This is a genomic window from Lunatimonas sp., from assembly GCF_020832325.1.
GTDB lineage: Bacteria > Bacteroidota > Bacteroidia > Cytophagales > Cyclobacteriaceae > Lunatimonas.
The window spans coordinates 1-57671 of sequence record NZ_JAFIEU010000020.1 but is presented as its reverse complement, the minus strand read 5'-3'; the positions used below and the strand labels follow the sequence as shown (position 1 = coordinate 57671).

44 protein-coding genes and 1 riboswitch (1 of these 45 running past the window's edge) are annotated in these 57671 nt (G+C 47.3%); of the genes, 26 read left to right on the top strand and 18 right to left on the bottom strand.

Annotated features, from left to right (window positions below; all coding sequences use genetic code 11):
• The 4 genes from JJU34_RS07920 to JJU34_RS07905 all read left to right on the top strand — a co-directional run.
• Nucleotides 1–71, top strand: partial view of a right-handed parallel beta-helix repeat-containing protein gene (locus JJU34_RS07920; protein ID WP_228691801.1) — the final stretch only. It extends 1372 nt beyond the left edge of the window; 71 of the gene's 1443 nt are visible here — the last part of the coding sequence; the start codon falls outside the window, past its left edge; the stop codon is at nt 69–71.
• 33 nt (nt 72–104) lie between these two features.
• The gene (locus tag JJU34_RS07915; RefSeq protein ID WP_228691800.1) at nt 105–914 is read left to right on the top strand and encodes a glycosyltransferase; all 810 of its coding nucleotides are present in this window, start codon (nt 105–107) and stop codon (nt 912–914) included.
• Nucleotides 915–995: 81 nt separating this feature from the next.
• Complete coding sequence (locus JJU34_RS07910; RefSeq protein WP_228691799.1) at nt 996–2045, top strand: NAD-dependent epimerase; 1050 nt, start codon at nt 996–998, stop codon at nt 2043–2045.
• 96 nt (nt 2046–2141) lie between these two features.
• Complete coding sequence (locus tag JJU34_RS07905) at nt 2142–3302, top strand: MraY family glycosyltransferase (protein ID WP_228691798.1); 1161 nt, start codon at nt 2142–2144, stop codon at nt 3300–3302.
• A 73-nt stretch (nt 3303–3375) separates the two neighbouring features.
• Here JJU34_RS07905 and JJU34_RS07900 read toward each other — a convergent pair whose 3' ends face one another.
• Nucleotides 3376–4269, bottom strand: a complete 894-nt coding sequence (locus JJU34_RS07900) for a TIM barrel protein (protein ID WP_228691797.1) — start codon at nt 4267–4269, stop codon at nt 3376–3378.
• A 14-nt stretch (nt 4270–4283) separates the two neighbouring features.
• Complete coding sequence (locus tag JJU34_RS07895; protein ID WP_228691796.1) at nt 4284–7358, bottom strand: PVC-type heme-binding CxxCH protein; 3075 nt, start codon at nt 7356–7358, stop codon at nt 4284–4286.
• Nucleotides 7359–7680: 322 nt separating this feature from the next.
• Here JJU34_RS07895 and JJU34_RS07890 point away from each other — a divergent pair, with 322 nt between their 5' ends.
• On the top strand, nt 7681–8880 hold the full coding sequence (locus JJU34_RS07890; protein WP_228691795.1) for a Gfo/Idh/MocA family oxidoreductase: 1200 nt from the start codon (nt 7681–7683) through the stop codon (nt 8878–8880).
• 8 nt (nt 8881–8888) lie between these two features.
• Here the strand turns inward: JJU34_RS07890 and JJU34_RS07885 are convergent, their stop codons facing one another.
• Genes JJU34_RS07885 through JJU34_RS07875 form a run of 3 tightly spaced genes read right to left on the bottom strand, consistent with a single transcriptional unit; the run spans nt 8889 to nt 12641 of the window.
• A complete protein-coding gene (locus tag JJU34_RS07885; RefSeq protein WP_228691794.1) occupies nt 8889–11123 on the bottom strand; it encodes a two-component regulator propeller domain-containing protein in 2235 nt (744 codons plus the stop codon).
• Nucleotides 11124–11177: 54 nt separating this feature from the next.
• Complete coding sequence (locus JJU34_RS07880) at nt 11178–12062, bottom strand: glutamate--tRNA ligase family protein (protein WP_228691793.1); 885 nt, start codon at nt 12060–12062, stop codon at nt 11178–11180.
• Nucleotides 12063–12071: 9 nt separating this feature from the next.
• Complete coding sequence (locus JJU34_RS07875; RefSeq protein ID WP_228691792.1) at nt 12072–12641, bottom strand: spheroidene monooxygenase; 570 nt, start codon at nt 12639–12641, stop codon at nt 12072–12074.
• A 384-nt stretch (nt 12642–13025) separates the two neighbouring features.
• On the opposite strand from JJU34_RS07875, the gene JJU34_RS07870 reads away from it, so the two are divergent.
• On the top strand, nt 13026–14183 hold the full coding sequence (locus JJU34_RS07870; RefSeq protein WP_228691791.1) for an MFS transporter: 1158 nt from the start codon (nt 13026–13028) through the stop codon (nt 14181–14183).
• 153 nt (nt 14184–14336) lie between these two features.
• Here JJU34_RS07870 and JJU34_RS07865 read toward each other — a convergent pair whose 3' ends face one another.
• Together JJU34_RS07865 and JJU34_RS07860 are read right to left on the bottom strand one after the other, a co-directional pair.
• Entirely contained in the window at nt 14337–15785 is a 1449-nt protein-coding gene (locus tag JJU34_RS07865) for a hypothetical protein (protein ID WP_228691790.1), read from the bottom strand.
• 151 nt (nt 15786–15936) lie between these two features.
• A complete protein-coding gene (locus JJU34_RS07860; protein WP_228691789.1) occupies nt 15937–18753 on the bottom strand; it encodes a TonB-dependent receptor in 2817 nt (938 codons plus the stop codon).
• 409 nt (nt 18754–19162) lie between these two features.
• Between JJU34_RS07860 and JJU34_RS07855 the strand changes: the two genes are divergently transcribed.
• From JJU34_RS07855 to JJU34_RS07825, 7 genes are all read left to right on the top strand, one after another.
• On the top strand, nt 19163–20710 hold the full coding sequence (locus tag JJU34_RS07855; RefSeq protein WP_228691788.1) for an arylsulfatase: 1548 nt from the start codon (nt 19163–19165) through the stop codon (nt 20708–20710).
• Nucleotides 20711–20876: 166 nt separating this feature from the next.
• Nucleotides 20877–22349 carry an alkaline phosphatase D family protein gene (locus tag JJU34_RS07850; protein WP_228691787.1) on the top strand — a complete coding sequence of 491 codons (1473 nt, stop codon included), beginning with the start codon at nt 20877–20879 and terminating at the stop codon, nt 22347–22349.
• 37 nt (nt 22350–22386) lie between these two features.
• The gene (locus JJU34_RS07845; protein WP_228691786.1) at nt 22387–23931 is read left to right on the top strand and encodes a sulfatase-like hydrolase/transferase; all 1545 of its coding nucleotides are present in this window, start codon (nt 22387–22389) and stop codon (nt 23929–23931) included.
• 249 nt (nt 23932–24180) lie between these two features.
• Nucleotides 24181–25371 carry a DUF4221 family protein gene (locus JJU34_RS07840; protein ID WP_228691785.1) on the top strand — a complete coding sequence of 397 codons (1191 nt, stop codon included), beginning with the start codon at nt 24181–24183 and terminating at the stop codon, nt 25369–25371.
• Between the two features lie 132 nt (nt 25372–25503).
• A complete protein-coding gene (locus JJU34_RS07835) occupies nt 25504–27693 on the top strand; it encodes a pyrroloquinoline quinone-dependent dehydrogenase (protein ID WP_228691784.1) in 2190 nt (729 codons plus the stop codon).
• Nucleotides 27694–27783: 90 nt separating this feature from the next.
• Nucleotides 27784–29043: an endo-1,4-beta-xylanase gene (locus JJU34_RS07830; RefSeq protein WP_228691783.1), complete on the top strand. Its 1260-nt coding sequence runs from the start codon at nt 27784–27786 to the stop codon at nt 29041–29043.
• Nucleotides 29040–30065 carry a zinc-binding dehydrogenase gene (locus JJU34_RS07825; protein ID WP_228691782.1) on the top strand — a complete coding sequence of 342 codons (1026 nt, stop codon included), beginning with the start codon at nt 29040–29042 and terminating at the stop codon, nt 30063–30065. Before JJU34_RS07830 ends, JJU34_RS07825 begins: the two co-directional genes overlap by 4 nt.
• 48 nt (nt 30066–30113) lie before the next feature.
• Here the strand turns inward: JJU34_RS07825 and JJU34_RS07820 are convergent, their stop codons facing one another.
• Entirely contained in the window at nt 30114–30929 is an 816-nt protein-coding gene (locus JJU34_RS07820; RefSeq protein WP_228691781.1) for a tetratricopeptide repeat protein, read from the bottom strand.
• Nucleotides 30930–31063: 134 nt separating this feature from the next.
• Entirely contained in the window at nt 31064–31549 is a 486-nt protein-coding gene (locus JJU34_RS07815; protein WP_228691780.1) for a DUF4199 domain-containing protein, read from the bottom strand.
• Nucleotides 31550–32111: 562 nt separating this feature from the next.
• Here JJU34_RS07815 and JJU34_RS07810 point away from each other — a divergent pair.
• Genes JJU34_RS07810 through JJU34_RS07800 form a run of 3 tightly spaced genes read left to right on the top strand, consistent with a single transcriptional unit; the run spans nt 32112 to nt 34516 of the window.
• Nucleotides 32112–33308 carry an ATP-binding protein gene (locus tag JJU34_RS07810; RefSeq protein ID WP_228691779.1) on the top strand — a complete coding sequence of 399 codons (1197 nt, stop codon included), beginning with the start codon at nt 32112–32114 and terminating at the stop codon, nt 33306–33308.
• A 1-nt stretch (nt 33309) separates the two neighbouring features.
• Nucleotides 33310–34281 carry an AAA family ATPase gene (locus tag JJU34_RS07805; RefSeq protein ID WP_228691778.1) on the top strand — a complete coding sequence of 324 codons (972 nt, stop codon included), beginning with the start codon at nt 33310–33312 and terminating at the stop codon, nt 34279–34281.
• A 16-nt stretch (nt 34282–34297) separates the two neighbouring features.
• Nucleotides 34298–34516: a type I restriction-modification system subunit M N-terminal domain-containing protein gene (locus tag JJU34_RS07800; RefSeq protein ID WP_228691777.1), complete on the top strand. Its 219-nt coding sequence runs from the start codon at nt 34298–34300 to the stop codon at nt 34514–34516.
• Nucleotides 34517–34529: 13 nt separating this feature from the next.
• Here the strand turns inward: JJU34_RS07800 and JJU34_RS07795 are convergent, their stop codons facing one another.
• From JJU34_RS07795 to JJU34_RS07760, 8 genes are all read right to left on the bottom strand, one after another.
• On the bottom strand, nt 34530–34874 hold the full coding sequence (locus tag JJU34_RS07795; RefSeq protein WP_228691849.1) for a tRNA-binding protein: 345 nt from the start codon (nt 34872–34874) through the stop codon (nt 34530–34532).
• A gap of 107 nt (nt 34875–34981) precedes the next feature.
• Nucleotides 34982–38260 carry an amidohydrolase family protein gene (locus JJU34_RS07790; protein WP_366512683.1) on the bottom strand — a complete coding sequence of 1093 codons (3279 nt, stop codon included), beginning with the start codon at nt 38258–38260 and terminating at the stop codon, nt 34982–34984.
• Between the two features lie 137 nt (nt 38261–38397).
• Entirely contained in the window at nt 38398–39582 is a 1185-nt protein-coding gene (locus tag JJU34_RS07785) for a class I SAM-dependent RNA methyltransferase (RefSeq protein WP_228691776.1), read from the bottom strand.
• Between the two features lie 19 nt (nt 39583–39601).
• The gene (locus JJU34_RS07780) at nt 39602–40210 is read right to left on the bottom strand and encodes an NTP transferase domain-containing protein (protein ID WP_228691775.1); all 609 of its coding nucleotides are present in this window, start codon (nt 40208–40210) and stop codon (nt 39602–39604) included.
• A complete protein-coding gene (moaC, locus tag JJU34_RS07775; protein WP_228691774.1) occupies nt 40188–40685 on the bottom strand; it encodes a cyclic pyranopterin monophosphate synthase MoaC in 498 nt (165 codons plus the stop codon). The genes JJU34_RS07780 and moaC overlap by 23 nt, the downstream gene beginning before the upstream one ends.
• Nucleotides 40686–40687: 2 nt before the next feature.
• Nucleotides 40688–41851: a cysteine desulfurase family protein gene (locus JJU34_RS07770; protein WP_228691773.1), complete on the bottom strand. Its 1164-nt coding sequence runs from the start codon at nt 41849–41851 to the stop codon at nt 40688–40690.
• Between the two features lie 3 nt (nt 41852–41854).
• Nucleotides 41855–43504, bottom strand: coding sequence for a S8 family peptidase (locus tag JJU34_RS07765; protein WP_228691772.1), 1650 nt, complete (start codon nt 43502–43504; stop codon nt 41855–41857).
• Nucleotides 43505–43634: 130 nt separating this feature from the next.
• Nucleotides 43635–44684 carry an acyloxyacyl hydrolase gene (locus JJU34_RS07760; protein WP_228691771.1) on the bottom strand — a complete coding sequence of 350 codons (1050 nt, stop codon included), beginning with the start codon at nt 44682–44684 and terminating at the stop codon, nt 43635–43637.
• 143 nt (nt 44685–44827) lie between these two features.
• Nucleotides 44828–44937, top strand: a riboswitch (SAM riboswitch).
• A gap of 186 nt (nt 44938–45123) precedes the next feature.
• Here JJU34_RS07760 and JJU34_RS07755 point away from each other — a divergent pair.
• From JJU34_RS07755 to JJU34_RS07720, 8 genes are all read left to right on the top strand, one after another.
• Nucleotides 45124–46434 carry an O-acetylhomoserine aminocarboxypropyltransferase/cysteine synthase gene (locus JJU34_RS07755; protein ID WP_228691770.1) on the top strand — a complete coding sequence of 437 codons (1311 nt, stop codon included), beginning with the start codon at nt 45124–45126 and terminating at the stop codon, nt 46432–46434.
• A 2-nt stretch (nt 46435–46436) separates the two neighbouring features.
• Nucleotides 46437–47492: a homoserine O-acetyltransferase gene (gene metX, locus JJU34_RS07750; RefSeq protein WP_228691769.1), complete on the top strand. Its 1056-nt coding sequence runs from the start codon at nt 46437–46439 to the stop codon at nt 47490–47492.
• A 147-nt stretch (nt 47493–47639) separates the two neighbouring features.
• Nucleotides 47640–49121: a protein adenylyltransferase SelO gene (locus JJU34_RS07745; protein WP_228691768.1), complete on the top strand. Its 1482-nt coding sequence runs from the start codon at nt 47640–47642 to the stop codon at nt 49119–49121.
• A 195-nt stretch (nt 49122–49316) separates the two neighbouring features.
• Nucleotides 49317–50084, top strand: coding sequence for a glucose 1-dehydrogenase (locus JJU34_RS07740; protein WP_228691767.1), 768 nt, complete (start codon nt 49317–49319; stop codon nt 50082–50084).
• 22 nt (nt 50085–50106) lie between these two features.
• Nucleotides 50107–50985 (top strand): 3-hydroxyacyl-CoA dehydrogenase, encoded by an 879-nt coding sequence (locus JJU34_RS07735; protein WP_228691766.1) that lies wholly within the window; start codon nt 50107–50109, stop codon nt 50983–50985.
• Between the two features lie 96 nt (nt 50986–51081).
• Nucleotides 51082–51744 (top strand): DUF2911 domain-containing protein, encoded by a 663-nt coding sequence (locus JJU34_RS07730; RefSeq protein WP_228691765.1) that lies wholly within the window; start codon nt 51082–51084, stop codon nt 51742–51744.
• A 135-nt stretch (nt 51745–51879) separates the two neighbouring features.
• Nucleotides 51880–53304, top strand: coding sequence for an NAD(P)/FAD-dependent oxidoreductase (locus JJU34_RS07725; protein WP_228691764.1), 1425 nt, complete (start codon nt 51880–51882; stop codon nt 53302–53304).
• A gap of 190 nt (nt 53305–53494) precedes the next feature.
• On the top strand, nt 53495–53953 hold the full coding sequence (locus JJU34_RS07720; RefSeq protein ID WP_228691763.1) for a hypothetical protein: 459 nt from the start codon (nt 53495–53497) through the stop codon (nt 53951–53953).
• A 672-nt stretch (nt 53954–54625) separates the two neighbouring features.
• Here the strand turns inward: JJU34_RS07720 and JJU34_RS07715 are convergent.
• Nucleotides 54626–54853: a helix-turn-helix domain containing protein gene (locus tag JJU34_RS07715; RefSeq protein WP_228691762.1), complete on the bottom strand. Its 228-nt coding sequence runs from the start codon at nt 54851–54853 to the stop codon at nt 54626–54628.
• A 308-nt stretch (nt 54854–55161) separates the two neighbouring features.
• On the opposite strand from JJU34_RS07715, the gene JJU34_RS07710 reads away from it, so the two are divergent.
• Together JJU34_RS07710 and JJU34_RS07705 are read left to right on the top strand one after the other, a co-directional pair.
• Nucleotides 55162–56460 (top strand): hypothetical protein, encoded by a 1299-nt coding sequence (locus tag JJU34_RS07710; protein ID WP_228691761.1) that lies wholly within the window; start codon nt 55162–55164, stop codon nt 56458–56460.
• Nucleotides 56453–57445, top strand: coding sequence for a glycosyltransferase family 2 protein (locus tag JJU34_RS07705; RefSeq protein ID WP_228691760.1), 993 nt, complete (start codon nt 56453–56455; stop codon nt 57443–57445). Before JJU34_RS07710 ends, JJU34_RS07705 begins: the two co-directional genes overlap by 8 nt.
• Nucleotides 57446–57671 lie beyond the last annotated feature (226 nt).

Genomic DNA, 57671 nt, shown 5'->3' with positions numbered 1-57671 from the left:
CCATAATAAGCAACAGCCAAGGCAGAGAGCACCGCATTGAGTCAAACAAAGATCTTCAATCCACTAATTAGATCTCTCGAATCAATTAATCGTATTTTCACCGAATGAAGGGTATATCCGTTTTGATGTCGTTTTACGGTAGGGACAGTCCTGACTTTTTGAACTCAGCATTTGAAAGTATTTTCGATCAGACGCTGAAGCCAGACGAAATTGTTTTGACCCAGGACGGCGAAATTGACGACGACTTGGATGCTGTCGTAGGTTTTTGGCAAGAGAAATTGCCAATCAAAAAATATACAATTGGCGACAACAAAGGGTTGGGGTATTGCCTAAGTTTCGGACTGACCAAGTGTTCGTTTGATTTGGTCGCCCGTATGGACGCGGACGATATCTGCCATCCAAATCGGTTTGAGAAGCAGGTTGATTTTTTAGATAGTCATCCCGAAATCTCAGTCGTGGGATCATGGATCGCCGAATTTCAGAATACGCCGGACAACATCGTTAGCTACCGTAAGTTGCCGGCGGATCCGGAAGAACTTTTTTTGTTTGCCAAGCGAAGGTGCCCGTTAAATCATCCTACGGTGATGTTTAGAAAGGATGACGTGTTGGCAGTTGGAAATTATGATCCGTACGCCAATCAACAAGATTATCAGTTATGGGCACGTTTGCTGGTGAACGGATACAAATTTGCCAATATTCAAGAAAGCCTGCTGTTTATGCGAATAAGCTCGGCGCTTTTCAAGCGAAGGGGGGGCATCAACTACGGGAAAATAGAATTTGCCGTACAGCGGGACTTTTTGCGGATGGGCTTTATCAATAGGACAGAATTTGTTCGGAACGTGACCTTACGAATGTTTGTAAGGCTTATGCCAAATTGGTTTCGGAAACTATTCTACAAGAGGTTGCTTAGATGATATAGGTCAGCCCCTGACCAGCCCAATTTTGCATCTCTTTGTGATGATAGAGATTTTACCTGGCCAATTTTAAAGAGATATATGAAAATTTTGATCACCGGCACTGCTGGATTTATTGGAATGCACCTGGCCGAGCGGCTACTGGAGCGGGGCGATGAAGTAATCGGATTGGATAGCATCAACGATTACTACGATGTGGACCTAAAATACAGCCGCCTGGCGAAAACCGGCATCCCGCCAGAAGCGATCAGCTATGGGAAGGTGGTACAAAGCGAAAAGTATTCCAATTACCGGTTTGTGCAACTTAAACTGGAGGACAAAGAGGGCTTGTTTGATTTGTTTGCTAAGGAAGGCATAGACAAAGTGGTAAACTTGGCAGCCCAGGCCGGCGTACGGTATTCACTGACCAATCCCGATGCGTACATAGAGGCGAACATCATAGGGTTTATCCATATTTTAGAAGCTTGCAGGCACCATCAGATCAAGCATTTGGCCTATGCCTCTTCCAGTTCTGTGTATGGGTCCAACACCAACATGCCCTTTTCGACCAGTCACAACGTGGACCATCCGGTGTCGCTGTATGCAGCCTCCAAAAAGTCCAACGAGCTGATGGCACATACATATAGCCATCTTTTTGGGATTCCGACAACCGGATTGCGGTTTTTTACCGTATATGGGCCTTGGGGCAGACCCGATATGGCCCTGTTTCTCTTTACCAAAGCCATGAAGGAGGGCCGCCCTATTCAGGTCTTTAATTATGGAGAGATGCAACGGGATTTTACCTATATCGATGACATTGTGGAAGGCGTGGTGCGGGTAGTAGACAATCCACCCAACGCGGATCCAAACCTAGATCCCGACAATTCAGATCCGAGCAAAGCAAAAGCGCCTTATAAAGTTTACAATATTGGTAATTCTAAGCCGGTTAAGCTCATGGACTTTGTTAAGGCAATTGAGGATTCGTTGGGAATAGTGGCTAAGAAAGAGCTGTTGCCGATTCAGCCCGGCGATGTGCCCGCAACCTACTCAGATACTCAAGCGTTGGAAAGGGAGCTGGGGTACAAACCTGATACCCCCATCAAGGAGGGAGTTTCTAGATTTGTCAAGTGGTATAATTCGTATTATAGTTGATACGTTTACGGTAATTAGGCAGACGTTTGCATAAATTCCAAGGTTTATTTCCCATTACCCATGAATAGTGGTTATATTTGCAAAAATCGATAGCGTATGACTATTTTTCTCTCTACTAGTACCGCTTTTTTCATTGGCTTCATTATTACCCCTATTGTCATTCTGGCGTTGAAAAGGGCGAACTTCATAGAGATGCCAGGTGGTAGGAAGATCCATACTGGCCAAATTCCGTCAATGGGAGGGGTGGCCATTGTGTTGGCGGCTTTTTTTGGACTGTTCGCATGGTTGGATTTTGAACAGATAAATCAAACCCGCTATTTTCTCGTGGCCTTTGCCATCATGTTTTCAGTGGGATTGAGGGATGACCTGATTGAGCTTTCTGCCTTTCAGAAGTTACTTGGGCAGTGTATTCCGGCCTTTTTCATCATTGTGATGGCTGATATCCGGATCTCTGGGTTTTATGGTTTTTTGGGTATGTATGAGTTGCCCTATCTCGTGAGTATATCCCTCACGTTCTTCCTTTTGATAGTTCTTACCAATTCATTTAACCTGATTGACGGGGCCGACGGTTTGGCAGGGACCTTAAGTATCATCTCCTTTTCGGTCCTGGGATTTTGGTTTTACCATGCTGGGATGGAGGCGTACAGTCTGATTAGTTTTACCTTGGTAGGGAGCATTTTGTCCTTTCTGGTTTTCAATTGGCATCCGGCCAAAATTTTCATGGGTGATACCGGGTCCCTAAGTTTGGGATTTGCACTTACTTCGCTGGTAATACTGTTTGTGGACAAAAACGGTACCATGGCAGCCTGGGAGGGATACAAATTGGGAGCGCCCATCGCTGCGGGACTGGCCTTGTTGATCGTGCCGGTATATGATACCGTACGCATTTTCATCAAACGGATTTCCAAAGGCAAGTCCCCCCTGAAGCCGGATAAGAGCCACGTGCACCATTTTTTGATCCGCATGGGATTGGGACATGATAAAGTAGCTTTGTTGTTAGGAGGTGTTAAAGTCTTGTTTATCGTAATATCTTTTGGGTTGGCTGGGTTGAATGATCATATTCTGCTTCCATTTATGGCAGTTTCCATTGCCCTATTGGGTGTATGGATGGACTCGAAAACCTTGAAGAGGGTTAAGGTATTAACCTTGGCATCGCCACCTATTTTGGAAAAACTTAAGGATGATCGAATCAAAAGCAAAAAGAAATTTCAAATTGCTGAAAGTATCTTAAGAAAAAATGAAATCAATATGAATTGATTTCACATAAAGGATCATAACAAAAAGCGGACTATCTGTCGAAGATGGTCCGCTTTTTTTATTTCAATTTGAACTATACGTCACAAATCTCCACACCTTGCTTAAGAGATGCAATCTTATCCGGTCTCTTGGGGATAAATTCCTGGCCAACGTAGCCTTTGTACCCGGTCTCTAGAATTGCTTGCATAATCGCAGGATAGTACAGCTCTTGGCTTTCATCGATCTCATTCCTTCCAGGCACACCACCCGTATGGTAGTGAGATATGTAAGGGTGGAATTCCCGAATAGTGGCAATCACATCACCCTCCATTATCTGCATGTGGTAGATGTCGTAAAGCAACTTGATATTTTCAGAACCTACCCGCTTACATACCTCCGCACCCCAAGCGGTGTGATCGGCATGGTAATCCTTGTGGTTCACTTTGCTGTTAAGCAACTCCATGCACATAATGACGTTGTGTTTTTCAGCGATCGGCATAAGTCGCTTAAGTCCTTTGACACAGTTTTCGATTCCTGTTTCATCATCCATACCTCGCCGATTTCCTGAAAAACAGATAATTTGCTTATAACCTGCTGCTGCTACCTGAGGAATAACCTCTTCGTAACTTTTTACGAGCGCATCATGGTTGTTTGGGTCGTTAAAGCCCCGTTCTATACCCATGCCGGCACCCTGTGGCATCGCACAGTCCAGACCATGCTTTTTAAGGATGGACCACTCGTTGGGGCTTACAAGCTCGATTGATTTCAACCCGATCTCTTTGGCAGCCACACAGAGATCCTCCAGTGGGATGGTATTGTAGCACCAGCGGCACACGGAATGGTTTATGTTTCCTTTTAAGCTCTCCGGCAGACTGCCTTCGGCTGCCATCAAACGTTGGGTTAGGCCAGGTGCCAATATGCCAAGCGTAGTAGTACCAGCTAGCTTTTTTATTACGTTTCTACGTTTGTTTCTTGAGATTTGCGTCATATCATTCATATAGATTAAGAATTTCTTTTTAAACTCATCAGGTATTCTACCAGATCCACCAATTCTTCCGTACTCATGGCTTTTTCCAATCCCGATGGCATCATGGAAGACTCCATCTGAGTCATCTTGTGGATATCACTGGTTTTTAAAGCTCGACTGGTTCCTCCAGGCATTTTCAGGTCAATGTCTGTTTCTGTTTGGCTGGCAATGATTCCGCCCAGTGTGCTTCCGTCTTTCATTTCGATTACGTATCCTTCGTAACCAAAGCTTATGCCAGCGTCTGGGTGAAGGATAGATAGGTACTGGGCTTCCTTGGATAACTTGCTGCCAATTTCGGTCAATTTGGGTCCAAAGTCCATGCCCATTTCGCCAACTTGGTGACAGACCGCACAATTGGTCCGGAACACACTTTTTCCATTTTCGATGTCACCTGACTTTGCCAATAGTTCGTTGAGTGGTGGGAGGGGGTTTGCTTCGTCGCTATCAGTGGCCAAATAGGCATTTGCTTCCGCACGGACACTCTTGCGCCAGGCCCTACTAACGCCGGTGACGGCAGATGCCTTTAGGTTTTCCGGAAACTTATCCTGCTTCAACAGTTCCAATACCCGATCCTCTCCGCTGTAGCTTCCTCCAATGGCGGATGCAGCTTCCCGCCTTACCGATAGTGGCATGGATTCGTCAAAGGCGACAGATTCTATCAACGCGATGGATTCACTGGAGCCAATTTGGCGAAGAGCTAACAGCATATTGACTTTCTTCTTTTCGTCCCGTCCTTGTAGTACCTGCCTCACCAATCCATTGCCGTTTTGTTGCAATAAAGTCGATGCTGCAGTTCTTCCCAGATTGTTGTCAAACTGTTCCAACGCCATGGCTAATAGTCGGGGGTTTTCATCGGATCGTTTAAATCGCTGAACCATTTCCAAATAGGCCTCCGTTCCGTAGGTTTCATCCAGTATAGACTTCAAGGCCGCCTGGGCGCTGGATGAAGTTGGTAAAAAAGCGGGATCCATGTGGGTTAATACCAATTTTTTCACCTGACTTTGATTGTCCGGCGTCTCTTGTTGTACCTTTGGGCTTTCCAGCATTTCGATTAGAGCACGGGATTTTTTGGCTTTGTCCGGATTGAAATCAAATGCCCTAAAATAGCGCAGTCTGCTTTCCATGCTAGCCGATTCATCCGAGGCTAAGGTAGCTAGGTGGGGGATTGCCTGGCCAGTTCGTGAGCGCCAAACGATATCCCGGCCGGAGGCGCTGCCTAACGGATCATCTGTCAGGTCCAGCCATGCTGCATAAAAGCGGTCCCACTGACGCTCTGCACCTATTCCCAGCGCCTCCAAATACCAACGGTCTTTGCCGTCATGTTGGGTGGCCAGTTTCGCCCATAGTTCCGGTGCAGATGTGGACGTTTGGTGGCGCAAAGCGATGGCGGCTTCCCTACGCACCTGAGGGTCTATATCGTCCACCAATTTGGAGAGGACAGGGGTTAAGTCCAGCTTGGTTTGTCGGGCAGCCCGTAGACCGACGATGCGTATTTCAGGGGTTTCATGTTTCAGTGCCTGATCGATGTATTTTGGGCCGATTCCCGGCGTTTTTGCCAGAATCCACAACGCCCGTGCTTTTATCCGCGGGTTTTCGTGGTTGGCGTAGATTTTTGCCAGCACTCCCTCTGCCGCGGCCCCTTCCGATTTTAATTTTTTCCAAGCTAAGTATCGAACAGATAGGTTGGGGTTTTCCAATGCCTTCGCAGCACCTTCCAAGGAACTGAAATCCAAGGGAGGGACTTTGTAAGGACTCTTCGGGGGCGCTAACCGAAAGATACGGCCTCGGTTTAAATCACCCACTTGGTGGCCTCCCACACCAGGGTCATACCAGTCTGCCACCATGAGGGATCCGTCTGGAGCCACGCATACGTCGGAGGGCCGGAACCATTGATCCCGGTCACCATGCATGAGGTTCACTATTTCGGCTTTGTAGCCCGCGCCGTCTTTTTGTACCGGGTAGGCCCTTACCACATTGGGTCCGGCATCCGTGTGGATCATCTGTCCTTGAAACACCTCGGGAAGAAGGTCTCCCTCGTATATGGTCATGCCAGTTGGGGATCCTGCTCCGGTTTGCAGGAGGTTGGGGACTACTCCTGGATCGTTCAAGTGCCAGTGTTGTAGAGGGATTTCCTTTTCTTTGTTGGTTCGGTTTGCCCTCCATCCAGCACCGGTCATTTCGTCTCGGTAGCCATAGTTGCCGTATTCCATCACAAAGTTGATACGTACACCCTGATTTCCGTCATCGTCGTTGTCAGACTGCCACATGGTGCCGTAGGAATCTACAGCTACTTCGTAGTTGTTTCGGAAGTTTTGGCCCAACACTTCCACCTCCGAAAAGTCCGGGTTGCACCTAAATACCAATCCCTCTTTGTAATGTTCTTTGGTGATCGGGTTGCCGTTTAGATCTTTGATAATCTGCCCACTCCGGTCTTTGATCTGTCCTCCGGAGTTGCCAAAATTAAAATAAAATTTGCCATCGGGTCCAAAGACAAAAGCGTGCATGCCGTGATCATGCTGCTCTCCATCAATTCCCTGAAAGAGGATTTCCTTTTTGTCTGCGATATCGTCTCCATCCGTGTCCGTTAGCAGCCATACGTATGGGCTCTGTGACACGATGACCTGATTCCCCATGACCCAAATACCAAGCGGTGCATTTAACTCGGGGTCTTGGTAAAAAACCGTACTTTTATCGGCTTTGCCATCCCGGTTGGTGTCCTCCAGAATGACGATCCTGTCCCCTTCGGATTTGACGTCGTTGCCTGTAATGGCTGGTCGGTAGTTGTAGGCTTCGCAAACCCACACACGACCTCGGTGGTCAATGTCTATATTGGTTGGGTTGGTGATCATCGGTTCGGAGGCAAATAGTGTTGCCACCAAGTCTTCATGCACTGTAATGCCTTTTAGCGCATTTTCGGGAAGGCGTTTTTCTTCCGTAGATAGGGAATCAAAAGGGATTTCATCGTGGTTCGCCGAATGGGAATTACAGGAAAAAAGAACGGTGCCCGCCAGTAGCAGGGCTAGGAGATTTGTAGAGCCGCTCGTATTCATCGGATGCTTTTTTGGTATTTGGGTTATTTTAACCGCCTAATAAACGTAAAAATAACCTATAATACCAACGCTTTTTGATTAATTTATCACACAGCAGGTTGTCGGTTCCACCGGGAAGTTGAGCAACATCCAAAGTGCCCAAGGTAGTTTTTTCGTACATCCGTTAGTCTTTTTTACCAATTTCGGGTATCTTCATGAGGTAAACACCTCGTGTCCTCGTCCCGGTTGGCTAAAAACCTAGAGCGTACCGTAGAAGCGAGGATCCTGCACTTTAGGGGACACCCTTTTAACAAGATAGCCCTGCAACAACCGATCAAATCAAATGATGAAGAAACGTACTTTCCTAAAAACCATGAGCCTGGCTACAGCGGGCCTTTCGTTAAACCCCTATGTGACGCTGGCGATTCCTACGGATAAGAAAGTGAGGGTGGGCATTGTAGGGGGTAGATTCGGAACTTCCTTTAGTTTTCACGAGCATCCAAACTGCATCGTGGAGGCGGTCAGTGACTTGAGAAAGGATCGAAGAGAAAGACTGATGCAGGTTTATGGCTGCCCTAAAAGCTATCCATCACTGGCTGACCTTTTGAAAGATCCCAAAGTAGAAGCCGTCTTTTTGGCCACTCCCGCGCCGGACCATGCCGCCCACACCTTGGCTGCGCTACGGGCAGGCAAGCACGTATTGTGTGCTGTCCCCATGGCCATGTCGGTGGAAGAGTGTGCCATGGTAAAAGAAGAGGTACTTAAATCGGGTCTTACCTACATGATGGCAGAGACCAGTACCTACATGCAAAGTACCATCACGGCAAAGCACTACTTTAACGAGGGGAAATTTGGGCACCTTTTCAGTGCTGCGGCAGAATACAACCACCCCGGACTGGAGGTGCTGTGGTTTGAGGATGGAAAGCCTACCTGGCGTCATGGCCTGGCACCCATGCATTATCCTACGCACTGTACGGCGTTTCTCATAGCAGTGACCGGAGAGCGTCTAACGCATGTAAGCTGTCTTGGTTGGGGAGATGACAGTCCACTTCTAAAAGGTAATCCCTACAACAATCCCTTTTGGAATGAAACCGCTTTTTTTCAAACGAATTTAGGCCATCCCTTCCGGGTAGAAGTGAATTGGAAAGGTGCACTGAGAAGTGCCGAACGGGCGGAATGGAGAGGGGATAAAATGAGTCTCTATCTACCCATGGGCCATGGCGACCGGCACGTAAAGGTACAGGTAGCCAAGGAATTGGGAAAAGACGATGCAGGCTTTGAACACACTGCCAACGTAGCGGAGGAGTATTCTCCCACACAGTGGTGGCAAACCGATATGCTTCCCGAGCCTCTGAGACACAATAGTGGTCACGAGGGGTCTCATACCTTTATTACCCACGAGTTTATCCAAGCGATCCTGACGGAAAGGCTTCCCGAGGTAAATGTCTACGAAGCCCTTGCTTACACCGTTCCTGGAATTATTGCCCATCAGTCTGCGCTGAAAGGTGGAGAGCGTTTGGCGATTCCCAATTTTGACGAGTAGGCAAATAATTATTCGATCATACCCAAATACCGGCCCATCCAGTAGGGGAGAAGCCAAAACACCGGTTCACGAACCCTATATGGCGTACCCGAAACGGCATCCCAAGGATTCTTGTCCCACCGAACTACTGCCCGAAGACTGGGGGGCTGCAAAGGATCTACCTGCAAATCCTCCAGCACCGGGTTTCGGGTCAAACGGATATCTTCCCGTTGACGGTGATCGATGACCCAGTCAATGAGGTCAAGGGGGGTATCTTTCAGGAATGCCACGCTCTCGGTTAGGGCCTCCTGCTTGTTTCGGGTGAAATTGTAGATAAAGTTAATCAAGGGGTTTTGGTCTCCTTTACGACTTACGAACCATTCATCCATATGATTTTCGTAGAAAGCTTTCCGTTCGGGGTCTTCTTCGCCCCAGATCAACAGGGGATAGATATAGGACGCCAACATCACATCGAAATAAATAAACCAAGCAGGATTTTGCTGACTAATCTGTGACATGTTTTTCAGATAGCCTTCTTTTTCGATTAGGTGAAGATAGGTCTGCTTATATGCGGGGTTTTGGGTGATCATGTGCCCGAATTGGAAGTAGCCCAACAGCTCCATCGAGTTCAATGCACGATCGGGAAGCCACTCGGGATTTCTGTTCAATTGATCGGGAGACCAAACACCCCATCGGGTTGGTTTTCCGTCAAGGTCTGTAAGCGAAAAATCATGGCGGAGCAGGTGGTCGAGGATCTTACTAACATGGTTACGTATGATGACTTTTTCAGATTCATTGGCGACCAGTTGGTAGTATATGAAGTATCCGAACATATGTCCGCACATTTCATCACTGCTGGTATCTCCTTTCCACTTCCATTTCCCGTCAGCCGAGAGGTGCCACCGCGTTTCAACGGGCTTGTAGCGAGGCTCTTTCACTTTACGGATAGCAACTTCCTGTGGAGTATAGGTTCTGTTGGGGTCGTGAACTTGTTCCCAGTCCGGAGGGACGATGCTGCGGGCAAAAAACCCGTCTCTACCCGTCACTTCTTCCAGTTGTTTCAAAAAACGAAATGCCTTAACAGCCTTTTCGCGGGCATCGGCAGATCCGGTGGCTGCATAGCGAAAACTCTCCATAGCCAGGTACATTGACGTATACTCCCCATCGTTGTCATCGTCTTCGGGCACCCAAGTGTCTAGGTTTCCGGCCTCAAGTAGGCGAACTTGACCGGCAGTCCAAGGTTCGCGGATATGACGTTCCATGAGTGTCTGGTAAAAGAAAGCCTCCTTTTCTGCGAGGGTCATCTCGTTTGCCTTGATACAGCTAATACCTTTTTGGGTGCCGATCCAGGCATTGCCCTCTTCGTCAAAAAGGATGGAGGTTACGTGGTCATCTACCAACCACCGTTTACTAAAGCGCAAGGAATGGGTGCCATCCCGATAATACCGTACAACGCCACGCTCTGTACCTACCCAAATGGTGCCGTCGGGTGATTGTGCTAAGCAGGTGGTATAGGGAGTCGGTAAACCCTGTTCGGTGGTGATACGATCCACTACTTCCATCTGCCTGAGTTTTGATACCCCGCCTAATCCAGATACCCAAAGCATCCCGTCACTGTCCCAAGCCAGTCCGTTTAGGTAGGCGCTTATCAGGGTGCCTTTTTTGTACAGGTGTTGCTTTTCCGATGCGTAAAACCGATACAGCCCTACATCACTGGCAATCCACCACGCACCATCGGGGCCCTGTTTCGCAGAGCGTATAGATTGGGGCAAGTCGTAGGAAAGACGCTGGCATGATTCACCTGGACATTTCCACCCTCCTTCGGGTCCAAACGCATGTAGAATTCCTTCTAGATCGTAACTAAGTACAGAAATGGGCGTATCAGGAATTCCCGAAAGTCGCTGCGCCCCTGTTTCACTAATGAAATAGAGACCGTTCCATGTTCCGGCAACTAACTGCTGATCTCCTCCATAGATCAGTGAAAGCGTAGGTCCATTGATAGGTTCATTCACTGGGGGATATTCCCATGCTGCATGTTCGTTTTTCTTTACGAAAACTCCCGACATAGTCGCTGCCCAGATGTGTCCATCTTTGGTCAATGCTAGCTGGTTAACCCCAATGGCTGATCCCTCGACGGATAGCGTATGAGCTGTGTGGGTTTCTTGTAGAAAGGGCTGGTCCGTGTAGCGGGTAATTTCTTCCTGGGCATTTATTGCTGTACACACAGCAAATGACAGGAGTATGGCAAAGGATTGGAGTTTCATTGGCAGGGTATACAATTTCAATTAATTCTTATACCGGAAAAATAGCTGTTTGGACTATTCTGTGCCGATGATCCTCATGGGATGAACTACCTGAGTAAACTCCTGTAGGTTGCTCACTTTTTCTTGTAAGCCAAAAAAAGCTCCGGCCTGCTGATACATTGCTTCTTTACTTAAACCTTTTTTTCGCAGGTGTTGAATGGATGTATGGCCTGCGGATTTGGAGAGCTTGGCACCATTTTCTGTCACCAGAGAGTGGTGAAAAAAAGTGGTTGCTGTATATGGTTGAAGACCATGGGTCAACGACGCCAAATACACCTGTGCCAGACTGGAATCCCAAAGATCCTTACCGCGAACCACCAGATCAACCCCAAAATGAATGTCATCCACCACCGAAGCAAGGTGGTAGGAGGGGAGCCCATCTTTCTTTTGCACAATAAACTGGGACGTGGACTTGGGATAGGGCAAGTAGCTGATGCCGGATGCATATAGATGGATGGCTAGTCGTTCGGGACATTCTTTCAGTTTTAGGGCAAAGGGTTCTTCTTTCGTCTGGCACCTGCCGGTGCAACCGCCGAGTAGCCCCGCTGAGGCCAAGTCTTTACGGGAACAGGCACAGGGAAAAAGAAAACCCTTCGCGTTTAACTCCGAAATACTCTCCTTGTACAACGCCAACCGACGGTGTTGGCTGTACGACTTCAGGGTTTCATTTACTGTTCTAGGTCCCTCGTCCCAATCGATATCCAAAAATGTCAACGTGTCGAAAATATCGGCTAGGTATTCCCTTTTGACGCGGCTACGGTCCAGGTCGTCAATCCGAAGCAGGATGGAGGCACCGTGCTTGCTAGCGATTGCAGCTGTGAGAATAAACGAAAAGGCATTGCCCAAATGCAAAAAACCGCTGGGGGTAGGGGCTAGTCTGGTTTTGTGAAAAGGCTGCATGGGTCGAGGCTATCGGACGGGTTCCTCTAAGGGAACGAATCGGGCAAATAATTCTTCTCCATACCAGCGTTCTTTTTTTACTTTCCGGATAATTTCCTGATGTGCTGCTCGGTACGCGTAGGATTTCATTTCCGACTCGGATGCCCAAATACTGAAGGTGGCCTGTTCGATAGCCGGCCACTCTCCGATGCCTTTTGTAAATACCAGCCCTTTCGCATGTTCCGCCGATTTGCTGGCTCGAGGCACCTGAAGTAAAAACTGCGGAATTTTTTGCCACCTCACACGGGCCCGTGTGATTACCATTAGCGGACCGCGTTCGTATGGAGCCGAGGTAGAAAAAGGGTTCTTTCCCCCCCAACTCCCATGGCTTTGTACGCAGGCCATCCAATGGGTTGTCTGAGATTCGGCCTGCTGGTTAAAACGGCCGAACAGCTCCGTGTCGTAATAGGTGCCTGCGTAAGAGTTGTTTTCCCATACGATCAACAGGGCGTAGGTACGAAAGTCCGGCTTCAACGAAAAACCAAAACCTCCGCCTGTGCCCATCAACTTACCGAAGAGTACACCTTCGGTTTGTTGCAAAATTTTCTGGGCCAGTTGCATTTGATTAAACGCCCACCATCGACGATTTTTGGGATACCGAAAAAAACTAATGGATGTTACCTGTTTGCTTTGGTCCATTTCTTCTGCTTCAAAGTCAGTTTCTCGCGGCAAAGATAAAAACTAATCAAAAACTTTTCGGATGATGATGTAGATAAGCCCTATGGCTAAAGCAACGGTGACCCCAGCAATGACAAATTCCATACGTTGATTTGTTACGATTCAATGGGATTAACCACCTGTCAACGCAAAAGGTTTGTGGTTACCGAATTGTTATTTTTATCGGTAAAAAGTCGATTGTTTTGAAAAACATAATTGAATTGTAAAAATTGATGTAAATTTGCTAAAAATTTATCGATTAACTTTATGAATCTATTGCGTAGACGGAGACTGGCTGTGTCGGGTTTATTTTTTATCACGGGGTTGAGCTTTTCTTCCTGGGCTTCCCGAATACCGGACTTTCAGGAATATTTCAGACTTACGGAGGGTCAGTTGGGGACCTTGTTGCTGGGTATGCCGGCAGGATCGCTCATTGCATTGCCTTTGGCTGCTTGGGCGGTATACCGTTTTGGTAGTAGGGGGGTGATTTTGGCAGGTGCCAGCATGTACCTTTTGGGCCTAATTAGTTTAGGCATTGCGGATAGCCGGTTCCAGTTAGCTATCCTGGTCGTGTTGTTTGGCCTTCTTGGGAATATTATGAACATTTCGCTAAACACTCAGGCCTTGGCAGTGGAAAAGGCATACGGAAGGAATATCCTTAGCTCGTTTCACGGCTCCTGGAGTCTTGCTGGCTTTGCTGGCGCTGGATTGGGTGCCTTGATGGTGTTCTTTCAGTTGACGCCGGTGCAGCATTACCTGGTGATCGGTGTGTTGGGCTTTGCGCTGCTGCTAGTTGCACAACCCTACATTTTAGCCGACGACTCCGGAAGATCAAGTTCCGAGGGAGGGTTTGTGTTCAAAAAACCGGATAGCCTGATCTTTCGAATTGGTCTGGTGGGTTTTTGCGGTATGATGTGCGAAGGCTGTATGTTTGATTGGTCCGGGGTGTACATTGCCAAAGTGGTAAACCCTCATCCCTCATTGGTAGCTTTTGGTTTTTTTGCATTTATGGGAGCGATGGCCTCGGGTAGGTTTTTAGCGGATAGGTTTGCCAATAAAATCGGCAAAATCGGAGTGCTCAGAGCAAGCGGTATACTGATCTTCGTAGGCTTATGTCTGTCGGTGTTGTTTCCGAGTCTTACACTGACGTTGTTGGGGTTTGCCCTCGTAGGTTTGGGTACAGCAGCGGTGGTGCCCTTGTCTTACAGCATAGTCGGCAGGTCTAACACCTATCCTCCAGGCATTGCCATTGCGATGGTGTCTACCATTTCCTTTTTTGGCTTCCTCTTGGGGCCTCCAATTATCGGATTTATCGCTGAACTACTAAACCTTAAGGCATCCTTTGCCATTATTTCACTGATGGGGTTGACCATTGCCCTGTTAGTCAGTATCAAGCAAGAGGTGTTGGTGCCCTCAAATAGGTAGTTTCCTGAGAGCAGCCGATACGTTTCCTATCTGTCAAATGGAAGATACTTGGGTGGGTGAGAATACAAAGCTAAAAAGGCCTGTCGGAGCAACGATCTCCGACAGGCCTTGTATTTTTATTCCCTAACACCCCCAATTAGGAGATTTATTATATTAGTAGAAGGGGACCACCCATTGGTTGTTGCGGTTGGTGCTGATTATCCGGTTGATGTTATGCGTTATAACGCTAGTGCCTGCTTCGGCATCGTAGGAAAAGGCATCGATTTCTGTACTGATACTTTGGATAAATGGAGGAATGACAGGGATTGTGCCCGGATGGTCCTCGTCGATGTTTTCGTTGGCTAGGTATTCGATTTCACTGATGACCAGTCGTACACCCATGTCTGACAGCCTTCTGCCCTCACCGATAAAGATTTCTTGTCTGAGCAAGTAGATCAACTCCAAAGCAGCCTGTTCGGATTCCATAGCCTCCTCGATCATTTGGGGGGACACGGAGGTTCCGGATATTGTAGGTACGGTAATATTTCCGGATTTTCGATCCAGCACCAATCCGCCTCTAAATGAATCCTGGGCACTTGCCGCTACTACCACCGCCGAATTATCGGGTCGGGATCCTGGGTTGTTTTGGGTTCGGTCCTGTTGATCATTATTAAACGTGGAGGTAGGCCGATCGTTGACTAGTTGAACCAACCCTTTCAACGTGGTCTCGGCTCCGGCCAAGTTGCCATCTGATACCAGGGCTTCAGCCAAGATCAAGTGAGCCTCTTCCATTTTCAACAAAGACACTGGGCTGGCCTCGCTGGCTCCACGGAAATAGTATTTGGGGTCCAAAAAGTCTAGCCTTGGGAGCACTTGTAAGTCATCGAAATTTCCCCTATCATACATCGCTGTTTGGGCGCGGTTCAGGGGTGTTTGGGCTTGGTCAAACTGCACCTGATAGACCAGCGTGGGGGATTTGGCAATGGCCGTTTGTGCGAAATTTACAGCTTGACTCTTGTTGCCTAGTTTGTAATGCGCACGGGCCTTGGCGAGTGAGGCGGCGGCGCTCATCGTTGCGTCGGGCGAGTTTTCTGCTAAAGTAAAGGCTGTAATGGCTGCTTGCAGGAATTCCTCCCAACCTACAGCCTCTCCTCCCGGCTCCATTGGCAAGAAGGTAAAGTACTCGCCGCTAAGCAAAAAGGAATAGCCTTTTAGGAAGTTTAGTTCCGCCAATTGTGCCGGAGTAGTAGCCGGATCGGCTTCACTCACTGTATTTAGACCATAATCAGCCATTTCACGAAGACGATGCAGTTCCCGCTGGAAGGCATTGATATCGGTATCGACAGGACGAATGGTCAATCGATCCAGATTTTGATTATAAAACGTCATCACGTTTTGGTAGTTATCCGATCCGATTTCGGTAAGCACCACGTGCTCGTTAGTGACCAACGCCAACTGCCGTCGTACACCTCTGACCCATGGGGCCATTGGATTGGCCGTATTCAGGATAGCTTCCTCGGTGAGGTTTGGGTTGATCACCTCGGTGGGATCGATCAGCTCACATCCGGCGATGGACATCCATAGGGCTAGAAATAGAGGAATATGTTTTTTTAACTGTTTCATCTGTCTATAATTGATTTTTAATGGTCAGATGGAATCTCGCATGGTCAATAGTCCTTCAAGTGTGCGACGCTTGGGTCATGCTCGATTTCATGTTTGCTCAATTTTTTTTGGCGGTCTTAAGTAGGCCTTCTCTTTTTTCAGTAGTCGGTGTTTAAAAACTGATCCTTACGGTTCCCAGGTAGGTTCTGGGTAGGGATTCAGTACCAAATCCGAACCCGCCACCGCCAAAACTATTTTGCGTTCCAAAACCCACGCCACTGACTTCTGGGTCCACATCGGCCCGGAAGAAGTTGATTGGGTTGGTGATATTAAACCCAACACTCATCCGTTTGAAGGCACTGCCAATTACCGAAGTGGGTACATCGTAGCTGAGTGCGATGTTTCGGATTTTCAGGTAGTCGGAACTTTGTACCCAAAGGGCAGCCAGATCGAAGAAATTTACCGTTGCCAGTTCATCGGGTATAACCGTGGATGCACCTGCAAAGTAGCGCAACACATCGTCTACAGCTACGGTGTGGCCGCCCGTCTGATAGTCTCCGGTAATGAAGAGGTTGAATCTTTTATAAGTCGTGTTAATGCTAAGCGATCCAAAAGTAGGCGCAATGGGAGATCCCACTGAAGCATTGGTTTCCACACGTTCTAGTTGTCCTTCTGCATTTAAAATTGGCCGGTTTGCCCGAAAATAGCCTAAGGGCTCTCCCTCTTTTACAAACGAACCTAGAAACGTGAATCCGCCTACGTTGAATTCCGGTGCTCCACCGGAAGAAAGTACCGTGTTATTAACGGTATTGTAGGATGCCGACACGTTCACTGTCCAATCATTGGATTCTACGACGACGAAATTAGCGCCGATTTCCCATCCTTTGTTCTCGATTTCGCCGATGTTTCTAAGCTGATTTCCCAGACCAAACGAGGGAGCAAAGGGTGCAGAAAACAAGGCATCCCGAGTGAGGGCATGGTATCTGGTAACCTGTAGTTTGATTCGATCGGTAAAAAAACCGACGTCACCTCCTAGCTCTGTTGTAGCCGTTCGCTCCGGTTTTAAGGTAGGGTCTCCCGGGTTTCCGAACGTGTAAGTGGGAACACCCAGAAACGTATTGGTATTGATCAGCCGGTCATTTCTGAATGGTTCTGGGAAATTGCCAGCCACTCCGTGATTGGCCCTAAACTTCACCGTTGACAAGGTATTCATAGAAAATGTATTTCTAAAGAATGTTTCATCGGAAAGGTTGTACGCGACCCCGAAAGTAGGAAAAACCTGTAGTCCTATATCTGAACCAAAAGCCGTGTTTCCATCAACCCGAATTCCTCCCTCTACAAAAATTTTGTCACGGATACCCAAGTTTTCTTTCAGGAAAAAACCGTAGTTTGTGACAGCTAACAGAAAGTCTTCAACGCTCTTTTCACCGGCATTATTGATGGAAATGGATCCTTCAGTCACGTTGGTGGCTTCGATGAGGAGCTGCTCGTCCTGGTTTCTAAAAAATTGCCCTCCTGCTATGGTCAGGAAAGAAAAATCTTTTAGGTCTTTTTTCCACGTGAAGTCTGCCTGGCCGGTCAATGTGAAAAAGGATCTTTCGAACACGTCTATGGTGCCTCGATCGTTGGTCCCTGCCGGTGCGTTGCCGCGGACAATCAATTGTTGGTTGGTGGTGATATCCCTCTGACGGCTGTTCCTAGAGTCAATACCGAAAATAGCCCTTGCGGAAAGCTCCTCGTTAAACTTGAAGTTAAACTGATGGGAGTTTTGAAACCTTCTCACTCTCTCGGTTATGTTTGTCAGGTCAATGATGCTTCGGACCACTTGACTGATGGAATCTAGTTGGGTACGGGATTTGGTAGTTAGGTCTCCCCATCTGGCCACGGTCTCCAAATTCCCAAATTCACTGAAGGAGCTGTTTGCATTGTAGTCCCTTGAAAATTGGTTGCTCGAAAACCCCGCCGAACTTTGGTAAGTGATCCAGTTATTTACTTTGGCCATGATGCCTCCCCTGAAGTTCCGACGTATCTGACCTACCCCATAGCGAAAACTTTCGTCTCCGTAAAGGTTACCGGAAAAGCTGTAGGTTAGGTTTTCGGTGCCTCCATCAATACCCAATCGGTAGCTTTGTTGTAGGCCAGGACGAAAAAGGATATCTGCGGTTTCCTGAAAGAAAAGGTAGTCCCTCGTTCCCACTTGCGCACCGTGTTGGGTCTCCAAATTTACCCTTGCCTGCCCTTGTTTGCCTTTCTTGGTGAATATTTGGATCACGCCGTTTGCGGCGTCGGCACCGTATAGCGTAGTCGCAGCACCTCCTTTTACATACTCAATACTTTCGATGTTTTCTACTGGAATATCCGCTATGGCACTACTTTGGGCACCTCCTGTTTCTAGTGAAAGCTGTGCCGCAGAATTGAGGTTATCCACCCTCACACCGTCCACGTAGATGACAGGCGTAGTTCCTACCGCAGCAGAAACCGGCCCTCGGGATCGAATAAAAGAAGCTGTACCCGGTTGACCAGATCCCAGGCGTATTTGGGCGTTAGGCATGTTGGATCGGAGGATTTGGTCCAGTTGAACTACCGGGACCTTGTAGATGTCTTCCTCGGTCATGCGATCTACTGTAATGGGTAATCGTCTTTTTTCTATACCCTCACCCTGTCCGGTAACAACAATTTCCTCCAACATTCGAATGTCCGCTACCAAGGTTACATCTATCGTAGATCGATTCGAGATGAGGATCTCTTGACTGGTGTATCCCACAAAACTAAAGATCACAATTTCGTACCCGTCGGGTACCGTAAGCGAATACCTTCCGTTTAAGTCGGTAACGGTACCTAGGGTACTTCCCTTCACGCTCACATTAGCTCCGGGAATTCCCTCAGGCTCATCCGCTGAAATCACTCGTCCTGTTAGGGTTTGACTTTGTGCCAAGCCCATACAGACCAAGGCAAACGACATAACCACCGTAAGTATTGATTTTTTCATGAACAGTTCTCTACAATTTACTTTTCAAATTAGAAAATTTCAGCAAAAATAGAGAATTTTTGATATGGAGCCAAGTAAAAATCTAGCATGAAGCGGGTGATTCAAATAAAATTGGGATATTAAGGAATATTACGTGGATAAATCAAGAAAATGTATTTCATGCACAAAAAACTGCATAATAGTATGCTTTTTGAGTAGAAAAACAAGAGTGGTTCTGCAAAAGTTCAGGCTTGACTGCTAAACAACACCAAAAGGAAACAGGTAGTAGTATAATGCATAGTAAGCTCCCTGTTTGTTACTGGGTTTACCATAGTGTGTGCAAGCTATTCGATTTGCATTAAATTTTTGGATATTGGAGATATGGCGTATCTTACCGACTTAAACGATACAAAGCACGCAATTTTATCCAATGAACAAATCCATTATTGTCCTTTCTTTAACATTACTTTCTAGTTTATTCGTTCGGTGCAAATCAGGTGATTCTCAGATTGAGGAAGTACCCAGGCCAAATATTGTGGTCATCTATTTGGACGATTTGGGTTATGGCGACGTCAGCGCTTATGAAGCTGGTACCTTAAAAACACCTCACATGGATCGTCTGGCAAATGAAGGTGTACGGTTTACCAACGGCTACGCTTCTTCTGCCACTTGCAGTCCCAGTAGGTATGCACTTCTCACCGGGAGATATCCTTGGCGGAATGAAGATGCCAAAATTTTACCTGGAACGGCGCCCTTGTTGATTGATACAGATGAGCTTACACTACCCAAGATGTTAAAAGAGCAGGGGTATGCCACGGGAGTAGTGGGTAAATGGCACTTGGGATTGGGAGACGGAACGGTAAACTGGAACCAAAAAGTAAGTCCCGGCCCAAATGAAATTGGTTTTGACTATGCCTATATCATGGCAGCCACGCAGGACAGAGTGCCTACAGTATACCTTGAAAATGGTGTGGTAGAAGGCTTGGATCCTGCAGATCCGATTTTGGTAGACTACGACAAAAACTTTGATGGAGAGCCAACCGGAAAAGACAATCCGGAGCTGCTGCGGCTTCGCTGGCACCACGGACACAACAATAGTATCGTAAACGGTATTCCCCGCATAGGATTTATGAAAGGTGGAGAGAAAGCCAAGTGGGTCGACGAGGACATGGCAGATCGTTTTTTGGAAAAATCACGGGAGTTTATCCAGCAACATGCCGATAAGCCCTTTTTCCTCTACTATGCCATGCAGCAGCCCCATGTACCGAGAACACCCCATCCCCGATTTGAAGGAACATCCGGTATGGGGCCTAGAGGCGATGTGATCTTGGAAGCCGATTGGTGTATCGGTGAACTACTCGCCACCCTGGAGGCGGAAGGACTGCTGGAAAATACGCTGATACTATTTACGTCGGACAATGGTCCGGTACTAAACGATGGATACTACGACGATGCAGTGGAGCTTTTAGGAGACCACACGCCTGCCGGTCCTTTGAGAGGGGGTAAGTACAGCCTGTTTGAGGCGGGTACGCGGGTTCCATTTACGGCTTATTGGAAAGGAACCATTGTGCCCAAGGTTTCCGATGCCATGATCACCCAGATTGACTTGTTGACGTCCCTGGCCCAACTAACCGGCAGCGAGCAAAGGAGCGAGGATGGCGAGGAATTATTGGACGTGCTGCTTGGAAAAAGCGACAAGGGAAGGGAGACGCTGGTTTTGGAGGCTACTACCCGGACGGCTTTGAGACACCGAAATTGGGTAATGATACCTCCTTACAAGGGGCCAGCGGTAAATCAGATGGTGAATATTGAACTGGGAAATGACAGTGACTACCAGCTCTATAATTTGGACATAGATATAAAGCAGCAGCGAAATCTGGCTGCTGAAAACACAGAAAAGCTTCGGGAGATGGTTGACTTGTTCGTTGGTATTCGAGGCGACGGTTATTTGGATACCGAAGCACTAGAACTCAAGTAGTCCTACAATCATTTGATTAATAAACTAGCGGGTGCGGTTGGTACGCGGCATACGGGTGATCGCACTCGCTTTTTTTAATTAGAATCTAACCGTCCTTCAAAATTTTATTTGTGTCGATCGATTTTTCATTTATATTGGAATCAGATGCACCTAAATTACCCTTAAAATGGCCAAATTTCCGCGTAGGATTTTTTTTCGAAAAGCAGGATGGGGAGTTTTATCGTTTTCCTTCCTCCCGCAGCTACCCCTATTTGCCCGGATACGACGTGTTTTTTTACCGCACCCTGAGCAGGAACGGGTTTTTTTTACCACAGGATTTAAAATCAGTGAGGTAACCGAAAATTCTGCCATGGTTTGGACCCGTCTTTGTAGACAGGAACATCCCAATCCGGTGCGGCACGAACGTGAAGAAAAAGTATTTCGCCATCCCATTGACTTTGATGAGGAGCAACCGGTGGAGCAAATGGATGGAGGCGTCGAGTCAGGCCCAGGATTTGTCCGGGTGAAAGTATATACAGGTACAGAAAAGATAGTATCTCCTTGGGTACAGGTTTTTCAGCGGGACGATTTTACAGCCAGAATTCCGCTTGAAGGATTGAAGCCATCTACTTCTTATCGGGTGGAGCTGATTGGTAAGCCCAGTGTGGATGGTCCTACCACCGTGGAGCAAGCTACATTTTCCACGTCTCCATCGCCTGACACTGCGGTACCCGTGTTGCTGACCACCTCTACCTGCCAATATTTCTGGAGTTTTGATGAGCCTTCCCGAGGTTTTCGAACCTACGATAGCATGCGCACTCTCAAGCCCGACTTTTTTATTCAGACTGGAGACTATGTCTACTACGATAAACCTGGCCCTTTGGCCAAAGACTTGGAAAAGGCACGTCATAAGTGGCGGGCAATGGATGCCTGGCCGAGCCTAAAAGACCTATATCGGGAAACGCCCATTTACATGCTAAAGGATGACCATGACTTGCTCAAGGATGATGTCCACCCGGCATCTTCCCCCTATGGAAAGCTAAGTTATATGGAGGGACTGAAGCTATGGTATGAAAACGTGCCCATTACCGGTAAGCCCTACCGCACCTTCCGAAAAGGTAAGGACCTGCAAATCTGGCTCGTAGAAGGACGCGAATATCGCTCTCCAAACGACTCACCGGATGGTCCTGGAAAGACCATTTGGGGCAAGGAGCAAATAGCATGGTTCAAGCGTACGGTGGAGGAGTCGGATGCTACCTTCAAGCTGCTTTTCACAGCCACTCCGGTAGTAGGTCCTGATAGAGAAAACAAAATGGACAACCATGCTAACAAAGTGTACGAGAACGAAGGCAACTGGCTGCGACAATACCTTTCAGGCATCGACCATCTGTATGTGGTGAACGGAGACCGGCATTGGCAATATGTGTCCAAAGACGAAAGTACCGGTCTGCTGGAATTTGGTTCCGGCCCCATCAGTGATTATCACGCACAAGGTTGGGATCCCAATGACAAACGGCCCGAACACCGCTTTTTACGCGTGAAGGGAGGCTTTTTGAGTATTCAGGTTGACCGCAGTAGCGGTGTGCCAGCCATCCGCTTCACGCATAGAGACGTGGACGGCAACCCTACCCACGAGGAGTATTTTACCAAGCATTCCTAGAATAATAAGTGACCCCTTGAGAACAAAATATCAACTCATGAACGAATTAGGTAGTAATCGGTATAGAGAATGGATGGTAGCCCGGATCTTCCTGTTATCTTTTATTTGGCTGGGTTTGGTGGCTTGTCAGAAGAAAGGCGTTGAAACCACTACACCCGATCTACCCAATGTGGTGCTATTACTGGGGGATGACCATGGCTGGGATGAGGTAGGATACAATGGGCATCCATACATAAAAACACCGGTTCTGGATCAAATGGCGGCCAGAGGCTTACGGATGGATCGGTTCTATTCGGCATCTCCCGTATGCTCTCCTACACGGGGAAGCATCATCACCGGACGTCATCCAAACCGGTATGGTACCTTTACTCCAGGACATTCCATCCGTCCGGAGGAAGTTAGCATTGCACAGATAATGCAGCAGGCTGGATACACCACGGCCCATTTTGGCAAATGGCACCTTGGACCAGTGAAAGCGTCCTCTCCCACAAATCCGGGAGCAATGGGCTTTGATCATTGGGTTTCCCACGATAATTTTTTTGAAATGGACCCTCCTTTGTCGGTGAATGGTGCTGATCCGGTGATCTTCAAGGGGGAAGGTTCTGAAGTGGTGGTGAAGGAAGCGATGCGTTTTATTGCGAATGCGAAAGCAGCCAATAAGCCCTTCTTCGTGTTGATTTGGTATGGCTCGCCCCACGAGCCCTACAGTGGCCTGAAAGAAGACTTGGACCTTTATCAGGATTTGCCGGCTGATTTTGGCGACAGGCAGGTAACACTCACCTCCAATGAAACGGGAGGAACTGTGGAGCGGCACCAACGGGAGGTACTCATTGAGCGGTTTGCGGAGATCACCGCGATGGATCGTTCCATTGGCATGCTCCGAGATTTCCTAGAGGAGGAAGGGCTGCGCAGGAACACCCTGCTGTGGTATTTTGGAGATAACGGTACACCGGCAGAGGGTGTGGCCACCATGCCGTTTCGGGGATTCAAAGGTCAAGTATACGAAGGAGGTATTCGGGTTCCCAGTGTACTGGAGTGGCCGGATAAGGTTCGCTTTCCCCTGATTAGTGCCATTAACGGAGTTAGTACAGACGTGCTTCCTACTCTGTGCGACATCGTTGGGCAACCTCTTCCAGAGAGACCGATAGACGGGGTGAGTCTATTGGGAATGCTGAATAACGTGATGATGGAACGCCCTGTACCCATTGGGTTCTGGAATGGGCGGGACCGCAGTGGAGAAGAACTTATTCCGTACATAGAACCCGAACTTCAAGTAGGAACCACTCCATTGGTAAAATTAATGGGGGGAATAGCAACCAGAAACTTTAAGAATTTCCACCGTGAAGACATCCGGGAGGAAGATTTTTCTGGCGTCCGTGCCTGGTTGGACAATCAGTACAAGTTGGTCATTCATGGGGGTACAGGACCCGATGCTACTAAGGAATTGTTTGATGTGTTGGCCGACCCGGAGGAACAGGTTGACCTGATACAAAAGATGCCTGAATTTGCGGGAAGAATGGAAGGAGAGCTACGGGCCTGGCAGCAGTCGGTACTGGAAAGCCTAATTGGTAGCGATTATTAAATATTAAAGTAGGTGCCGCGCGTGACGATTTCAAGTGCGGGAATTCTTACATGCTTTGGGATTGGAAAAATGGGGTGAAGCTACACCAAGGCAGGTTATTGGTATAGTTTATTCTTAATTTTTTAGGATACTATTTTTCAACTAATTACCTTTATTGGAAACGTCTGACTCACAGGTCTGGGACAAAGGCTTTTTGTCAACTTAGTTTAGGCGTACCATTGTTTAACCCTTAAAGCTAGCTTACTAGGCATGTTCCATTTTCCGTTATCCCATCTATCGATTGACCTACGGGTTACTTATTCATTGTTTATAGCATCAGCCCTTTTTTTCGTTGGCTGTGGGTCAGATGTACCTGATAAGACTACTCCGGAGAAAGTGCTCCAAAATGCGGAAAGCAAACTCCGTATTCCAATAGATGATCAGACAGGCAACTTTAGTTTTGGGTTGGGGTATTTGGATGGAGAGAGTCCCTATCTTTTCAATATTCAGTCACCCCGAAATGAAATTCAGGTCTATGATATGGATCGAAAAGAGCTCGCGAAAACCTTGAAATTCGACTTGGAGGGGAATGAGGGAGTGGGTACGGTTTTCAGGTTTCACGTGCAATCGGCAGACAGCATATTCCTTTTTACCACGCATCCAGGGTCTATTTATTTGACAGATATCGATCAATCCTATCTCTCGAAGATATCCTTTGCATCACCAGAGGGATATTCCGATCCGCAAATCAGCACATCCTTTTTTAACTCCTATCCAATTATCCGAGGGAACAAAATGTTGGTAAAAGTAGTGGCTCCTGGAAATGTTAAAGACACGGAAGAAAAAGCCCTTTCCAATCAATTTCTTAGTGTAGAATTAGATATGAATTCGGGAGATACTGAGCTTACTTGCCATAAATATCCGAAAGGTTACTTGTCAGATGGCTTGCATGTACCGTATTTCAGTATGGCAGCGTCGCCGGACAAGGTCGTTTATTCATTTCTTGCCGATCATAATCTTTACGCTGCGTCCTCAGCGGGGGATCCACTCGATGCTTTTCCGGCAAAAAGTCGGTTTTTTCCCGATACATTTCCCACCCTTTCTAGGACTGCCGACCGAAACGAGTATTTGCGGTATATGTTTACAGAACCCAGATATGGGACATTACTATACGATCCCTACAGGGAAGTTTTTTACCGATTTTGTTTTCCCAAAATTGAAATCGAAAGTGAAGAGGAACTGGAACAGCTTCGTGGATTTGCCAAGGATTTTTCCATCATGATCTTGGATACGAATCTCCAAGTACTGGGTGAGACCAGATTTAAAGGTTACAACTACGTGACAGAAAATGTGTTTGTGGCCAAGGAAGGACTCTATATGTCTGTTAATCATCCCGATAATTACGATAATGAGGAAGATTACCTGAGCTTTGTGCTGTATGAATTGGCGGATGGGAAATAGTAAACAGGTCTCGAATTGAAATGCTGTATTTTTTGGGGCAAGAAATCCGTTTACAGCCTATGGGTTCATTTCCATATGTCGGTTAAATGATTTTCGATTTTTCTTCTTGTCATATTCGGAAAAGTTGGGATATTGGAGTATAATATCTTGCTCAGAGGCATCTATTTGAATATTCAGGATTTCATGCACCCATTTCACGGCCAAAATAACTTTTTGTATCTTCCCTTATGTGGTTTTGCCCTTCTTTGGGGACTGTATGCATGTGGGGTCTCCCCAGAACAGGAGGCAGAGTGGCGCGAATATTTGGGAGGGCCAGATCGAAACCATTTTTCTCCGCTAGACCAAATCCATGCAGGTAATGTCAGAGAGCTGCAGATTGCCTGGACCTACCATACGGGAGATAGTGGTCACATGCAGACCAATCCGATTATTGTGGATGGGGTGCTTTATGGAATGACCGCAGGGGTTCAGCCCTTTGCGGTAGATGCGGCCACCGGAAGGGAGCTATGGAGGCATACCGGGGGTGCCAAGGAATCTTTCAGTGTTAACAGAGGGGTAGTCTACTGGGAAAAGAGGGCAGACAAACGCATTTTGTACTCCCAGAGTGAATGGTTGTATGCGGTGGATGCACGAACAGGAGAACCTGTTACCAGCTTTGGAGAGGGAGGCAGAGTTAGTCTCAAAACAGGTCTGGGGCCTACCGCTGCGGATAAAATGGTACTTTCCAATACGCCAGGGACGGTGTACGAGGATTTGATCATCATGCCACTGCGGGTCGCGGAGGATCATCGGGCAGCATTGGGACATATTCAGGCATTTCACATAGAGACAGGCGAATTGGCTTGGGTGTTTCATACCATTCCCCATCCAGACGAGTACGGGTACGATACCTGGCCACCCGATGCGTACAAAAACAACGGAATAGGCGGTGCAAACAATTGGGCGGGCATGGCTATAGACCGCAAGCGGGGTATCGTGTATGTTCCCACCGGGTCCGCTGCCCCCGATTTTTACGGGGGAGATCGGATTGGTGCCAATCTCTTTGCGAATACCTTGTTGGCCCTAGATGCAGCCACCGGGAAGCGAATTTGGCATTTTCAAATCGTACACCATGACATTTTGGACATGGACCTGCCCGCACCTCCGAATTTAATACAGGTACAGCACGAAGGAAGGTTGATTGATGCCGTAGCGCAGGTAACTAAACACGGGTACGTTTTTTTGTTTGATAGAGAGACAGGCGTACCCTTGTTTCCGGTGGAGGAGCTCACCGTTCCTCCATCTACGATTCCGGGAGAACAGGCTTGGCCCACCCAGCCTCTGCCTACAAAGCCGCTTCCTTTTTCCCGGCAGATAGTGTCCGATTCGCTGATCAGCCCATGGGCAGGTAACCGGGAGGAGCTGTTACAGATTCTGCGGGAAAGCGGATACCAGGGGCCCTTCACTCCCCTGAACGAACAGGGAATGCCCGTATTCCCAGGACTTAGTGGAGGAGCTATCTGGGGCGGTGCGGCGGCGGACCCCGAAGGCATTTTGTATATCAATAGCAACGAGATGGCCAGGTATATGGGCATTGGACCCAGTACTTCACCGGAGCAGCTTCAGGCAATGGGTATCGGTATGCGGGTGTATACGCTGAATTGTGCGCCCTGCCATGGAAAGGATCGGAGGGGCTACCCCGCGAGCGGATATCCGTCCTTGGAAGGATTGTTGAAGAGAAAGACCTTCGGGGAGGTTGCAGAGATTGTTGCCGGCGGAAAGGGAATGATGCCGGCATTTCCAGGTATTTTGCCCGGAGAGAAAGCTGCACTACTGGCTTACTTGAACGAATCGGACCCATTCGCACAGGCGGGAGACGAACCTGGTTTAGTTCCCGAATCAGAAACCGATGAGTTGCCAGCCTATGTGGTAAATAGGTACATGAAGTTCCTGGATGATCAGGGATATCCTGCCATTGCGCCTCCTTGGGGCACGCTAAATGCTATTGACCTAAACACTGGGGAGTTTCGCTGGAGCATACCATTTGGAGAGTATCCGGAGCTATCTGCTCAAGGGATTCCCCTTACCGGAACAGAAAGCTTTGGAGGTCCTTTGGTAACAGGCAGCGGATTGCTGTTTATCGCCGCTACACAGGATGGCAAGTTTCGAGCCTTTGACACACAAAACGGGGATTTGCTGTGGCAAACGGTATTGCCCGCAGCGGCATTTGCTACCCCCAGTACTTATTCGGTCAACGGGAAACAATACGTGGTGCTGGCATGTGGTGGTGGCCGTTTTAATACCCACAAGGGGGATATGTATGTGGCTTTTTCACTTCCCTAATCCATTGGATAGTTGTATTATGGCCGTAAAAAGCGTAATATGGTACCTGTAAAATACCCTCTTTGTTTTTATCCAAAATACCTAGCTTCTATGATAACGAGAAAATTAAACGAGGCGTTCTTGGTTGTGCTTTTGCTGTGTTTTGCCAGCCCTAATCTATTTGGGCAATCGGAAACAGACGAACACCGCATCAGTACACACCGAAAGGGCACCTTGTCCGTCTACGCCAAGCCAGGGCAGGAAGTGCATATACGGCAGCTTTCTCATGAGTTCTGGTTTGGGGCGGCTCTGAGTAATGGATTTGTGGGCTCCATGTCGGAGGCCGACAAACAGCAGTACGCAGAGAAGTTTTTACAGAATTTCAATGCTGCGGTAACCGAAAATGCTCTGAAATGGCACAGTATGGAAAAGGAAAAGGGCGTGGTGGATTACTCAGTGGTAGATGCACTGTTGGAATGGACCGACCGACACCATATTCCGCTACGTGGGCACAATATTTTTTGGGGTATACCCAAATTTGTTCAGGAATGGCTGACCGCTTTGGATGATGAGTCGCTTGAGCAAACCCTGCGTGTCCGCGCATTGGATGTCACCACAAGGTATCGAGGTCGTTTTGCTGGCTACGACCTGAATAACGAAATGGTGCATGGTAATTTTTACGAAGACCGATTGGGACCGGATGTTACCAAAAAGATGGTGGATTGGTCGCACCAAGGGGACCCGGACGCGCAGCTTTTTCTAAACGATTACGATATCTTAACCGGAAACCGTCTCGATGATTACCTGAAGCAAATCCGAGGCCTAATTGGGCAGGGTGTTCGCATTGCAGGTATAGGCGTGCAAGGCCATCTCCATGCGGAGAGTTTTGACCGCAATGAGTTGCGCAGGGCTCTGGATTCCCTCGCGGTTTTTGGCTTGCCAATTTTGGTGACGGAATTTAATGTACCCGGGCAACGCTCGAAGTATTACCGGGAAAATATTCGGGAGCTGACGATGGAGGAGGAAATATTCACGGCAGGAGAGTTGGTAGACTATTACAAGATATGCTTTGCTCATCCTTCGGTGGAGGGGATTTTGATGTGGGGATTTTGGGCAGGCGCCAATTGGATACCCGCATCTTCTCTCTACCGACGGGATTGGTCTCCTACCGCATTGGCGGAGGCCTATCAAGATCTGATATTTAGGGAATGGTGGACCGAACACCGTGCAACAGTAGGCCACAACGGTGTCGTATCCCTCCCGGCCTTTTTTGGTACGTATGAAGTGCAGGTGGGCGACGAGGTACGCACGGTCACCTTGAATAGGGGAGGAGGTAGTGCGAAGGTGGACTTTTTGATGGGAGCCAAATGAGGCAGTTGACGTTGGTGTCCTACGGAAAGGCCGCTGAAGCATTTGAACTTCGCGAGTCGCCTACTCCAAACCCAGAACCAGGTCAGTTACTCATCGAAGTGGAGGGGTTTGGACTAAACTTTGCCGACGTGATGGCGAGGCAGGGGCTGTACAGGGAAGCCCCACGACTTCCTTTTGTACCTGGCTACGAGGTGGTAGGGAAGGTTTTGACACCAGGCGCGGGAGTAAGCAATGATTGGCTAGGTAGGCGAGTAGTGGCGTTTTGTCGCTTTGGTGGGTATTCTGATCATGCCTTGGTAGATCATCGGGCTGCGGGAGTAATACCTGAATGTATGCCTCCTGGGGAAGCATGTGCACTTGCTACGCAATACTGCACGGCCTATTACATGACGGATTACAGCAATAAGCTGAGAACAGATGAGACTGCGCTGATACATGCCGCTGCGGGTGGGGTAGGTACGGCACTGGTACAATTGTGTAGGCGAAAGGGAATTTTTACCATCGGTCTATGCGGATCGGTAGAAAAATTGGCCTACCTCCGGGAGATTGGAGTGGATCTTCCGATTTGCTACAAGGAGCAATCCTATCCCGATGTGATCGAAGGTCGGTTGGGCAAACGAAAAGTGGACTATGTTTTTAATACAAGCATGGGAAAAAGTTTCAGGGTAGATCGCAAGCTGCTTAATTATGGGGGTAAACTATTTTGCTTTGGTGGAGCGTCACGCAGTGGATCAAAAGGGTATCTAGTAAACGATCTTTCCTTCCTATTCCAAACGGGATTTTTGAGTCCACTGTTTATGATGATGCAATCCCAGAGTATTATGGGGGTAAACATGCTGCGATTGGCCGACCATCGGGTAGGGGTTATTGGTGCCTGTCTGAGGGAACTGATTGATTTGCACACGGCAGGAGAGGTCCACCCCCAGGTAGGCGGCACTTTTTCTGCTGCCGAAATTGCATCGGCCCATGAGATGCTGGAATCCGGCAAAAGCATGGGCAAGATCTATGTACACTGGACTTAAAGCTGTGTCTTTGATTTCGGAATGATGAAATGGGGGAGATATTTCTTGTTAGTTCATTCCTCTGCCACTTTTGGAGCCAAATTGATTGACTATCGACTTGGCGAGTGGATTTCCGTTTTGGGCAGCTTTTTGAATGTCACGCATACCTTGGCTTGGATTATCTTCCAAGAGGCAGATACCTCTCCGAGCGAGTGCGTCGTAGTGATCCGGTTTTCTTTTTAATACTTCGTCAAAATCCTCAATCGCCCAATCGGAAAAGCCCAGTTTCATCAATGCAAAGCCTCGGTTGTAATGGGCAGAGATGTTGTCAGTTTCTAATGAAAGGTACGCATTTAGAGCGGTAACCACACCCAGACCATCTCCTTGATAGCCCCTTGCGATCCCTAAGTAAAAGTAAGGTTGCGGATTTTCGGGCTGTTGATCGATGGCCAATTGCAGGAATTCTTCCGCACTTTTGAAGCGTTGGTTTTTGATCATGGCCCTGCCAAGCAATAGCAGGATATCGTAATCGTCCGGATCGTGCATGGCGGCTTTGAGTAAGAGTTTTTCCGCCTCGGCCATGTTATCTTCTTTCCAAGCGATCTTTCCCAGCCCGGCAAGCGCCTGCGCGTACGTAGGTTGGTATTTTAGGATTTGCCTGTAGTCAGCTTTTGCATTTTCGTAATCCTCCAACTCCTCATAGGATCTTGCTCTGAGGTGTAGGGATTTTACGTCCGAAATACTAACAAATAGGACCCTGTTAAATTCGGCGATGGCTTTCTCGTATTCTTGATTGCGGAAGTAGGCTTCACCTTTTTGAAACTGCCCTATACAACCTGTCATGACGGTGAGACTGAGCAGAAAAACTATCGGAGAAACTTTCATATCAAACGCTAGATTACTAATTGATTAGTTAAATATACGGGAAAGCAATGAATATGAAAACTTTAACGGAAGTTTTTTGGGGAAGTTGGCGTTTTTTGGTTTTTATGGTAACGACATACCATCTGATAAAGAGCTTATTGGCGTTTGCTGCGAATAAAGATCATGGCAATCGCTGTCGTAAGTATGCCCATAATCAGGGCACCGATTAGCCCCTGCACTACATAGTTTTTGAAATTGAAGGTTGCTTCTGCCTCGGCGGTTGTTGCATAAAAGCCCAATTCAACCGAACGGTTAATCACATTCGGGAAATATTCGGGTGTAATGAAGTAGGTCGTAACCCATTGCGTGATCGGACTGAGCAACGAAATAAAAATGGATAGGATGACACCGGAAGTCAGGCCCTGTCGGTAACTCATTTGTCCTTTATAGAAATTGTGCTTTTTGTCTTTCAACGCCAAAACCATAACAATGATGGCTGGAATGGCAAATAGGTTGGTCAGGTACAGGTGGTAGTCGATGTATTTGTCGTGCAAGCCACTCAAGTTTTCCAGGGTCATCCATAGCAATACTACTACCGAAAAGACGATTGCCCATTTTAGTTCAATTTTTAGGTTTTTCATGGGATTAGAAGGTTGTTGAAATCACGTTGACTGGATAAAAATATTGTTACTCGATTGAATATAAGATAAAACGATCGATTTTTTAATCCAAACTGCCTGTTTATGTCACCTGCGCAATCCAATCAACGAGTTTGAGGCATATGTCTCTTTTGGGCTATGCGTTGCGCAGTAAAATTCATCGAAAAAAGGCCGGAACCAGCGTATCTAATAGCCAACGCATCGCAGCCACTTGAGTATAATAAACGCAGTTTTTATCCTACTAGAACTGGTGTTTTGTTATCTTTAGATCCGAAACCGAATGAGTTGGTTTCAAATGGTTATGTGTAAAATAACCCGGAATTCACTAAATCCTAGCTAGGAAAATAGTTTTATTAAATTTAGAAATTCCGGTTACATTTGGGCTCGTAAGGTGAGCTAGTAGAACAACAAAAAATCGCTTCTTCTCTTTCTGCTTTAGTTTCACTCATCACGGCACAGGCAGAGAAAATTGAGCATTTGCATCAGCATAAAAAGGCATTGATGCAGGGGTTGTTTCCGGAAATTGTAATTAATTAACGTTATCATGATAACTGAAGAAAAAGTAAAGGAACTACTAGTAGATATGGAAAGTGATTTGATAGAAAGAACCATTTCTGTTAAGGAAAGCAAATTGGGCCCGGCGGTTTGTGCATTGTCCAATGATTTTCCAAATCACAGAAAAACGGGCTACATTTTATTGGGAGTTCATGACGATGGTAGGCTAGCGGGAATGACTTGGCCAGATAAGGAATTGCAGGCTATAGGAAATGTAAAGACAAATGGTAACGTGCTTCCCCAGCCTTCAATGGTAGTAAGTTCAGTTTTCCAATTTCCGGAAGGAGAAGTAGTAGTGATTCAAGTCACCCCTTCTTTCTATCCACCTGTACGCTACGACGGCAGATGCTGGATTCGAATAGGTCCCAGAAGGGATAAGGCTACCATAGAGGAAGAAAAAATATTGATTGAAAGAAGGGCTTCCTATGCAAGGACCTATGATCTGGTTCCTGCATTGGGAGCAAGATTAGATGATTTAGCCCTTGAATATTTTAAGTCAACGTATCTGCCTGCCGCTATAGATAAAGACACTTTAAAGGAAAATGGAAGAACCTTAGAGCAACAATTAGCATCCCTACGTTTTTTTGACAACAAAGAGCAATGTCCGACAAATGCTGGTATTTTGATATTTGGGATTAATCCTGAATTCTACTTGCCGGGTGCTTACATACAATATGTAAAATTCAATGGTGAACAAATGAACAGTGATGTAGCGTATGAAAAGAAGTTTTCTGGGGCATTGATTACTGAACTGAACTCGATGGATGATTTTATCAAAAACATTATAATCAAGGAAAGGCCAGTGAAAATTGATTCCCTGAAAGAAAATAGTATCCGCAACTATCCCTTTTGGGCACTTAGAGAACTTCTAATGAATGCCATTATGCATAGAAATTACGAGTCAAATTCACCAATTTACATTTATGAATTTTCAAATCGTATTGAAATTATAAATCCGGGGGGCTTATTTGGCGATGTGAATGCCCAAAATTTCCCTAATGCCAGTGATTATAGAAACGTTGTGCTTGCCGAAGCTTTAAAAATATTGGGCTATGTAAACAGGTTTAACTACGGGGTAAAGCGAGCAATCGATGATCTTAGCAAAAATGGTAATGGACAACCTGATTTTGATTTAAGCCTTAGCACCAAATTCAAAGTTTCCATACCCATTAACAAAAACTGGTAATATGAAATCAATAATATTCTTCAACAACAAAGGAGGAGTTGGAAAGACAACCACCGTATATCACGTTGCATGGATGCTTTCTGAGTTAGGAATTAAAACTATAGCTATTGATTTAGATCCTCAGTCAAATTTGACTTCCATGTTTCTGAGTTCAGAACGGTTAGAGGAAGTTTATGAAAATAATCTTCCTATCACTGTTTTAGACTCCATTAATCCGGTATTATCAGGTGACCCGTTCTATCCTGTCCATATTGAGGAGATAAATGAATACCTTGGTTTAATTATGGGTAATCTTTCGTTATCAACATTTGAGGATAGCCTGAGTGATGCTTGGCTAAAATGCCTAAACAGAGATATTTATTCATTTAGACTAACCAGCCTATTCAACACCATTATTCAAGATGCAACAGCCCAATTTAATGCGGAGTATGTTTTAATAGATGTTGGACCTAATTTGGGTGCAATAAATCGAGCGGTGACCATCAGCTCTGATTTTATTGTGATGCCTGTGGCATCAGACCTATTCTCTCTGCAAGGCATCAAAAATTTGGGAATTACCTTGAGTACTTGGAAAAAGCAGTGGGATCAACGAAGGGAGTTGAAGCCGGAGAATATATCCTTCCAAATACCCATTAATCTATCAGTTCCTATTGGTTATATCGTCATGCAATATTCCGCTAAAGAAAGTAGGCCTGTAAAGTCTTACCTTAAATGGGCAAATAGAATACCGTCCGTTTTTGCAGAATATGTTTTAAATAAGGACGTGGCAATTGCCTCGGTCGAAGAAGATGATTATTGTATTGCATTGTTGAAGCACTATAGAAGTCTAGCGCCAATGTCCATGGAGTCTCAAAAACCTATTTTTTTGCTAAAGCCCGCAGATGGTGCAATAGGCGCGCATGTTTATGCAGTGCAGAAAAGTTTTCAGGAGTTTGAGTCATTGACTAGGAATATTCTGGATAAATGCCAATAATTATTAATAAGCTCTCATGACACATAAAGACCCACAGCCATTAGGTATAACCCTTTGGGATATAGCGGAGAACTTTCAAGGATCAACGCCTCCGGATGATTTTCATAATTATATGCTTTCCTTTTTATTCCTGGGGTATTTGTCGCACAACTATGATGAAGCAGCAAAGAAAGAGCTGGGGGAGGAACATCCTGTGTTAGATACAAATGATTACCGAACGCCTTTAGCAGCATAGTATGTTTATTGGATTACCCCACCAGGGTACCGTTTTCTACCAGCCGATCCACCCCCAAGAGGGACACGGCTGAACCGGGCCCTAACGCGCCCAATACAAGGCACTCGCTAAGCACGGTTGCAATTTGTTTTGGTGGAAAATTGACCACGGCGATTACCTGTCTGCCCACCAACTCTCGTGGGTGGTACATCTCAGTGATCTGTGCCGAAGATTTTTTGATGCCATAGGGTCCAAAATCAATCTGTAGTCTATAAGCAGGATTTCTGGCCTCCGGAAAATCCTCAGCGGATAGCACCGTTCCAACGCGCATCTCAACACGCTCGAACTCCTCCCACTGCAGGGGCAGGTCATTTTTCATCATCAACTTGTTTTTGTCCTCACTCTCTTCCAACTATGGTTACATCCTGGCGCGTCTATCGATTCGTGCCTCAGGCCAGTTCTGTCAAGAGAAAGTCCTGAATGTACCTATTGCAAGCCACAGCCGCAACCACTATGTGTAAACCCGCGAATATGTTCGTGCCAAGGAAAGGCTTCCTGGAAAAGCCCGTTTTCCCAGTAAAAGGCCCCACGTTCCTTGGGTTCGTTTCCGATTTCGTCCATGGTAGTGGCATCGTACAGCCTGCCGTTAACCATGGTGTGGGTGATGGATTCAGAGTGCCGAATATCCTCTAGGGGATTTTGATCCAACACGATAAGATCTGCCAATTTACCCGCTTTTAGGGATCCAATATCTTCTCCCATGCCAATGTACCGGGCGGCGTATATGGTGGCTGTTTTCAGCGCTTCGTGGTTACTCATACCACCTTGTGCCAAGCTCCAGAGTTCCCAGTGTGCTCCTAGCCCTTGCAATTGTCCGTGGGCTCCCAAATTAACCTTTACCCCTTTTTCAGCGAGTTTGGTTACCGATTGGGAGGTGAGGATGTGGCTGTTTTCGTACTCTTCGTCAGGAACCATGGTACGGTGGCGGGAGCGAGCATCTACAGTGCCCCTTGGTGTGAATTGCAGCAGTTTTTCGTTTTCCCACACATTGGTTTTCTGATACCAATAACGTTCTGCATTTATCCCTCCATAATTGACAATCAGGGTAGGAGTATAGCCGACCTCCGTCTGACTCCAGAGCTCCAGTACGTCCTTATAGACGGGTGCGATTGGGATATTGTGTTCGATCCCCGTGTGGCCGTCGATGACCATGGTCATATTGTGAAAGAAGGTGGAGCCACCTTCCGGAACTACATTCACGCCCAACTCCCGCGCCGCTTGCAGTACCTGCTGCCGTTGATCTCTTCGGGGTTGGTTGTAGGATTTGACGGCAGTAGCGCCAAAGGCCTTGGTTCGCCGTATGGACGAGCGGGCATCCTCGAGCTTGTTGATCACCGCTTTGAAGTCTCCATCGGCACCGTATAAAATAAAACCAGTGCTAAAGATTCTTGGCCCTACCAAGGCACCACTTTTTACCATTTCCGATAGGGTAAATACGGTCTCGGTATTGGCAGAAGGGTCGTGGGAGGTGGTAACTCCAAATGCCAAGTTGGCATACAGTTGCCAGTTTCGCTGCACCGTCAGTCCATCCCGAAAGGCTCCCACATGGGCATGTGCATCCACCATACCGGGCATGATGGTCTTTCCGCGCATATCGTAGCTTATCGCATCAGCGGGTACCTTTACCAACGAGCTTGGGCCCACGGCCAGGATCTGATTGCCTTCTACCAACAGGGTCCCGTTTTCAATGATTTCGTCCCCTTCCATGGTGATGATGCGTGCGCCTTCGAAAGCTATCTTTCCTTTCGGACGGTCTACATCAGCCTTAAGTCCGATAGGGATCCCTGCTCCTTCTTGTGCTTGTTTGGTGTTTTCCGAAGATAAGAAATCAAAACTCTCAGACAGCTTGTTCGAATAATAGCGGTCTCCCATCGTCCAAAACACCGTTTGGCTATCTTTGGACCAGTGTAGGTTGATCCCCGCATCGTTGGTCAATTGCGCAACGGGGACGGATTTGGTCTGATTGTCCAAGTCTATGGGTTGTCCATTCATTACCAGTGGTGCCACATAGGCTTTATGCAAATGGATAAAGGCTACCCATTTATTGTCTGGGCTGGGTACCAGACGGTTGCCGTAGCTGGATCGGATGTGGGTCCGCTCGTCGTGGCCATGGAGGTTCACACTCTTCAGCTCCTTGGTGATGCTTCCAAAAAAGGTGCCTCCGGTTTGGTAAAATATCCGCTTACCGTCTGCGGTAAATTGGGGGTTAGCTCCCTCGCGGGTAATTAGGCGCGGTTCGGAGCCATCTGCCGCCATGACGTAGAGACCGGGATTTTTGGAAAACGTTCTTCCCTGATCCAGGTTTCCAGGTTCTTTGCGGTACACAATCTGCCTTCCATCCGGCGAGTAAGCCGGGGTTCGATAGATGCCTTTCTCGGCAGTGAGACGGGTGACTCGACCGTCGTTGCGCTGGATCTCAGAAATGGTGCCTTTATCCAGATCGTTCCAAGTCACAAACAATACCTTGTTCCCGTCCGGGGAAAAGTGCGGTTCTGATTCAAAGTCACTGCCGGAAGTCAGTCGTTTGGGTTTTCCGTTGGGAAGCTGTTTGGTCCAGATATATCCGAGGGCTGTAAAAGCCAAGGTCTTGCCATCGGGGGAGGTTACCGCATGTTTTATCATTTTGGCATCAAATTCGCCCCGCTCGATGGGGTGGGTATGGTATACCCTTTCGGCTACCTGTATTTTGGCATCTACGGAAAAAGGGATGATGGAATGTGCCAACGTTTGGGTGTTGATGCGTTGCAATTTACCTTTTGCCCATACCACAATGTCTCTGCTATCGGGCATCCAGCTAAATCCGGGATATACGCCAAAAATGGCCCAGGCCGTTTGCTGATCTTTATTTAGATCATCAAATACTGGCCATTCCTCACCGGTTTCCAAGTCGTGAAGGTAAAGAACCGTTTTTGTTCGCACGCGCTTGATGAAAGCGAGTTTGCTACCATCCGGTGACACCTGTGGTCTGGCAGCTCCTCCCGGACCTCCGGTCAGGGTGATGGTTTCCCCAGTTTCGAAATCATACCGTTTGATGACATAGATCTGGTTATTCGGGTCCCGGTTGTATTCGAAAGCCCCGCCCGGAGCCATGTCTTCGCTGAAATATAGGTACTTGCCATCAGCCGACACGCTCGGCTCATTCACGTCCTGCTGGTCATTTTTGCGTTTGGTCAGCTGCAAGCCCGGTCCACCTGTGATGTGGTATTGCCACATTTCACCGGCCCCCAGGGAACGACCCGAAGTAAAATGCTTGCGGGCCACCAAGTAATTGCCGTCGGGCATCCAAGTTGCATTGTTGAGTAGGCGAAAAGTCTCCTTTGTTACCTGTTTGGCTTCGCTACCGTCTTTTTTCATTATCCAAATATTGTCTCCACCTCCTGCATCGGAGGTGAAGGATATCCACTCTCCGTCGAAGCTAAATCGAGGTTGTATTTCAAAGGGCAACCCGGTACGCAGTGGAGTGGCCTTCCCGCCCGTGATCGGCAAGGAATAGATATCACCCATCAGATCAAAGACAATGGTCTTTCCATCGGGGCTTACGTCCAAGTTCATCCAAGTACCCTCATCAGTGGTAAAGGTGATGTCTTTGAAATTCCAATCTCCCGGAGGATTGGCAACGTCCCATTCTTCGCTTTCCTGCGCCCAGACTGGGAATAGGGTCAAAAAACAAAAGAAGACTAACGGATAGCTAAAGGTATGCATCATCAATATTTTTGGGTTAACAGGACAAAGATAAGGGTTCTGGATTTTGGTCAAAGAAAGTCCGTTTTCCAGGTTCTGAGATACCCCGCCCGATCGTCCTTATTTTGAGATTGGCGGGAAAGCCACTCCATGGTTTCTTATCAGGTATTCTCCGGATTTAAAAAGGTCTTTCGTCGGGTACCCTCATACAATTCGAAATGCAGCAGGCGGCAATCCAACGTTCCATTGTAAAAGGGGATTTTACGTTTAGGCTTTAGCCCTATTTTTTTTCCCAACTCCATGTTGCCGGTAAAAACCAAACCGGCATAACCCCCGCAACGCTGTTTGAGAAAATCCCCGATGCGTTTGTAGGTTCCTTCCAGTTCCTCCATTTCACCCAAGCGCTGTCCGTACTCCGGGTTTAGAAATACGGCACCTTTTCCTCCCTCGGGTATACTGGTATCGGCAAAGTCACCGGTTTCAAACGTGATAAGTTCCTCTACGCCGGCTGTTTCTGCATTCATGCGGGATGCCGTTATGGCCCGCTCGCTGATGTCGGAAGCAATGATGGTTACCGGAACTTCTTTGATTTTCAGATAAAGCTGTTTCTTGAGTTGTCGATAGGTTTTTTCGTCGTAGCCCAGTAGGTGCTGAAAGGCATAATGATCTCTATAAATTCCGGGAAACCTATCCGTAGCGATAAGTAGGGCTTCGATAGCCACTGTTCCGGCACCGCACATGGGATTGATAAAGGGGGATTGACGATCCCATCCCGAGGCCATGATCGTGGCGGCTGCGAGTGCTTCCATCATCGGCGCTTTTCCGGGTACCATCCTATACCCGTGTTTTACCAAGGTTTCACCCGATGTGTTTAGGTAGATAGAGGCGTGATTGTTTTTCCAAAAAAGCTGGATTACCGCACCTTTGAAGTCGGAACCGGTATCTGGCCGTACATCAAATTTTTCCCGAAATCGGTCCACAATGGCATCTTTGACCGTCACGTTGGCAAAAAGGGGATTGTCCACTGTTTCGTGTTCGACGGTACTGCTTACGGAGAAGTAGCCGTCTCTGGCCAAGTAGTTTTCCCAAGGCATGGATTTTACCTTGCCGTATAGGTCTTTGATATGGTGTAGCGGAAAATCTATTAGGTTGAAAAGAACGTTGCTGGCAGTGCGTAGGTGCATATTGAGAATCATGCAGTCCAACAGACTGCCGGTCAACGTGACCCGTGTTCGGTAGGTTTCGGTGGGGGTGTAGCCCAATGCGATAATTTCCTGCTCCAGGTAGGGGGAAAACCGGTCGAAGCAGGTGACAACGATGATTCCTTTTCGTTCAAAATCTAACATGGGGCCAAATATACGTCGTTTATTTGAGATGCCTCCCTATTTTTGCCACCGCTTCGGCATGCTCCTGCGGATTGTTAACGTTTGTCAATAGGCCTCCGTCCGGCAGTTCCAGCCAGGCCACCTCCATGGATACTAATGCCTTGGCAGGAGAAAAATTACCTTGATTGAATTCGTTTTGTAGCCGCCGGTAGGAGCTCGGTTCATAAATGGTACAGAGGGGTTCCGGACATCCGGAATTCTTTTCACGGAATGCGGTAGCTTGTTTTTTGGGATCTCTACCGGCTACCAAGTATTTTAGCAATGCAATAGACAAGAAAGGCAGGTCGCAGGCCACCACCAGCCAGGCACAATCGGCACGGTGTGCAATAGCAGATAAAATAGCGCCCATGGGACCGCAGTCTGGATAATGATCCGTAATCGCTTTGCCGGGATCCCGGATCTGAGTGGTTTGGGTTTGATTGCAAGACAGGTATACGTCTAGGCAGAGTGGTTTTAGCAGGTTTAAAAGGTGCTCGCGTTGGGGAGTTTTTCCTTGATAGCAAAGGAGGCTTTTGTCTGTACCCATGCGCGAACTTTTGCCTCCTATCAACACCAATCCGTTGAGGCTATTCGCTACGCCTGAAGTCACTCTTACCCCCGGTTTTTTCCATTAATTTAAGCTCCCGTATGAGGATATCGTGCGAAAAGCCCTTGCACATATCGTAAATAGTCAAGGCCGCTACGGATGCGCCGGTCATGGCTTCCATCTCCACACCCGTTTTTCCCGTAAGTGCGGCGGTGCAGCGGATCTGAATGCTGGTTTCCGAAATCGGATCGATTTCAATCCGGATTTTTTCCAAGGCCAGCGGATGGCAGAGAGGGATGAGATCCGAGGTTTTCTTGGCGCCCATGGTTCCTGCAATGATAGCTGTTTGAAATACCGGACCTTTTTTCGTGACGATATCCTTTTCCTCCAGTAGCCGACGCATAATATCGTGGCCTAGCACCACCTCGCAGGTAGCAGTGGCGCTGCGTTTAGTCGTCGTTTTGGCTCCTACGTCTACCATGGTGGGATTTCCGGTCTGTTGGTCCAGGTGCGTAAAGTCTTTTTCTGGAAGTTCCATGGTTATGCGGGGTTTCGTTGAAGTCTTTTTAAGGTTGCGATAATATGATCGGTGGCGGTTGCTATGTCCGTTTCGGTAGTACTTCTTCCTAGTCCAAAACGGACACTGGCTTTGCCTCTTGCTTCGGAGACACCCATTGCCAGGAGCACATGGGAAGCGCGTTCGGTGATACTGCTGCATGCAGATCCAGAGCTAACGGCAATTTTTCGGTTCAACGCGATGAGCCATTCCTTGCCCTCGACCCCATCAAAGGATAGGTTGGTGACATGAGGAAGTCGGTTGTCGCGATTTCCATTTACCCGGGTTCCGGGCAGTTGCAGGAGAGTGGATTCGAGCATGTCGCGCAGGCTACCTAAGCGACGCGATTCGCTTTCAATGAGCCGTCCGGCTACTTGGCAGGCCCTGCCCAAACCCACTATCCCGGGGACATTCAGCGTGCCACTTCGCATGCCTCGTTCGTGTCCTCCTCCGGTCAACAAAGGCTCCAGCGCAACGAGTGGTTTTCGTTTTCGCACATAGAGGGCACCCACACCTTTGGGACCGTAAAATTTATGGGCAGAGAGCGCCAGCAAGTCTATCGGCATATCTGCAACATTTATAGGGATTTTCCCAACCGCCTGTACTGCATCGCTCATCAAAAGAACGCCTTTCTTCCGGGTCAATTCCCCTATCTCCCGGAGAGGTTGCAAGACACCGGTTTCGTTGTTGGCAGCCATCACCACCAGAAGTGCGGTCTTTTCGGTAAGCGCTGCGGCCACATCCGCCACATCGACCAGACCATCCGGCTTTACGGGTAGGTAAGTGGCACGAAAGCCTACACGCTCCATCGCTCGGACCGTATCGAGTACAGCGGAATGTTCTGTGGCTACAGTGACTATGTGGTCTTTTTCAGCGGGTTTTTCTTTTGCCATCATGACGCCACGGATCCCCAAATTAATGGCTTCCGTGGCACCACTGGTAAAGATGATTTCCGTAGGTTTTGCACCGATGAGCTGGGCTGTCTGTTCCCTGGCTTGCTCTACAGCATCGTCGGCCAGCCAGCCATAGGGGTGGTGTATGCTAGACGCGTTTCCAAACTGCTCCCCAAAAAACGGCAGCATGGCCTCCAATACTTCTGGGTCACAAGGGGTCGTGGCATTATGGTCCAGGTAGATCGGAAGCCGCATGGGTTATCGGGTCATCGATTCTGCCATCTGAATGGCACTGTAGGCATTTACTACCCCACCGGTACGGCTTAGCGCACCAAACGTTACCACTTCATCAGCACCAGGCTTGTTGACTTTCGTGGTACGTTCGTCGTGAACCGTGCTTTTCAGAATCTGGCGTACCTGATCGGGCTTCAACTCAGGGTAATAGGCCAACAGCAGAGCGGCCACACCGGCCACGGTGGGAGCAGCCATACTGGTTCCGCTGTTGTTTTTATACTCGCCTCCGGGCATGGTGGAGTAAATGTCTACGCCTGGAGCAAAGAAGTCTACTCCAGTACTGCTAAAATTGGTAAAGCTGGCGGGCAGGTCCTCGTTAGCCTGCCAGGAGGAGGCTCCGATTTCCAGCCAGTTAGACGCCTCGCCTTTCTTTTCGTAGAATCGATTGGGGTAGTTATTGGTAGGAGTGGTCTCTTTGGAACTGTTTCCGGCCGCATGGATAAGGACTACCCCTTTGCGCTCAGCGTATTTTACCGCCTTGTCAACAGCTTTTTTGCCGGGTGAGTAGGATTTTCCGAAGCTCATATTGATGATGTGGGCCCCATTATCTACCGCGTAATAAATGGAATTGGCGATGTCCTTGTCCCGTTCGTCGCCGTTGGGTACTGCTCGGATGGGCATGATCAACACGTGTTCGGCAATACCCTGAATGCCCAGGTCATTGTTGCGGTCGGCAGCGATGATACCTGCCACGTGGGTGCCGTGACTGGAGTCCGGACCGGTGGGGTCATTGTTACCATAACTCCGGTCCTTGTAGTCTTCCGGGTCATCTCCCACGATATCTCTGGGGTTAAACTCCGGGTTATAGGCGTATTTGACTTGTGTTTCAAAATGCTCTTTTGCCTCAGCCAGTTCGGAAATCACCTCGTTTACACTCATGTCGCTGTCCCGAATGTTGTTGAATACCTGGCTTAACATGCCCACGGCACTCTTCACCTTGGTATCTTCGGTATCTATCTGTGCCAGTTCATCTGCGCCAAAGTCATCCGCGTCCAAATGCTCCTTTACAATGTCGGCGGCCTGAATGAACATGTTTTCCATATTTTGAAAAAAGTTATAGTTCATTTCTGCTTCGGATCTGTCGGATTCGAAGTTTTTTTCGATGCGCTGCCAGTAGGCAAACTCTTTTCGCTGTTTCTTTTTGACGTCTTCTTCGGTTAGTCCACCGTATATTGCCTTCAATCTAACATATTCCCGGGTGAGTTCGTGGGAATCTTCGGCGATATGGGAGCCGTCCTTTCCTCCTATAAAGTTCCATCCGTGTACATCATCCACGTAACCGTTTTTGTCATCGTCGATGCCGTTGCCGGGTATTTCGCCCTGATTTACCCAAATCTTACCCTGTAAATCTTCGTGTGCTATGTCCACGCCGGAATCTATCACAGCTACGATCACCGTTTGCTTGGGCTGTTTGTCCTTCAGCAGTTCGTGGGCCTTTTGGGCACCGGTCCCTATGACGCCGTCATCTGCGGGATCCATCAAAAACCAATCTTTAGGTGCTTTTAGGCTATCTATTAAGAGGTGTGACGCCTCAAAATGGGCGTCGTAATATCCATAGGCCTGGCTAAATGTCAGGCTCAAAGCCATAAAAATAATCGACAATACTTTACGCATAGAAGTTGTAGTTAATTGATACATCGGATATACTTGGAAAATCCGTATAAGTCGCCAAAGTGACAATCGTTTTGTGACTAATCGTGCTTATTTGGTTTTATAAGGTTATGCTTCGCAATATAGTTTGCTTTTAAAATAGATATCCTATTCTGAATTCAATATTTTCTGCCACATGTCCGTGAACTTTCATAGAAGCACCCCCTTGCAAATGGTCGCTTAGCCGATAGAGTAACGTGTATCTCTGGTAAAATGATTTATCCGGCTGGTAATTTTTCGGTTTCCCCAAATAAACGGCCATTCGCTGGTTAAAATCAAATCTCCCAAACAGAAAATGGTGGGAAATATAAAGCCCATGGTTTATTAGGTCGTTCCGTTCGGTGTCCGGATAAAGACTGTGATCTATCGTAGCCTCCCATCCTCCGCCAAAGGCATTGATACTTCCTACCTGCCGGTATGCACCAAGTGACAAGCCAGCGGCAGGGCTGCGGTTATTGGAGTTGGGATTATTTTTCATGGTGCCAGCCACCTCGAGATACGGACGCCATCGATCAGGAACCTCATTGGCCTGATGGTCCGGAAAGTTGGGGTGTTGGAGAAAATAGTGCAGGCCTACACCCAGGGTCGGAAAGTTCATGCCCCGGTTTGGTTGCCGCTGTCCACCATTGGATATATGATTGTAATGCAGGGCCATGCTGCCAGACCATCGATCATTCAGGGTGAACTGAATTCGGGGTGAGACGAATATCAGGAAGCTTAGCGGTGCGGAGAAGAAGGTGTTTTCCGGATTGGAAACCTCGTCGTATACGCGGTTGAGGTAGCTGATCCCCAGACCGGTGGCAAGCGAAATCTGCCATTGCTTAGACCGAAATAGCAGTGGCTCAAAAGAGGTGGAGACGGTCGTTCCATGCCCCAATACCGAAGGGTTGCCAAATTGGTAGTGAGAAAGCTGTACGCCCAGGTAGTGAAAGCAGTTGCAGGCATCCCAGCGTTTTTTGTCCAGTCGCATCCGGTCGTAACTGAGTCGTATGCCAAAGGGGCTGCTCTGTGAAATTGGGATAAGGTCAGCGGCATGGGGAATGATAAATCCGTACTGGATGTCGGCCCCCAAACGGGTAACCGCTTGCTGGGCAATCACGCTTTGGGTGAGGCACAAAAGAAAAATGGCTAAAGCCTGCTTCAACGGATACATGGTTTTAGATTCTATCAATTGCACTGGTTTTTGGACAAAAGGTTTCGTTTACTTGAAATTTATTCCCTGCAAATGTTGTAAATTTTGGGTATACCGATTTACTTTGCAGCATCCTTTTACTTTTAGCGTATCTGGATTTATAAAGAAGAGGTGAGAGACAGGCTCGATGATCCTCTGGCAACCTGGAAAGTCCAAGGTGCCAATTCCTGCCGGGAAATCGTGTTGATCCCCGGGGATATAAAACCTATATATGAAAAAGATTCCTTCCGAACACCTGTATTCTCCCGTATCATTCGGTTCTCTTCTCCAGAAGTATTTCATGTGTATGACACATCCCACTGGTTTTTAGCCACGTGTGTGGGAAGCCTTGGACCTATCGGATATTTTAGTATTTTAAGGGGAAAAATAATAAACCTAAACTCACAAAAACATGTCAAAACAGTATCGTTTCGAAACATTGCAGCTACACGCTGGTCAGGAAGTTGATCCTACTACCAATTCCAGGGCTGTACCCATCTATCAGACCACATCCTATGTCTTCAATTCCGCAGAACACGGAGCAAACCTTTTTGCACTGAAGGAATTTGGGAATATTTACACCCGGATCATGAACCCGACCACCGATGTGTTCGAGAAGCGCCTCGCCGCATTGGAAGGAGGAGTCGCGGCAGTGGCCACGGCCTCCGGTCAGTCTGCCCAATTTCTTGCACTGAACAATTTTCTGACGGTAGGTGATAATTTTGTCACTTCCCCCTTTCTGTATGGTGGGACCTACAATCAATTTAAGGTTGCCTTTAAGCGGTTGGGTATCGAAGCACGCTTTGCAAAGTCTGACAAAGCTGCCGATATCGAAGCACAAATCAACGAACAAACCAAGGCCATCTATGTGGAAACCATCGGGAATCCGGAATTCAACATCCCTGATTTCGAGGCGGTAGCTGCGGTTGCCAAGAAATACGACATTCCTTTGGTCGTAGACAACACCTTTGGTGCCGGCGGATTCCTTTGCCAGCCCATCAAGCATGGGGCCAATGTGGTGACCTCTTCGGCCACCAAATGGATCGGCGGACATGGCACATCTATAGGTGGAATCATTGTGGATGGAGGAAATTACAATTGGGGTAATGGTAAGTTTCCTCAGTTTTCAGAGCCCTCTGATGGGTATCATGGGTTGGTGTTTTCCAATGTGTTTGGTATAGACAATCCGCTGGGATTACCCAATATAGCTTTTGCCATTCGAGTGCGCGTAGAAGGACTGCGTGATTTTGGACCTGCATTGAGCCCATTCAACTCGTTCTTGTTGTTGCAGGGATTGGAAACGCTGTCGCTGCGGGTACAGCGTACGGTGGATAATGCCCTCGAACTTGCCAAGTGGTTGGAAAGCCATCCGTCGGTGAAAAAAGTAAATTACCCCGGTCTGCCTTCCAGCCCCTACCACAAAGAAGCCAAAAAATACCTGCAACACGGTTATGGCGGAGTGTTGAGTTTTGAGATTGAGGGAGAAAAAGAAACTGCATCCACCTTTATTAATAACCTGACACTAATCTCTCACTTGGCAAACGTCGGTGATGCAAAGACCCTGATCATACAACCTTCTGCTACCACCCATCAGCAGTTGACCGACCAAGAGCAACTGGCAGCCGGTGTGACACCCACGCTGTTGAGAATCTCACTGGGAATTGAGCACATAGAAGACTTGAAAGAAGACCTCCAAGCAGCTTTTGATAGCTTGAAATCTTAAAAATGAACGTTACGCATCCGTACATAATCAGTGAAATGACCCAAGAAATTTTCAGTTGTGAAGAAGGGCTTACGTTGGAGTCGGGGGAGAATTTCCCCCAATTCCAGCTTAGCTATACCACACAAGGTCACCTTTCTCCCCGGCAGGACAACGTGGTCTGGGTGCTGCATGCACTTACCGGCGATGCAAATGCCCACGAGTGGTGGTCCGGGCTGATCGGGGAAGACAAGTTTTTTGATCCCACCAAACATTTCATTGTCTGTGCCAACCTGCTGGGTTCCTGTTACGGATCCACGCAACCTTTAAGTATCAATCCTACTACTGGAGAACCGTACTATTACGATTTTCCGCAGCTCACTACGCGCGATTTAGCCGCTGCCTTTGACAAGTTGCGCATGCATCTGGGTATTGCGCAGATAGATACCCTAATCGGAGGGTCGCTAGGCGGGCAGGTGGCACTGGAGTGGGCCTATACATTGAAGGATAGTTTAAAGCATGCGGTAATAGTCGCTTCAAACGCGAAAGCATCTCCCTGGATCATTGGATTCAATGAGTCTCAGCGCATGTCCATTGAATCTGACAGCACCTGGGGTCAAAAGAGCCCCGATGCGGGCAAGCGTGGGTTGGAAGCGGCCAGAGCCATAGGTATGTTGAGCTACCGTCATCCACAGACCTTTATACAAAGCCAAAGCGAAACCGAGGAAAAGCGGGACAACTTCAAAATCAGTAGTTATTTGCGCTATCAAGGGAAGAAACTGGCCAATAGGTTCAATGCACTGTCTTATTGGGTATTGAGCAAGGCCATGGATAGCCACGACGTGGGTAGGGGAAGAGGAGGCACCGCAAAAGCTCTATCAGAAATTCCCTGCAAAGTTTTGGCTGTTGGCGTGGACTCAGACGTGCTTTTTACAAGTGAGGAATCCCGCTACATCAGTAGGCATGTGCCTCGGGGGAATTATCGGGAAATTCACTCCATCTATGGACACGACGCTTTTTTGATTGAGTTTGAACAGCTAAATTATATCCTTACGTCCTTTTACTTGGAAACTATTCGCTGATCGCCCAAAGGCGTTATCCAGCGGAAACACTATTCAGTGGATTGTACTTCGGAGGGATTCGATGAAAAGTATACCACTTTGAAAAAAGACGCGGAATTATCGGTACACGGGTTTTGTTAGCTAGGTTCAAACTGCCGATGAACTCCCATGGAACAAACGCCACAATCTGCCGTAGGCAAAGGCTGGAAGCTACAGCATTCTTATAGATCCCTGCCGGATAAATTTTTCGCGAACCAAGAGCCGCAACCGGTAAAGGACCCTGGTATGGTGCTTCTTAACGAACCCTTGGCAGAGTCCTTGGGGCTCGACTTTGAGGATTCAGAGGAAAAGGCATTGGCCCAGTTATTTGCGGGGAATACGTTACCCCCCGGTAGCTTGCCCATTTCACAGGCTTATGCAGGCCATCAATTTGGAAATTTCACCATGTTAGGTGACGGTAGGGCGGTGTTGTTGGGTGAACAGGTAACACCGGATGGCACACTGTGGGACCTTCAGCTAAAAGGGTCAGGCCGCACGCCTTTCTCCCGGAGGGGAGATGGCCGAGCAACGCTTAAATCCATGCTACGAGAATTTTTGATTTCCGAAGCCATGCATGGCCTGGGAATTCCCACCACCCGTTCGTTGGCGGTAGTGAGCACGGGAGAGCCTGTATACCGGGAGCGGGTTCAGGCCGGTGCAGTACTTACCCGGGTTGCCAAAAGCCATATCCGCGTGGGTACTTTCGAGTACGCCGCGCAGTATTTGGGCAAGGAAAACCTAAAGTCACTGATGGATTACACCGTGCAGAGACACTATCCCCATGTTGCGAGGCAGGAGTTCCCAGCGCTCGCTTTTCTTAACGAAGTGATAGGCCAACAAGCGACCTTGATAGCCCAATGGACGCGAGTCGGTTTTATCCATGGGGTAATGAATACCGATAACATGAGCATTGCGGGAGAGACTATCGATTACGGGCCCTGCGCGTTTGTAAATGCCTATCATCCGGATACGGTGTTCAGCTCTATCGACACGCAAGGAAGGTATGCCTTTGGCAACCAATCCAAGGTGGCATTGTGGAACCTGTCTTGTCTGGCGAGTTCATTGCTGCCCTTAATCCATGAAAACAAGGAAAAGTCCATCACGATGGCCAAAGACTCGGTGTATTCGTTTACAGATAGATACAAGGAACGCTATGAAGACATGATGGGAGCGAAACTTGGCCTCGATACTCCGAACGAGAACGATAGGCAACTCATTTCGGATCTCATGGATACCTTGGTTGAATTGAAGTTAGATTATTCTCATACTTTTCTTTTTTTGCAGGGAGATTTCGAGCCGGAGGAACCGTCCGGTTTCTACCACCCCAAGTTTCAGGAATGGCAGATGCGGTGGACGAAACGAGTAACGGCGGAAGGAAGACCTTTGGAACAGGTGCAGCAGTTGATGAGGCCCCACAACCCCCAGGTGATACCCCGTAACCATCTGGTTGAGGAGGTCCTGGATCAGGCAGTAAACGGAGATATTCGTCCATTGTACCGTTTATTGGAGGTGCTCCAAAATCCCTATCAGGTAGACAGCACGCTGAAGCCCTATCAATCGATACCGGCAGTTGAGTGGGAGAGGGGGTACCAAACGTTTTGCGGTACATGAGTTCCTACGGGGAGTGGATGATTTCGCTTGCAGGGCATCGCTTTAGGCGATCTTCGTGTTTTAAGTGGATGTAAATGAATGTTTTAGGTTGTTAGTATGTCAATCAGGTCGGAACTAATACCGATTTTCTTAGCCTTTACGAATCCAAGTCATTAATTTGGATCTTTACTTTGTTCCACCTTTTGAAATTCATGTATGGATCTCTCTAACTTGTTTTCACTTTCTGAGAAAGTAGCCATTGTCACAGGCGCCAGTAAGGGAATTGGCTTGGCCACAGCCGAGATATTTGCCGCAGCCGGGGCAAAAGTCGTTATCAGTAGCCGAAAGCAAGAGGCATTGGATAAAGTTGTGGAGGATTTGACAGGCAAAGGGTATGAGGTCACAGGTATTGCCTGTAATGTAGGTGATTCCGAGGCACTCCAACACTTGGTGAACAGTACATTGGAGAGGTACGGACAAATTGATGTTTTGGTGAATAATGCTGCAACAAATCCTGTTTTTGGGTTGGTTCACGAAACCTCGCTGGAGGCATTTGATAAAATTATGAATGTGAATGTTCGGGCGGTATTTCAATTGATGAATCTTTGCTTTCCTTACCTGATCAAATCCACGAGATCATCTGTGATCAACATCAGTTCCATTGGAGGTCTTTCTCCCGAGGAGGGGCTGGGAATATATAGTGTGAGCAAGGCAGCCTTACTTTCTTTAACCAAGGCCTATGGGAAAGAATGGGCCGGTCACCAAATACGGGTCAATGCCATTTGTCCGGGACTGATCAAAACCAAATTTTCCCAAGCCCTTTGGGATAATCAAGCTATCTTGGATAAGATGATGGAAAGACTTCCGATAAAGCGGATAGGGCTTCCAGAGGAAATCGGTGCCGCCGCACTTTATCTTGCCTCCGATGCCTCTGGCTACACCACAGGTGCCGTTTTGACCGTGGACGGAGGTTTTACCGTATAGCAATCAATTCAAACTAAACCACATGGAAATACGCAATGTATGTATCGTCGGGGCAGGTACCCTAGGTAGCAGGATTGCAATGCAATGTGCCCTATCGGGGTACCGGGTTAGTATCTATGACGTAGATGCCCTGGCCTTGGAGCGCTCCTCGAAGTTGATGCGAAAGCTCTTTGGTCAGCTTTCCAAGTTGGAGATGGACTTACCGGAGGATCAAGAGGGGGTAATGGCTGCCATTCGGTTTATCCCACAGTTAGAGGAAGCCGTGCTTGATGCAGACCTTGTGAGTGAAAGTGTGACGGAAAACTTGGACATCAAGAAACGTGTATGGGCCGAATTGGGGGCAATTGCCCCGTCCAATACACTGTTCACAACCAATACGTCTTTTTTGCTGCCGTCGCAGCTTGCAGGTGCTACCGGGAGGCCGTCTTTGTTTTGTGCGTTGCACTTTCACGACGTTTTTTATGCCCGGCTCGTGGATATCATGCCCCATCCGAAGACAGATCCAACGATTATTCCTGTGCTGGAAGCGTTTGGGCGAAGCCTTAACCAAGTGCCGGTCGTAGTGAAAAAGGAATATCCCGGCTACCTTTTCAATACCATGCTGATGTCTTTTATCCATGCCGCCGGAAAGCTGCTGACCAGGGGTGTGGCGAATGTAGAGGACATCGACAAGTCTTGGATGGTCAATTTCCACATGCCCATTGGTCCCTTTGGAATTTTGGATCAGATCGGTTTGGATACCGCTTGGCATGTGACCAAAAACAATCCCGATAAATATACGCAGGCTTTTGCGGACCTGTTGGCAGGATATATGGAAAAAGGCAAGCTGGGAGAAAAATCCGGAGAGGGATTCTATACCTATCCCCGTCCCAGATACAAAGACAAGGATTTTCTGTATTGAGGTAAGCCTTTCACAAAAGGAACAAATTACCGCAGGGAGTCTTTCAATTTCCTTATTTTTGCTTTTAACCAAATAGAAATAACTAATTATAGACACATGAAAAATCAACTTCCTGGACGGGGACTTGCTTCCCTGTTTATTTTTTTCGTATTGAGTGCTTGTGGTGGGGAACGGGCAGAGACTGCCAATGATGCCGAAAGCACTTTAGCCCCCGAGGTGGAATTAAGCAGATTAGAACAAGAACACCTGACGGAACTGGTGGACTATGCAGATAGTGTAAATCGGGGCTTAAGAGAGGATACCGAACGAGGAAGTGCGCGGCTAGAGGTTCAGAGCAAGGTTGGTAACACCGCCGTCACCATCAACCATGGATCGCCTGGTGTTAGAGGCAGGGTTATTTGGAACGGGCTCGTGTCCTACGATCAGGTTTGGGTAAGCGGATCCCATTGGGCTACGGCTGTGACTTTTTCCAACGATGTCATCGTAAACGGTACCGATATTCCGGCGGGAACCTACGCGTTTTTTACCATTCCCGGTCGGGAAAAATGGGAACTGATTATCAACGAGCGGTATGATCAGCACCTAGCCGAAGAGTACTCCCAGTCAGAGGACCTTGTACGGGTCTCGGTCGAGCCTATTCCTTTGGAAGATACCATGCAGCGACTTAACTATGCGGTGGAGGAAAGAGGTCCCAAGCAGGGGGTCATAGCCCTGAGTTGGGATAAAATTAGGGTTGAGATGCCTTTTGAGGTGAAGTAAGGGCAGGTTCCTTCGCAGGTGGTGGTCGGATAGACAAAACATTTATATTTTAAGGTGGTTTGAAGATGACTCCACCAGCTCCAGCATGTTGGGGTGTGCAAATAATTGAGTTAACCATGAAAATAGGAGGGAAGGATGGGTAAACATGCATATGATGCGGTAGTTGTGGGTTCGGGTCCCAACGGCCTTGCTGCGGCAATTGTGTTGCAATCGAAAGGTCTTCAAGTACTGCTGGTAGAAGGCAAGGACACCATAGGAGGGGGGATGCGGACTATGGAGCTCACGCTACCGGGTTTTCACCACGATGTCTGCTCTGCCATACATCCCATGGCCGTAGCGGCTCCCTTTTTCAAGACTTTGCCGCTTCAGAAATTTGGCCTAGAGTTTTTGCATCCGGAAGTCTTGGCTGCCCACCCATTTCCGGAAGGAGCCGATGCAGCGGTGTTGCTGCATTCCTTGGAACAAACTGCGGATCGGCTTGGACGGGATAAGCAGCGATACCTTTCGCTTATTGGCCCCATACGCGACAAATGGGCCGAACTCTCAGGCGATTTTTTGGGGCCGCTGCGGTTCCCAAAAAACCCGTTAGCATTGGCTTCTTTCGGTTTGAAGGCACTTCAGCCGGCCAATTTTCTTTCCAAAACCTTTCGAGAAGAATCAACACGCGCGCTATGGGCTGGAATGGCAGCGCACGGTATTCAGCCCTTAACCAACCTTGCCACTTCCGCTATAGCCCTCGTGCTGTTAACGGCCGGACACCATGGGGGCTGGCCTGTAGCCAAAAGAGGATCCCAGTCACTGGCCAATGCGCTCGGTGCCTATTTCCAATCGCTGGGAGGAGAGATTCGCACAGGGCATATGATACACTCCATCGATGAATTGCCCCCTGCAAGAGCCGTCCTCTTTGATGTGAGTCCCCGGCAGCTACTACAGATTGCAGGCGACCGTTTTTCGAACACCTATAAATGGCAATTGGGGCGGTATAAATACGGTGTCGGGGTATATAAAATGGACTTCGCACTCGATGGGCCTATTCCTTGGAAAGCTGGAGATGCCCGGTTGGCGGGTACGGTGCATCTTGGCGGAAGCTTGGAAGAGATCGCCCATTCTGAGTCTATCATCTGGCATGGCCGCTATACCGACAACCCCTACGTCTTGGTGGCGCAGCAGAGTTTGGTAGATGATACCCGCGCCCCAAAAGGAAAACATACCGCCTGGGCATACTGTCACGTACCTGCCGGATCCACGAGGGACATGTCAGCTATTATCGAAAATCAGATTGAAAAATATGCGCCGGGCTTTAAGGACCTGGTGCTCGGGCGCCATTCGATGAACAGCGAGGACTTGGAGTTGTATAACCCCAACTACGTGGGAGGGGATATCAATGCAGGGGTGCAGGACATCACCCAGATCTTCACGAGGCCTGCCTTGCGTGTTTCCCCTTATCGTACATCTGCCAAAGGAATCTACATATGTTCCTCCTCCACTCCTCCTGGAGGCGGCGTACACGGGATGTGTGGATATCATGCTGCCAGACAGGTGATCAAAGATCTCTTTTGAGTGTTTTTTTACCATATTGCTCCAATTGATTTTCCACTTTTGAATTTATTTGGGCTGACAATAAGCAATTTACACTAGAAGTCTATAAAATCTATAGGGAATACGTGTAAATAAAAAATTATTGTGTAAATTTGTGGTGTTGAATGAAACAATGCGATCAGATTTTCAGTACTAATAAACGTAAGTAACGATGGGAAGTAACTTGGCAACCTCAATTGATGATAACGGTAACTCTTTAAATCCGGGCCTATTCTTGGACAAAGAAGAGATGGAGCGGGAAGTGTTGTCTGCTGGAGAGGCACTTGAGCGACAGGGTGTTAGACTGCTTGGGCGGCAGGCGGCTGACAGGGGTAATTACTCTGAGGTAACCTTTGAGCTTTCCGAGCGCTTCCAGTCATTGTATGGTGTATTGAGGGGGCTAAGCGAGCTTTACAGAAGCCCGGTCGCCTATATCCGCAGCAATCACAGCTACCATAATTTTACGTTACATTTCAAAGCAGAAGCTAAACAGGAGGTAAAAGCTTTCTTGGAATCGGTGTTTACGGTCTTGGAGAAGGAAATCCATTTCAAGAAAGTGCTCCACAAGGTTATTTCCATTCAACGAAAGCACGAGCAGGAAAACGAGCTGTTGTACAAGCAGTTGTTTTAAAAATCAGCATGAGTACAAATTGAGTAGAGGCTGTCCGAGAAGGGCAGCCTTTTTTTGAAGTGTCCAAGGAGGAGGATTCACGCGCAAGAACCAACTAAGCCCGCTACGACCGGCAGGGCCGGGTGACCGAGACCGGGGGATTGCCGAGACGGAATCTTCCGGGGCGCTACAGTCCATGCTCGTAGGTGCCACCTTCCCCGACTGCGGCACCTACGGCTGCGGGGAGGAGTGCAGGACAGTGCATACCGATACAGGTGCACAGGACACGAGAAGGACGATGAGTAAAAAGGCCCCGACAGAAGCTACAACATTGATTTTAGGTAGTATACAAACAACCAAAAAGCCAAATAGGAATTTTTGTTTCAAATCCACATAAGGTGATGAATGCAAGAATATAAGTGTTTTTTAAAGATGCGACCTGTTTGGTGCCTTTGGTGCTACCTCCGAACTGGATTTCCATGCATAGTCAGGAATAAATAAGGAAAAGTTGACTGATTTTATAACTAAATAGTTAATTTTAATATCGCTTGCTTTTGCTGTCTCAAAACACCTACGCAAGTGAAAATATGGGGTCTAAAATGTCTGAATGGTATTTAAAGTTTAGGTTAGAAACTTTGTCAATAAATGTTGCAGGAGTAGTTTTGGCCAACGTAATATTTTGAGAATTTGTTTCTACTCGTTTTCTGGATTTTCGTCCGAGTCCAGATTTGCCTCCGAATCTGAGGTTATGATTTTATTTTCAGGATATCCAAAAGCCTCATAAATTTGAGCCTGTTCTTTTAAAGTAACCAATCCGTTGGAAAGTTGAATGTTATTTTTCTTAAGCCATCTGGTCAACGTTTTGGCAGATATGCCATATTCATCTGCGATTTCCAATCGTGATTTAGCCCGCTGTGTCATAAAAGTCTGTAATTTGGGTTTAAAGAGTATAATTTTCGAAATTTATAAAATTTTTATAATACGACAAATGATTGGCTTATTTAGAACGCAATTATTTTTAAAATCGTAGCTCTCTTCTAATATTATATTTTAGAATTTTATAAAAATGTTTTTTAGTGTCCAATAATGTCCTTTTTTGTCCTGTTTTTTATTTTTTTATTTATTTAGTATTTCGTAATTTTATCCAAACAAAATTTTGAATGGTAACGAAGTATATTTTTAATCATTTAACTTCAATCAGATGGGTGGGAAAACTTAGTAGGATGTCCATGTTTTTTTTACTTGTCGGGATTTGTACCATTGCTTTTCTTCTAACGTTCTTTAACGGGTTTCAACTTGCATGGGATGACACTTGGCAAGTGCTGGAAAACCCGCTGATACAGGATTACTCTACACACACTATCCTATTTCATTTTACGCATTTTTGGCAACAACAATACTCACCTGTCAATTCACTATTCTACTGTATAATTGTATGGCTATTTGGAATTGAGCCAGCAGCATTTCATACGGCATGTCTTTTCATTCACTTGGCCAATACTATTTTGGTATTTGAAATCACTAAAAAACTAGTCTTGCAATTGCTCCCGCATGAGGCAAACTCTAAAACCATTGGTTATGCTTTTTTTACGGCTTTGATCTTTGCTATCCACCCGTTGCAGGTGGAATCGGTGGCTTGGATCAGTGCTTCCAAAATTCTGTTATATGCGTTTTTTGCGTTAGTGGCACTTTTGTGCTATATACGATATGTCCAAACTTCCCATTTTCTTTGGTTAGCAATCACTGTTTTGGCATACGTTTTGGGTTTTGGTTCCAAAGAACAGGCCATTATACTTCCCCTCAACTTGTTTCTTTTTGATTATATTTTCGGTCGGTTTGAGGGGTTGACATGGAAGAATGCCATGTTCTCCAGAGTAATGCTAGAAAAATCTGCTTTTTTACTATTGGCCATGGCATTTTGGTATTTCTCTTGGGTCAATAATACCGGGTCAATCCAAGTTGTGGGAGGATATCCGTTTTACCAAAGAATTTTATTTGGCATGCATAGTCTGGTGGAATATATTTTCCGCTTTCTGTTACCTGCCAAACTTTACTTCTTCCATCCATTTCCAATATCTCCCGGAGAATTACTACCTCCTTTTTATTATGGATACATTTTGATAGTGGGTATTATAGGGTATTTTGTATGGGAGAATTATTGGAATGGAAACCGATTGGTGGTTTTTGGATTTTTGTTTTTCTTGATTAACCTGCTTTTGGTGCTCCATATCATTCCCTTACCCCGACCGGTAATTACCGCAGACCGCTATATGTATCTTAGTTTGGTGGGGATAGCCTTGGTGTTGGTAAGTAAGTTGGATCAATGGTTGTTTTCCCGAAACACTCGATATCAATTCCCCTTAGTAGTAGTGTGTCTTACATGGTTTATTTTTTTGGGGGTGCACACTTTCTTGAGAACGGGCGATTGGAAAGACAGTGAAACAGCCAAATCCAATGTGAATGAAATTATAGAAAAAAGAAAAGCCCAAGAACCCGATAACCTCTTTAACCTTATAGAAAATGAATAATTATTTAATATCCATTGTTGTCCCATGCTACAATGAAGCGGAAAATATTCTGGCTCTGATGGCCCGTGTTGACACCGTTATCCGGGGTTATAATCACGAGATCATTTTGGTCAATGACGGAAGCCAGGATTATACCCAGAGGCAAATTGAGCTTGCTTCATCCGGGAATAAACATATTAAGTATCTTAGTTTTTCCAGAAACTTTGGGCATCAGGCCGCATTAAAGGCAGGTATAGACCATGCAAATGGTGACTGCATTATCACCATAGATGTGGATATGCAAAAGCCGCCAGAGGCAATTCCTGAAATGATAGCCCTATGGCAAGAGGGTAATGATATCGTGACCGCAATAAGCCAAAACGAAGGGCAGCCATCGATATTCAAACGCTGGACATCCTCGGGATACTATCGGGTTTTATCTTGGCTGGCTGATCATAAAATAATTAGAAACGGAGCAGACTTTCGGTTGATTGATAGAAAGGTAGCTGATATTATCCGCAGCCTCCAGATTCAGAACATCTATTTGCGGGGTATTTGCTCCTGGGTTGGCTACAAGCAGGCGATTACCTATTACCGTGAGGAAGGAAGATATGCAGGTACTACCAAATACAGCCTAGTCAATATGCTGAATCTGGCTAGCAACGGCATTACTTCTTTTAGTATTAAACCTCTCAGATTTGCTTTGGCAGTGGGATTGATTTTTGCGTTTCTGGCATTTGGTTATGGATTGTATGCGGTGATTATGGTCGGGGTGGGAAAGACGATAACCGGGTGGGCTTCTGTAGTAGCCAGTGTGGTGTTCCTGTGCGGCGTGCAATTGATTGTCTTGGGAGTAATAGGTGAGTATATAGGGAAAATATACCAGGAAGTAACCCAGCGCCCCAACTATCTTGTTTCTAAAACCAACATTTCCATACCCAGTAATTTCCGGTTGGAAGCGAGGCATAATTTGAATTCAACAGAAAGGAGGCCAGCTATGACCTAATCATTTAGGTATTTTCGATTCCCCAGATAGAAGGGAACCGAAGACGTGAGTGGAGACGAAATTACCACGATTCCTAAAATAATCTTATTGAATTAGGCATTTTGAAAATGGCTAAAATCTACCTACATTGCTCTGAAACACGGTTTTCATGGAAAAAAGGTATAAGAGTCTCTCCATATTCGAATTTCAGGAGAAGTTTCCCTCGGACAGGGAATGCTATAAGTAT

Excerpts from the sequence above, each read along its gene's own strand:
- JJU34_RS07720 (WP_228691763.1), top strand. The coding sequence starts at position 53,495 with ATGGGAAGTAACTTGGCAACCTCAATTGATGATAACGGTAACTCTTTA.
- JJU34_RS07735 (WP_228691766.1), top strand. The coding sequence starts at position 50,107 with ATGGAAATACGCAATGTATGTATCGTCGGGGCAGGTACCCTAGGTAGC.
- JJU34_RS07855 (WP_228691788.1), top strand. The coding sequence starts at position 19,163 with ATGAACAAATCCATTATTGTCCTTTCTTTAACATTACTTTCTAGTTTA.
- JJU34_RS07755 (WP_228691770.1), top strand. The coding sequence starts at position 45,124 with ATGTCAAAACAGTATCGTTTCGAAACATTGCAGCTACACGCTGGTCAG.
- JJU34_RS07730 (WP_228691765.1), top strand. The coding sequence starts at position 51,082 with ATGAAAAATCAACTTCCTGGACGGGGACTTGCTTCCCTGTTTATTTTT.
- JJU34_RS07830 (WP_228691783.1), top strand. The coding sequence starts at position 27,784 with ATGATAACGAGAAAATTAAACGAGGCGTTCTTGGTTGTGCTTTTGCTG.
- JJU34_RS07710 (WP_228691761.1), top strand. The coding sequence starts at position 55,162 with ATGTTTTTTTTACTTGTCGGGATTTGTACCATTGCTTTTCTTCTAACG.
- JJU34_RS07845 (WP_228691786.1), top strand. The coding sequence starts at position 22,387 with ATGAACGAATTAGGTAGTAATCGGTATAGAGAATGGATGGTAGCCCGG.
- JJU34_RS07800 (WP_228691777.1), top strand. The coding sequence starts at position 34,298 with ATGACACATAAAGACCCACAGCCATTAGGTATAACCCTTTGGGATATA.
- JJU34_RS07790 (WP_366512683.1), bottom strand. The coding sequence starts at position 38,260 with ATGATGCATACCTTTAGCTATCCGTTAGTCTTCTTTTGTTTTTTGACC.
- JJU34_RS07900 (WP_228691797.1), bottom strand. The coding sequence starts at position 4,269 with ATGACGCAAATCTCAAGAAACAAACGTAGAAACGTAATAAAAAAGCTA.
- JJU34_RS07740 (WP_228691767.1), top strand. The coding sequence starts at position 49,317 with ATGGATCTCTCTAACTTGTTTTCACTTTCTGAGAAAGTAGCCATTGTC.
- JJU34_RS07905 (WP_228691798.1), top strand. The coding sequence starts at position 2,142 with ATGACTATTTTTCTCTCTACTAGTACCGCTTTTTTCATTGGCTTCATT.
- JJU34_RS07910 (WP_228691799.1), top strand. The coding sequence starts at position 996 with ATGAAAATTTTGATCACCGGCACTGCTGGATTTATTGGAATGCACCTG.
- JJU34_RS07850 (WP_228691787.1), top strand. The coding sequence starts at position 20,877 with ATGGCCAAATTTCCGCGTAGGATTTTTTTTCGAAAAGCAGGATGGGGA.
- JJU34_RS07825 (WP_228691782.1), top strand. The coding sequence starts at position 29,040 with ATGAGGCAGTTGACGTTGGTGTCCTACGGAAAGGCCGCTGAAGCATTT.
- JJU34_RS07820 (WP_228691781.1), bottom strand. The coding sequence starts at position 30,929 with ATGAAAGTTTCTCCGATAGTTTTTCTGCTCAGTCTCACCGTCATGACA.
- JJU34_RS07880 (WP_228691793.1), bottom strand. The coding sequence starts at position 12,062 with ATGCAGCCTTTTCACAAAACCAGACTAGCCCCTACCCCCAGCGGTTTT.
- JJU34_RS07715 (WP_228691762.1), bottom strand. The coding sequence starts at position 54,853 with ATGACACAGCGGGCTAAATCACGATTGGAAATCGCAGATGAATATGGC.
- JJU34_RS07810 (WP_228691779.1), top strand. The coding sequence starts at position 32,112 with ATGATAACTGAAGAAAAAGTAAAGGAACTACTAGTAGATATGGAAAGT.
- JJU34_RS07795 (WP_228691849.1), bottom strand. The coding sequence starts at position 34,874 with ATGAAAAATGACCTGCCCCTGCAGTGGGAGGAGTTCGAGCGTGTTGAG.
- JJU34_RS07705 (WP_228691760.1), top strand. The coding sequence starts at position 56,453 with ATGAATAATTATTTAATATCCATTGTTGTCCCATGCTACAATGAAGCG.
- JJU34_RS07915 (WP_228691800.1), top strand. The coding sequence starts at position 105 with ATGAAGGGTATATCCGTTTTGATGTCGTTTTACGGTAGGGACAGTCCT.
- JJU34_RS07870 (WP_228691791.1), top strand. The coding sequence starts at position 13,026 with ATGAATCTATTGCGTAGACGGAGACTGGCTGTGTCGGGTTTATTTTTT.
- JJU34_RS07770 (WP_228691773.1), bottom strand. The coding sequence starts at position 41,851 with ATGCGGCTTCCGATCTACCTGGACCATAATGCCACGACCCCTTGTGAC.
- JJU34_RS07865 (WP_228691790.1), bottom strand. The coding sequence starts at position 15,785 with ATGAAACAGTTAAAAAAACATATTCCTCTATTTCTAGCCCTATGGATG.
- JJU34_RS07895 (WP_228691796.1), bottom strand. The coding sequence starts at position 7,358 with ATGAATACGAGCGGCTCTACAAATCTCCTAGCCCTGCTACTGGCGGGC.
- JJU34_RS07785 (WP_228691776.1), bottom strand. The coding sequence starts at position 39,582 with ATGTTAGATTTTGAACGAAAAGGAATCATCGTTGTCACCTGCTTCGAC.
- JJU34_RS07890 (WP_228691795.1), top strand. The coding sequence starts at position 7,681 with ATGATGAAGAAACGTACTTTCCTAAAAACCATGAGCCTGGCTACAGCG.
- JJU34_RS07745 (WP_228691768.1), top strand. The coding sequence starts at position 47,640 with ATGGAACAAACGCCACAATCTGCCGTAGGCAAAGGCTGGAAGCTACAG.
- JJU34_RS07840 (WP_228691785.1), top strand. The coding sequence starts at position 24,181 with ATGTTCCATTTTCCGTTATCCCATCTATCGATTGACCTACGGGTTACT.
- JJU34_RS07765 (WP_228691772.1), bottom strand. The coding sequence starts at position 43,504 with ATGCGTAAAGTATTGTCGATTATTTTTATGGCTTTGAGCCTGACATTT.
- JJU34_RS07885 (WP_228691794.1), bottom strand. The coding sequence starts at position 11,123 with ATGAAACTCCAATCCTTTGCCATACTCCTGTCATTTGCTGTGTGTACA.
- moaC (WP_228691774.1), bottom strand. The coding sequence starts at position 40,685 with ATGGAACTTCCAGAAAAAGACTTTACGCACCTGGACCAACAGACCGGA.
- JJU34_RS07805 (WP_228691778.1), top strand. The coding sequence starts at position 33,310 with ATGAAATCAATAATATTCTTCAACAACAAAGGAGGAGTTGGAAAGACA.
- JJU34_RS07725 (WP_228691764.1), top strand. The coding sequence starts at position 51,880 with ATGGGTAAACATGCATATGATGCGGTAGTTGTGGGTTCGGGTCCCAAC.
- JJU34_RS07815 (WP_228691780.1), bottom strand. The coding sequence starts at position 31,549 with ATGAAAAACCTAAAAATTGAACTAAAATGGGCAATCGTCTTTTCGGTA.
- JJU34_RS07860 (WP_228691789.1), bottom strand. The coding sequence starts at position 18,753 with ATGAAAAAATCAATACTTACGGTGGTTATGTCGTTTGCCTTGGTCTGT.
- metX (WP_228691769.1), top strand. The coding sequence starts at position 46,437 with ATGAACGTTACGCATCCGTACATAATCAGTGAAATGACCCAAGAAATT.